The following is a 57671-nucleotide window of genomic DNA, read 5'->3' as shown; positions in this document are numbered from 1 at the left end:
GTGCTTGGACATGTGGTTCCTCAGTCGCACAGGAGGGGTCCGGCGTAGCCGGTCCCAAGAAGGGTGGCGGCGGGCGACGGGCGGGCGGGGGCCGTCAGTCGAGATCGTCGCCGAAGTCGGGGCGGACGCCCTTGGCGAACTGGATCTCGTCGTTGCTGGTGCCGGCCGCGACCATCGGCCACACCATCGCGTCCTGGTGGACGATGAAGTCGATGACCACCGGGCGGTCGTTGATCTCCATCGCCTGCTTGATGACCGCGTCCAGGTCCTCGGGGCGCTCGCAGCGCAGGCCGACGCAGCCCATCGCCTCGGACAGCAGGACGAAGTCGGGGATCCGGGTGCCCTGGGCCGGCGGGGCGATGCCGTCGTGGTCCGGTCCGGAGTGCAGCACGGTGTTGGAGTAGCGCTGGTTGTAGAACAGCGTCTGCCACTGCCGGACCATGCCCAGCGAGCCGTTGTTGATGACCGCGACCTTGATCGGGATGTCGTTCAGGGCGCAGGTGACCAGTTCCTGGTTGGTCATCTGGAAGCAGCCGTCGCCGTCGATGGCCCAGACCACCGCCTCCGGGCGGCCCGCCTTGGCGCCCATCGCCGCCGGGACGGCGTAGCCCATGGTGCCGGCGCCGCCGGAGTTGAGCCAGGTGCCCGGCTTCTCGAAGCGGATGTACTGCGAGCTCCACATCTGGTGCTGGCCGACGCCCGCGGCGTAGACGGCGTCCGAGCCGACCAGCTGGCCGATCCGCTCGATGACCTGCTGCGGGGAGAGCTGGCCGTTCGGGGCCGGCTCGAAGCCCAGCGGGTAGGTCTTCTTCCACTCGTTGAGCTTCTCCCACCAGTCCGCGTAGTCGCCCTTGTGGCCGGCGTCGAACTCGGCCTGGACGGCGACGATCAGGTCGGCCAGCACCTCGCGGGCGTCGCCGACGATCGGCACGTCCGCCGGGCGGTTCTTGCCGATCTCGGCCGGGTCGATGTCCGCGTGGACGATCTTGGCGTACGGGGCGAAGCTGTCCAGCTTGCCGGTGACCCGGTCGTCGAAGCGGGCGCCGAGGGTGAACAGCAGGTCCGACTTCTGCAGCGCGGTGACGGCCGGGACGGAGCCGTGCATGCCGGGCATGCCCAGGTGCTGCGGGTGGCTGTCCGGGAAGGCGCCGAGCGCCATCAGGGTGGTGACGACCGGGGCGCCGGTCAGCTCGGCGAGGATCCGCAGCTCGGCGGTGGCCTGCGCCTTGATCACGCCGCCGCCGACGTAGAGCACCGGGCGCTTGCTGCTGACCAGCATCTTCGCGGCTTCGCGGATCTGCTTGGCGTGCGGCTTGGTGACCGGACGGTAGCCCGGCAGCGCGGTCTCGACCGGCCACCGGAAAGTGGTGGTGGCCTGCAGCGCGTCCTTGGCGATGTCGACCAGGACCGGGCCGGGGCGGCCGGTGGCGGCGATGTGGAAGGCCTCGGCGATCACCCGGGGGATCTCGGCCGGGTCGGTGACCAGGTAGTTGTGCTTGGTGATCGGCATGGTGATGCCGCAGATGTCCGCCTCCTGGAAGGCGTCGGTGCCGATCGCCTTGGAGGCGACCTGACCGGTGATCGCGACGATCGGCACGGAGTCCATGTACGCGTCGGCGATCGGGGTGACCAGGTTGGTCGCGCCGGGGCCGGAGGTGGCCATGCAGACCCCGACCTTGCCGGTGGCCTGGGCGTAGCCGGTGGCCGCGTGGCCGGCGCCCTGCTCGTGGCGGACCAGGATGTGGCGCACCTTGACCGAGTCCATCAGCGGGTCGTACGCGGGAAGGATGGCCCCGCCCGGGATGCCGAAGACGGTGTCCGCGCCCACGGCCTCGAGCGAGCGGATGAGCGACTGGGCTCCGGTCATGGTCTCGGCGACGTGCTGGGGAGCGGGAGCGTGGGCGGCCGGGTTGTCCCCGCGGCGGGGGGATGCGGCGTGCTCGGTCATCTGCCTGTCTCTTCTCGGGTTTTGCCGGCCCGGTGCTGCGGGCCCCGGTAGTGCGAGGGTGGGGGTCCCGGTCCGGGCCGATCGCCGGCTCTGCCTCAATCGTCCCGCTCGATCCGACGATGCGGACTCTTCGGGGCGGTCGGGGCCAGGGGTCTTGCGGGGGGAACAGCGTCAGTGCAACAAAAAACCCCTCGTGCCCAAGGGCATGCGAGGGGTGGCGCGTCGGTCTGTCACGAGCGGGGCGTGCGAGCCCACTCAGCCGACGCGCCCGCCAAGTACGAGAATTCGGGTGCGCATGGCAACGACCTTCCTCCCGTCCGGGGTGGCGTGTCAAGCAGGTGGGATGACCGTCTCGCCATGCGGACCAGCTCCCGGACCGGCGGCGGCCGGGTGTTCGGGCAGGTCGGAGGCCCCGTGGTGAGGTACGACACGGCCCGGCGCGGCGTCCGCGCGGCCACCCGTACGGGTGTCCGCGGCCAGGTACCCGCGGCGGGCGGACAGCGGGCCGAGCGGCTTGGGCAGCGGGTAGCCGCGGCGGGCCAGCGCCCGGCGCAGCCGGGTCTCGTCCAGCGGCGGGGCGAAGGCCGAGCCCTGGGCCAGCCGGCAGCCCAGCTCCTGCAGCGCGGCGACCTGCCGGGGCAGGTCCACACCCTCGGCGGCGGTGATCATCCCGAGGTCACGGCCGAGCCGCAGGGCGTGCCCGGCCAGGGTGCGGCTGAGCGCGGACTCGCCGAGGTCCTGGACCAGCGTGCGGTCCAGCTTGAGCCCGTCCAGCGGCAGCCGGGCGAGCGCCCCCAGCGAGCCGCTGCCGGCGCCGTAACCGGCCAGCCAGGTGGAGACCCCGAGTCTGCGCAGCGCGGCCAGCCGGCGGCCGAGTTCGTCGGCGAGCCGGTCCGGGCCCATCCGGGCCACCTCGATCACCAGCTCGCCGGCCGGCAGCCCGCTGTCGCGCAGCGCCGCGGCCACCGTCTCGTACAGGCCTGGCGAACAGAGCCGCTCGGTGGAGAGCCGGACGGCCACCGGGACGGGCACCGGCGCGCCGCCGCGGCTCCGGCCGCACACCGCCCGCCGGTCGGCGGCGGCCGCCACCGCCTCCTGCACCAGCCAGCGGGAGAACCGGGTCGCCGCGTCGCCGTGCTCGGCCGAGCGCAGGAACTCGGCCGGGGTGAGCAGCAGCCCGCCCGCCGAGCGCCAGCGGGCCTGGGCCTCGACGCCGATCACCGCGCCGCTGGCGAGGTCCACCACCGGCTGGTGGAGCAGGGTGAAGCCGCCCTCCCGGACGGCCACCCGCAGCCGCTCCTCCAGCTCGGTGCGGCGCTCCAGGTCGGCCCGCATCGCGGGGGCGTAGAGCACCACCCGGCCCTTGCCCTCGGACTTCGCCCGGTACATCGCGAGGTCGGCGTTGCGCATCAGCTCGTCGGCGGCGGCCCTGGGGTCGGCGGCCGGGCCGCGCTCGGGGGTGCCGAAGGCGATGCCGATGCTGGCGGCGACGCCGAGTTCGACGCCGCCGATCCAGTACGGCTCGGAGAGCGCGACCCGCAGCCGCTCGGCCAGCTCCTGGACCTGCAGCTTGCCGAGCGGGCCGCAGACCAGGGCGGCGAACTCGTCGCCGCCGAACCGGGCGACGGTGTCCCCGCAGCGCACCGCGCCCAGCAGCCGGCGGGCGGCCTGCACCAGCAGCTCGTCGCCCACCTGGTGCCCGGCGGTGTCGTTGACCGCCTTGAAGCCGTCCAGGTCGAGGAAGAGCACCGCGATCCCGGCGCCCGTCCCGTCCTGCTGGCCGCGGTTGCCGAGGGCGGCGCGCAGCCGCTGGGTGAACAGCGCCCGGTTGGGCAGGTCGGTGAGCGGGTCGTGGAAGGCGTTGTGCTGCAACTGGGCCTGGAGCATGACGCGTTCGGTGACGTCCCGGCTGTTGAGCAGCAGACCGTCGCGGTGCCGGCTGACCGTGGACTCGACGTGCAGCCACTCGCCGACGCCGGAGCTGATCCGGCACTCCACCCGGGCCGAGGTCTCGCCGGTGCCCGGGGTGCGGTGGGCGGCGAGCCGGACCCGCGCGAGGTAGCGGCGGACCTCGGCGAGCACCCGGTCCACGTCCTCGGGGTGCACCAGGTCCAACAGGTTGCCGCCGACCAGTTCCTCCGGGTCCCGCCCGTACACGCCGAGCGCCGCCGGGGAGACGTACGAGAGCACGCCGTTCGCCCCCGCGATCATGATGACGTCACTGGAGCCCTGCACCAGGGAGCGGAAGTGCGACTCCTTGTGGGCGAGTTCCTGGGCCAGTGAGAGGTTGTCGAGCAGCATGACGCCTTGCCTGAGGATCAGTGCCAGCCCGACGGTGCACGCGGCCGCGGCCACCACGCGGTCCAACTCGCGCCCGCCGAGGGCGTTGTAGAGGATTCCCGCGGTGCACACCGCGGCGGCCGCGTACGGGGTGAGCGCGCTGAAGGTGGTGGCCACCCGGCGGCGCGGCAGGCCGCCGGCCGAGGGGTGCTCGCGCAGCGGACGGCGCCAGCGCGAGGACCACGGCGCCCAGGCGAGCAGCAGACTGCCGGAGAACCAGCCGGCGTCCAGCAGTTCGCCGGAGTGGTAGTTGCTGCGCAGCTCCGGGGAGGTGAACAGGGCGTCGCAGGTCACCGTGACGGCGAGCGCGAGCATCGCGGTGTGCACCGCCGCCCGGTTGCCGTCCCGGCCGCCGAAGCGCAGCCCCACCACCAGGCTGACCAGCAGGATGTCCAGCACCGGGTAGGCCAGGTTGAGGGCCAGCCGCAGCGGGGAGCCGCTCTCGCCGGCCGCGATCCGGCCGAGCGCCAGGCTCCAGCTGAGGGTGAACAGCGAGCCGGCGATCAGCCAGCCGTCGAGCAGCAGGCACAGCCAGCCGGCCGCCGAGCGCGGGTGCTGGGCGAGCACCAGCACGCCGGTGATGGCGAGCGGGGCGAACAGCAGGAAGGCGTACTCGGCGAGCGAGTCCTGCGGCAGCGGGATGCGCACGACCAGCTCGTACCAGCCCCAGGTGCCGTTGCCGAAGGCGACCATGAACGAGGAGAGGCCGAACAGCAGCCAGGCCGGGCGGGCGTGGCCGCCGACCGTGCAGCCGTACACCAGGCAGGACAGCGCGGCCCCGAGGGCGGCTGCGGCGAGCCCGAAGTCGCCCATGAAGATGGAGAGTTGGCGTGATCCCCAGCCGGTGGCGGCACCCAGCGCGTAGGCCAGGCAGAGCCCGCCGAGGGCGAGGCCGGGCAGCACGCGGCTCTCCCGGAGCCTGCGCAGCGGGCCACGCCCGGCAGGCGGCGGCGGGTCCGCGGCGGACGCGTCGGTGGGCGGCACGCCCGGTCGTCCGGATCCGGGCAGCACCGTATCGGTGGAGCTCACTCGGCCTCTCCCCCTCCGACCCGGGGCCTGGCGCCCCGGCCACGGGCCACCGGCCGCGCACCTCTCGGACGTACGCGGTGGCCTGGCGCCCCGTCAGGACGGTGGCCCAGGGGGTGGGCGGCCTTCCGGCCACCGCACCGCACCGATGCTCCCGCTCGGGACCCTACACCAATTCCGTCACTCAATGACACGCACACTCAACTTAGAGTAATGGCGACAGAGCGGGGAAATGCACCCGATTCCGACCGATCGGCCCGGTTGGCGGCGGCGCGCGGGCAGGGGCTCACGCGGCGCGCACGGGAGCACGCGACGGCGCCCGACCCCCGGAGCAGTCAAAGGGCCTGTCTCTCGGGTGCTTGCCGGGTCCGACGAAACCCAAGAGACAGGCTCTGTCGCCGACCGTACGGGTACGGTCGGCGACCTGCGGATTCACCGGCCCGAGGGGGCCAGGTCGTCGGGGAACAGCCGCAGCCGATGGGCCAGCGCGGCGGCCTCGCCGCGACCGCCGACCTCCAACTTGCCCAGGATGTTGGACACGTGCACGCTTGCGGTCTTCGGAGAGATGTACAGTTCCTCGGCGATCTGCCGGTTGGTCCAGCCCCGCGCGAGCAACCGGAGCACGTCCCGCTCACGGGGGGTGAGCCCGAACGAGTCCCCGACGGCCTGCACCGGGGCCGCCGCGGCGGCCGGGCGCGCGGCCGGGGCGAGGGTGAGCCCGGCCCGCTCGGCCAGGGCGGCGATCTGCGCCCCGAGCGGCCGGTCGCCCCGGGCGGCCGCCAGTTCGGCCGCCTCGCGCAGCAGTTCGGTCGCGGCCTCCCGCCGCCCGGCCCGCACCTCCGCCTCCGCACCGCGCAGCAGGGCGAGGGCCAACGGGTACGGCAGGCCGGTCGGCCGCAGCTCGGCGATCGCCCGCGCCCACTGCTCGGGCGTGTCCGCGGCCGCGGCACGGGCGAGTTCGGCCTCCAGCAGTCCGGCCCAGCCGCGATGCAGCGGGGACTGCGGCCGCAGTTCGGCGCCCGCCGCGGCGATCGCGGCCAGCACCTCGGCGCGGCCCGCCTCGGTCTCCGGCAGCCCCAGGCTGTCCGCCTCCACCCCGGCGGCCTCCACCAACAGCGGGTAGACGTCGGAGGCGTAGCCGAGCCGCCCCTCCTCCGCGAGCGCGGCGAGCAGTTCGGCCCGGGCCTCCAGCGGCCGTCCGCCGTACGCGGCGATCCGCACCGCCAGCCGGCTGATCGGCACGCTGTGCTGCGGCTGGCCGACCCGGTTGGCCGCCCGGGCCTTCGTCAGCAGGGTCGCCGCGGCGGCGAAGTCCCCCCGCAGCACGGCGAGGTCACCGCGCATCCGGTCCAGGAACTCGGCGTGGGAACCGGTCAGACTGGCCGACTCGCTGGCGGCGAGCAGTTCCTCGGCCTCCCGGACCTGCCCGAGGTCGGCCAGCGCCTCGACCAGGTTGCCGGTCAGGATGTTGCCGATGTTGCGCTGCAGCCCGTTGCCGTCCGCGAACTCCAGGCCCTCCCGGGCCAGCCGGACGGCCTCCTCGGCCCGGCCCAGTCCGCGCTGCATGCTGGCCAGGTTGTTGATGCCGCGCAACAGGAGGTCCGGCACGCCCAGTTGCCGGGCCCGCTCGACCGCCGCCGTCAGCTCGGCCAGCCCGCCCTCGGCGTCGCCCAGGAGGTCGTGGCGCAGGCTGCCGAGGGTCATCCGGGCGTGCACCTCGACCGAGTGGGCGCCGACCTGCTCGGCGATCCGGATCGCCCGCTCGGCCAGTTCCAGGTGCTCGGGGCGGGGCGATCTGACCACCGCGACCCCAGCGGCCAGCGCGAACACCTCGGCCTGCACGGCGGACGGCGGCAGGCCCTCCACCAGCCGGTGCGCGCGGGCGATCTCCTCGTCGTCCCCGGAGCGGCGCAGGTTGCCCAGCATCCGGGCCCGGTTGATCCGGAACCAGGCCGAACGGACCGGGTGCTCCGCCTCGTCGACCAGCCGGAGACCGCGCTTGGCCAGGCTCAGGCCGCGCTCGCGGTCGCCGCAGCGCCGGGCCGCGACCACCGCCTCGGCCAGCACGTCGACCAGCTGGATCCGGTCGCAGTCCGCGTCGGCGGGGCTGTGGTCGCAGGAGCCGGGCGGGTAGGTCTCGGCCCAGTCGTACGGGCGCAGGGTGTGCGCCAGCACCTCCTCGGAGACCTGGTCCCACAGCTCCAGGGCGCGTTCCAGCATGCCGAGTTGCTCGGCGAAGGCGTTGCGGCGGCGGGCCGCGCGGGCGGCGTCCAGGGCGGTCGGCAGGGCGCGGGCCGGGTCGTGCGCGTGGTACCAGTAGTTGGCCAGCCGGGCCGGCAGCGCGTCGGCGGGCACCAGCTGCGGGCGGGCCTCCACGGCGAGCGCGAACTTGCGGTTGATCCGGTGCCGTTCGCCGGGCAGCAGGTCGTCCGAGACGGCCTCGCGGACCAGCGCGTGCCGGAAGCGGTAGCCCTCGCCCTCGCTGTCCGGGCGCAGGATGTTGGCGCCGACGGCCGCCCGCAGCGCCTCGATCAGCGCCTCCTCGTCGTCGGCCAGGACGGCGGCCAGCAGGGCGTGTTCGACGTGCGAGCCGCCCTCGGCGGCGATCCGCACCACCCGCTGGGCCTCCTCGTCCAGCCCCTCGACCCGGACCAGCAGGATGTCCCGCAGCGAGTCGGTCAGCCCGGCGCCGCAGCCGTCCTCGAAGGCGGTGGCCAGTTCCTCGACGAAGAACGGGTTGCCCTCCGAGCGGCGCAGGATCCGGTCCACCAGCTGGCGGTCGGGGGCGGTGGTGCCGAGGATGCCGGCCAGCTGGGCCGCGACCTCGCGGCGGCCGAACCGTTCCAGCTCCAGCCGCTGGACGGTGCGCAGCCGTTCGAGCTCGGCGAGGAAGGGGCGCAGCGGGTGGCGGCGGTGCAGGTCGTCGGTGCGGTAGGTGGCGACCAGCAGCACCCGGGAGCGGTGCAGGGTGCGCACCAGGAAGGCGAGCAGTTCCCGGGTGGAGCGGTCGGACCAGTGCAGGTCCTCGACGGCGAGGACGAGGGTACGCTCCGCGCCGAACCGTTCGAACAGTCTCGCGGTGTGCTCGAACAGCCGGGCCCGGCCGTACTCGTCGTTGGGTTCGCCGTCCGCCTCGCCGAACTCGGAGAGCAGCCGGGCGAGATGACCCTCGCTGCCGGCCGCGGCGGCCTCGAACTCGGCGCCCAGCGAGCGGTGCAGCCGGCGCAGCGCGGCGGCCAGCGGCGCGTACGGCAGGCCTTCGGCGCCGACCTCCAGACAGCTGCCGAGCGTGGTGACCGCACCCCCGTCGGAGGCCCGCTGCAGGAACTCCTCCAGCAGCCGGGTCTTGCCGATGCCGGCCTCGCCACCGATCAGCACGGCCTGCGGGCTGCCGGTGCCCGCCCTGCGCAGCGCGTCGGTCAGTTCGGTGATCTCGCTGCCGCGGCCGACGAAGACGGGACTGACCGATATCTGCTGCATGGAGGCGAGCATGCCATAGCCGGAGCCGCCGGTGAGAGGGGTTATCTCCCGGGGCGAACGCCCGGAGGGGGAGGCGCTCCCCCGCGGCGCCTCCCCCTCCGGAACTCCATCGGCACCGTCGTGGTGCCGCACCGTCAGCACTCCGGCCGACGCACGGGGCGCCGCTGGAAGCGGGCGGCCACCGGACGGCGGCGGAGGCGTCGGGCCTGCCTGGCCTCGCGGACCAGACGCTCGTGCTCGGCGCGGACCTCGAGCTCGTGGGCCTGCTGCTGGATGAGCTGGTACTCGATCACTTCGGGTTCCCCTTCGGGTTTCACCTTCGTTTCCCTGACGAGTAAGAGCTTCCTCCCCCAGTGGGGGGTGCCACATCGGGAGCGTGCCCCATCTTCCGAAGGCCGGATGCCTTAGATGAGGCGCCAGAAAAGGTTTAAGGCCCCGTCTCACCTAGATACATAGGTGAGACGGGGCCTTAGGCCTTACTTAGAGGGCCTTAGATGCCTTAGGCGCCTTAGGAAGGCGGGCTTGACGGCGTAGAGAACCTCAGGCAGAGACGCTCAGCTTCTCCAAGATCAGATCCTTCACACGTGCCGCGTCCGCCTGGCCACGGGTGGCCTTCATGACCGCGCCGACCAGCGCGCCCACGGCCGCGATCTTGCCGTCGCGGATCTTGGCGGCGACGGCCTCGTTCTCGGCGATGGCCTGGTCGACGGCGGCGCCCAGCGCCGAGTCGTCCGAGACCACGGCCAGGCCGCGCTTCTCGACGACCTCGTCCGGCTCGCCCTCGCCGGCCAGCACGGCCTCGATGACCTGACGGGCCAGCTTGTCGTTCAGCTTGCCCTCGGCGACCAGTGCGGTGACCCGGGCGACCTGCGCCGGGGTGATCGGCTGCTCGCTCAGCTCGGTGCCGGTCTCGTTGGCGCGGCGGGCCAGCTCGCCCATCCACCACTTGCGGGCCTGGTCGGCCGGGGCACCGGCCGCGATGGTCTCCAGGATCGGCTCGACCGCACCGGCGTTGAGCACGGACTGCATGTCCTTGTCGGACAGGCCCCACTCGGCCTGCAGCCGGGCGCGACGCACCCGCGGCAGCTCCGGCAGCGCGGCGCGCAGCTCCTCGACCCACTCGCGGGAGGGGGCCACCGGCACCAGGTCCGGCTCGGGGAAGTAGCGGTAGTCCTCGGCGTTGTCCTTGATCCGGCCCGAGGTGGTGGTGCCGTCGTCCTCGTGGAAGTGGCGGGTCTCCTGGACGATGGTGCCGCCGTCGGTCAGCACGGTGGCGTGCCGCTGGATCTCGAACCGGGCGGCCCGCTCCACGCTGCGCAGCGAGTTGACGTTCTTGGTCTCCGAGCGGGTGCCGAAGGTCTCGGTGCCGTTCGGGCGCAGCGACAGGTTGACGTCGCAGCGCATCTGGCCCTTGTCCATCCGGGCCTCGGAGACGCCCAGCGACCTGATCAGCTCGCGCAGCTCGGCGACGTACGCCTTGGCGACCTCGGGGGCCCGCTCGCCCGCGCCGACGATCGGCTTGGTGACGATCTCGATCAGCGGGATGCCGGCCCGGTTGTAGTCGAGCAGCGAGTGGGTGGCCCCGTGGATGCGACCGGTGGCGCCGCCGACGTGGCTGGACTTGCCGGTGTCCTCCTCCATGTGGGCGCGCTCGATCTCCACGCGGAAGGTCGAGCCGTCCTCCAGCTGCACGTCGAGGTAGCCGTTGAAGGCGATCGGCTCGTCGTACTGCGAGGTCTGGAAGTTCTTGGGCATGTCCGGGTAGAAGTAGTTCTTCCGCGCGAACCGGCACCACTCGGCGATCTCGCAGTTCAGCGCCAGGCCGATCTTGACGGCCGACTCCACGCCCACCGCGTTGACCACCGGCAGCGAGCCCGGCAGGCCCAGGCAGGTCGGGCAGGTCTGGCTGTTCGGCTCGGCGCCCAGCTCGGTCGAGCAGCCGCAGAACATCTTGGTCTTGGTACCGAGCTCGACGTGGACCTCAAGGCCCATCACCGGGTCGTACGACGCGAGAGCGTCCTCGTAGGAGACCAGGTTCATGACGCTCACAGCGTCCCTTCTCACTTGAAGCTTGGGAGGTACGGGCCCGGCCGCCGCGCTCGCGCGGGGCCGGGCTAGGGCGTGTCTTGCGGGTCCTTGCCGGCGAAACCCACAAGACACGCCCTGGGCGTCAGCCCAGCAGTACGTCGTCGGAGCCCAGCTGGCGCAGCTCGCGCACCAGCAGGGCGGTGCCGGTGATCAGCGCGGCCGCGCCGACCAGGGCGTTGACCAGCTTGAGGGTGTCGCTCTCCTCGCGGGCCTTGCGGACGTCCTTGACGATGGAGATCGCACCGAAGGCGCTGGTGCCGATGGACAGCCAGAGGCCGGGCTTCGAGTGCTTCCACCCCTTCAAAGAAGCAGACTGGGCCTTGGCCTTCTCGATCTTGCTCACAGTGCCGGTACCTCCTCCAGCAGGGTGTGCCCCCACTTGTCGTTGAGTGCGGCCTCGACGGCACCGCCCACGCGGTACAGGCGGTCGTCCGCCATCGCGGGAGCGATGATCTGCAGGCCGACCGGGAGATTGTCCTCCGGCGCCAGGCCGACCGGCAGCGACATGGCCGCGTTGCCCGCCAGGTTCGACGGAATCGTGCACAGGTCGGCCAGGTACATCGCCATCGGGTCGTCGGCGCGCTCGCCGATCGGGAAGGCGGTGGTCGGCGTGGTCGGCGAGACCAGGACGTCCACGCCGGCGAAGGCGGCGTCGAAGTCGCGCGAGATCAGCGTGCGCACCTTCTGGGCCGAGCCGTAGTAGGCGTCGTAGTAGCCCGAGGAGAGGGCGTACGTGCCCAGGATGATGCGGCGCTTGACCTCGTCGCCGAAGCCCGCCTCGCGGGTCAGCGCGGTGACCTCCTCGGCCGAGCGCGAGCCGTCGTCGCCGACCCGCAGGCCGTAGCGCATGGCGTCGAAGCGGGCCAGGTTGGAGGAGCACTCCGACGGGGCGATCAGGTAGTACGCCGGCAGCGCCAGGGTGAAGGACGGGCAGGACACCTCGACGACCTCGGCGCCCAGCTCGCGCAGCAGCTCCACCGACTCGTTGAAGCGCTGCATCACGCCGGTCTGGTAGCCCTCGCCGGCGAACTCCTTGACGACGCCGATCCGCATGCCGCGGATGTCGCGCATCCTGGCGGCCTCGACCACGGCCGGGACGGGCGCGTCGATCGAGGTGGAGTCCAGCGGGTCGTGCCCGGCGATGGCCTCGTGCAGCAGCGCCGCGTCCAGCACCGTACGGGCGCACGGGCCGCCCTGGTCCAGGCTGCTGGAGAAGGCGACCAGGCCGTAGCGGGACACCGAGCCGTAGGTCGGCTTGACGCCGACGGTGCCGGTGACGGCGCCGGGCTGGCGGATCGAGCCGCCGGTGTCGGTGCCGATCGCCAGCGGGGCCTCGAAGGCGGCCAGCGCGGCGGCCGAACCGCCGCCGGAGCCGCCGGGGATGCGGGTGAGGTCCCACGGGTTGCCGGTCGGGCCGTAGGCCGAGTTCTCGGTGGAGGAGCCCATCGCGAACTCGTCCATGTTGGTCTTGCCGAGGATGACCACACCGGCGTCCTTGAGACGGGTGGTCAGGGTGGCGTCGTACGGCGGGATCCAGCCCTCGAGCATCTTGGACCCACAGGTGGTCGGGATGCCCTTGGTGGTGAAGACGTCCTTCAGCGCGAGCGGGACGCCGGCCAGCGGGCCCAGCTCCTCGCCCTTGGCGCGCTTGTCGTCTACGGCCTTGGCGGCGGCCAGCGCGCCCTCGGTGTCGACGTGCAGGAAGGCATTGACCTTCTTGTCGACGGCCTCGATGCGGTCCAGGTGCGCCTGGGCGACCTCGACGGCGGACACCTCGCCCTTGGCGATGGCGGTGGCCGTCTCGGCGGCCGTCCACCTAATGATCGGAGTGGGGATCATCTCGGTCATCTCGGTCAGTCCTCCCCGAGGATCTGCGGCACACGGAAACGCTGCTCCTCGGCGGCGGGGGCGCCGGACAGCGCCTGCTCCGGGGTGAGCGACGGCCGCACCTCGTCCGCGCGCATGACGTTGGTCAGCGGCAGCGGGTGGGAGGTCGGCGGGACGTCCTGTCCGGCGACCTCGGAAACGCGGGCGACCGCGCCGATGATCACGTCGAGCTGCTCGGCGAAGTGGTCCAGCTCTTCGGGCTTCAGCTCAAGACGCGACAGCCGGGCGAGGTGGGCGACCTCCTCGCGCGTGATGCCAGGCATGCAGCGATCCTCAGGGTGAGTTCTGGTGAGACCCGGCGACGCCTTCGGCGGTGCCGGGCCCGGGCAGGAGCAGCCGGGTTCGGCGCTCCGTCCTCGTGGTCTTTGGACCCATCCTATGGGGCCCGGCCCGGCCACCGGCCAACGAGTGACCTCGGACCCGCGTCACTGGGGCCTGGTGCGGGCCCAACCCGGGTTGCCGGGCGCCGTGATGCCCAGTGGCGCGGCCGGCACCGCCTGGCCCCGCTGCACGGCCTGGACGACGGGCGGCAGCACCGGCGGGAGGGTCGGCGGCAGCACCGGCGGCCGTGTGGCCGACTGAGCGGCCGGCTTGATCACGGTGGGCGGGGTGACCGGCTTGACGAGCGGCGGGAGCTTGGGCGGGGCGCCGAGCCGCTCCGCGGTCGGGGCGCCGGTGGTGCGGTGCACCCGCAGCCAGGCGGTGGCCTGCTCGGCGGGCAGCGCGGCCGAGACCAGCCAGCCCTGGACGGCGTCCACGCCCATGCAGTGCAGCCGCTCCCAGGTCTCGTCGTCCTCGACGCCCTCGGCGACCACGGTCAGGCCGAGCGAGTGGGCCAGCTCCACCGAGCAGCGGACCACCGCCGCGTCGTGGTCGTCGGCGACCATCCGGGAGACGAAGGAGCGGTCGATCTTCAGCTCGCCGACCGGCAGGCTGCGCAGCCGCACCAGTGAGGAGTGGCCGGTGCCGAAGTCGTCAAGGGACATCCCGACGCCGTAGCCGCGCAGCTCGGCCAGGGTGTCGGCGGCGCGCCGGGAGTCGTCCAGCAGCAGCCGCTCGGTGATCTCCAGCTGGAGCGCGTGGGCCGGCACCTGGTGGCGCACCAGGTGCCCGGCGACGCGCTGGGCGAAGCCGGGGTTGAGCACGTCGCGCGGCGAGACGTTGACCGCGACCTGCACCTGCAGGCCCTGGTCGCGCCAGTAGGCGAGCTGGCCGACGGCCGCCTCGAGCACGTAGTCGGTGAGCCGGGGCATCAGGCCGCTGGACTCGGCGAGGCCGACGAACTCGTCCGGCGAGACCTTGCCCTGCCCGGGTCGCTCCCAGCGCAGCAGCGCCTCCAGGCCGACCACCCGGCCGTCGAAGGCCACCTTCGGCTGGTAGTGCAGCTGCACCTCGCCGGTCTCCAGGGCCCGGCGCAGGTCGCCGAGCAGGCCGATCCGGTACGGGGTGTCGGCGTCCTGGGTCTCGTCGTACTGGGCGACCCCGCTGCACCCGCGCTGGGCGTGGCCCATCGCCACGTCGGCGCGGCGCAGCAGCGACTCGGCGTCCGGGGCGCCCTGCGGGTAGACGCAGACGCCGGCGCTGGCCTCCAGCACCAGCAGCAGCCCGTCCAGGCGGATCGGCGCGGCGAGTTCGGCGATCAGCGCCTTGGCCACCCGCTCCAGGCTGTCCGGGCAGGCGATGCCGGGCATCAGGACGGCGAACTCGTCGCCGCCCATCCGGGCCACCATCGGGCGGCCCCGGCGGTAGTGCCGGGGCAGGCCGGCGAAGACGTCGTCGATGGACTCCCGGGTGGCGCTGCCGGCCGGGCCGCCGGAGCGCAGCGCCCGGTGCAGTCGGCGGGCGATGTGAACCAGCAGCCGGTCACCCGCCGTATGACCGAGTGTGTCGTTGAGCGATCGGAAACGATCGAGGTCGAGCAGGATGAGACCGACGCTGCAGCCCTCCTCACGCTCGGCGATCGCCTCCTGGGCGGCCAGCAGTAAGGCCTGACGGTTGGGCAGGTCCGTCAGGGGATCGGTCAGCTGGTCGCGGGCGCGGTCCCGGGCGATCCGCCAGGCCGCCACCAGCACGGCCAGCGGCACCGCGAACAGCGGCAGCAGTTCGGGTTCGTACCGGTAGACCAGGACTGCCAGCGGGATGAGCGGCGCAGCACCGGCCAGCAGCACGCCGAGCAGCAGGACCGCACCCGCCACCCCCTGCGGCGGGCGTGTGGGCGCGCCACCGGTCGTACGATCCATAAGCCCTGTCCTCCGTCGGGCCCGCCCCGTCAGGCCGCCTTACGGTGAGGCACCGTGCCGGTACCGACAGCTGCCGGGCATGGAGCGACCCCGAGGAGCACCGGCTCAGCCGGTGCCCCCACCCCTGCTGACACTCTGTTGCGCTCCAGGGTATGCCGGGGTCCACCCGGTGGGCAGACTTTCGGACAACCGGAAACGCGCTACCGCGCCCGAGTGTCACACAGTGACACAATGCCCGCTTTCACTGGACGGCACCCGGTGACGTTGCATCAGGACGATAACAACACGGATCCGGCCACCGGCCGCTCGGGTCCGCTCCGGATCAGCCCTCGGCGGGGGTGCCGGCGGGATCGGCGGCCTCCTCGGGCTCCGGAAGTCCCAGGTGGGCACGGGCCGCCGACGGTCCGTCGGCCAGTAGCACGGCGAAACCCGCGTCGTCCAGGACCGGCAGTCCGAGCTGAACGGCCTTGTCGTACTTGGACCCTGGATTGTCACCGGCGACCACGAAGTCGGTCTTCTTCGAAACCGAACCGGTCACCTTCGCTCCGCGCGAGGTCAGCGCCTCCTTGGCGCCGTCCCGGGTGTGGCCGGACAGCGTCCCCGTCACGACCACCGTCAGCCCCTCCAGCGGGCGCTCCGCCGCCTCCTCGTCCGCGAACTCCTCGGTGAAGCGGACGCCTGCGGCGCGCCACTTCTCCAGGATCTCCCGGTGCCACTCCTCCTCGAACCACTCCTTGATCGAGCGGGCGATGGTCGGGCCGACGCCCTCGACCGCGGCCAGCTCCTCCTCGGTGGCCGAGAAGACCCGGTCCAGGTCACGGAACTCCCGCGCCAGCTCCTGCGCCGCCACCGGGCCGACGTGCCGAATCGACAGCCCGTTGAGGAAGCGCCAGAGCGGACGCTCCTTCGCCCCCTCCAGGTTGTCCAGCAGGGCCCGGAGCGACTTCTTCGGCTCGCCCTTGGTGGTCGCGAAGAAGAACACCTCCTTCTCCTTGCCGGTCCGGTCGTCCAGCTTGGGCATGCCGGTCTTCTGGTCGCGCACCAGCACCTTGATCGGCAGCAGCTGCTCCTCGGTCAGCCCGAAGACGTCGCCCTCGTTGCGCACCGGCGCCTCGGCCGGCTCCAGCGGCTGGGTCAGTGCGGTGGCCGCGACGTAGCCGAGCCCCTCGACGTCCAGGCATGACCGGCCGCCGAGGAAGGCGATCCGCTCCCGGATCTGCGCCGGGCAGTGCTGGGCGTTGGGGCAGCGCAGATCGATGTCCCCCTCGGACATCTGACGCAGCTCGGTGCCGCACTCCGGGCAGTGCGAGGGCATCACGAAGGCCTGCTCGGTGCCGTCCCGCAGGTCGTAGACCGGGCCGAGGATCTCCGGGATGACGTCACCGGCCTTGCGCAGCACCACGGTGTCGCCCAGCAGCACGTCCTTGGCCTTGACGATCTCCTGGTTGTGCAGCGTCGCGTACTGCACCATCGACCCGGCCACCTTCACCGGCTCGGCCAGCACCGCGTACGGGGTGGCCCGGCCGGTGCGGCCGATGCCGACCTTGATCTCGGCGAGCTTGCCGGTGACCTCCTCCGGCGGGTACTTCCAGGCGATCGCCCAGCGCGGGGACTTGGAGGTGGCGCCGAGCCGGCCCTGCAGGGCGATCTCGTCCACCTTGACCACGACGCCGTCGATCTCGTGCTCGACCGAGTGCCGCTGCTCGCCGAAGTGCTTGATGAAGGCCCGCACTTCGGCCAGGCTCCCGACCACCTTGTTGTGCCGGGCGGTGGGCAGGCCCCAGTCGTGCAGCAGCTGGTACGCGTGCGACTGGTTGTCGATGTCGAAGCCGACCCGGGCGCCGATGCCGTGCACCACCATGTGCAGCGGGCGGGAGGCGGTGACGTGCGGGTCCTTCTGGCGCAGCGAACCGGCGGCGGCGTTGCGGGGGTTCATGAACAGCCGGATCATCGCCCGGGGCCGCTTTCCCTCCTCGGCGCGCTCCTCGTTCTCCTGCCGGCGGCGCTCGTTCTCCTCCGAGAAGGAGGCGTTGAGCGCGATGAACTGCTCGGTCGGGAAGTAGACCTCGCCGCGGATCTCCACCAGCTCGGGGACGTTGTCGCCCTTGAGCCGGTGCGGGATCTCCTTGATGGTGCGGATGTTGGCGGTGATGTCCTCGCCGACCCGGCCGTCGCCGCGGGTCGCCGCCTGCACCAACTGGCCGTTCTCGTAGGTGAGGTTGACGGCCAGGCCGTCCACCTTGAGCTCGCACAGGTAGTGGTAGTCGATGCCGTGCAGCTCGGTGGCGACCCGGTCCGCCCAGGCGCCCAGCTCCTCGTCGTCCATCGCGTTGTCGAGGCTGAGCAGGCGCTCGCGGTGCTCGACCTCGGCGAACAGCTCGGTGGGGGCGCCGCCGACCTTCTGGGTCGGCGAGTCCGGCGTCACCAGGGCCGGGTGCTCGGCCTCCAGCGATTCCAGCTCGCGCATCAGGGCGTCGAACTCGGCGTCGCTGATGACCGGCGCGTCCTGCTCGTAGTACCGGGCGCGGTGGTCGGTGATCTCCTGCGCCAGCTCGGCGTGCCGCCGGCGCACCTCCGCCGGGACGTCCTCCCAGCCCTCGACAGCCGTCACCGCAAGCCCTCCTACGTTCTCATTCCGGGTTGTCCACCAGGCTCTGTGCCGCCCGCGCCGCGAGCGACAGCGCCCTGCGCGCGTACGCCGGGGAAGCCCCGGCGAGCCCGCAGGTCGGCGTCACCAGCACGCGGCGGCCCAGCAGCTCCGGAGCGAACCCGAGCCTGCGCCACAAGGTCCTGACCCCCTGGACACTACCGGCCGGGTCCGACACCGCCTGGTCAGTGGCGGGGACGACACCGGCGAGGATCACCGTGCCGCCCTCCACCGCCTCGCCGAGGTCGTCGTCCTGGCGCTCAGTGAGCAGTGAGAAGTCCAGCGAGATCCCGGCCACCCCGGCCCGGCGCAGCAGCGGGATCGGGACCTCGGGGGCGCAGGAGTGCACCACGACGGGCGCGTCCAGACCGCGGATCAGCTCCCGCAGCACCTCCTCGGCGACCTGCCGGTCGACGGCGCGCAGCCGCTGGAAGCCGCTCGCGGTCTTCACCGCGCCCGCGAGGACGGCGGGCAGCGAGGGCTCGTCCAGCTGGAGGACCGGTTGTGCGCCCGGCACCCGCTTGCGGACCTCCGCGAGGTGGCGGCGCAGGCCCTCGGTGAGCGAGCCCGCGATGTCCCGGCAGGCGCCCGGGTCGGCGAGCGCCTTCTCGCCGTGCTTGAGCTCGATGTTCGCCGCCAGCGTCCACGGGCCGACGGCCTGGATTTTGAGCGCACCCTGGTGGCCCTGGGTGAACTCCTCCAGGGCGTCCAGGTCCTCGCCGAGCCAGGAGTGGGCGCGGCGGGTGTCCCGGCCGGGGCGGTCGGTGAACCGCCAGCCGCTGGGCTCGGTCTGCGCGAACAGCTCGACCAGCAGGCCGGCGCTGCGGCCGATCATGTCGGCGCCCGGCCCGCGTGCGGGCAGCTCGGGCAGGAACGGCAGGTGCTCCAGCGCCCCGGTGGAGGTCTTGGCGGCCTCCCGGGCGTCGGTGCCGGGCAGCGAGCCGACGCCGGTGGCGGCGCCGCGCAGGTCGGGGAAGGGGTGTCCGGTGCTCACCCGTCCGAGCCTAGTGCGCGGCGCCGGGTGGTTCTCAGTGCCCCGGGCGGACGGTGAGGTCGGTGATCTCGGCGTCCCGGGAGGCGTCCAGGGCGGCGAGGATCGCCCTGGCGACGGAATCCGGCTCGATCCAGCGGGCGGGGTCGTACTCCTTGCCCTCCTGCTGGTGCACCTTGACCTGCATCGCGGTGGCGGTGCGGCCGGGGTAGACCGAGGTCACCCGGACTCCGTTGGCGTGCTCCTCCTGGCGCAGCGAGTCGGCGAGCGCCTTCAGGCCGTGCTTGCTGGCCGCGTACGCCGACCACTCGGCGTGGGCGGTCAGGCCCGCGCCGGAGTTGACGAACACCACGTGGCCCTTGGCCAGGCGCAGCGAGGGCAGCATCAGCCGGGTCAGCTCCGCGGGGGCGAGCAGGTTGACGTTCAGCGTCTCCTGCCAGGCCTTGACCGAGAGGTCGCCGACCGTCCCCAGCTCGACGACGCCCGCGACGTGCAGCAGGGAGTCCAGCTCGATCGGCGGCTGCTGGTGCCCGAGGGCCCAGGACAGCTTGCCGGGGTCCCCGAGGTCCCCGACGAGGGTGCGGGCGCCCGGGAAGCGGTCGCGCAGCTCGGCGGCCCGGCGGGCGTCACGGGCGAGCAGCCAGAGCTCGTCCCCGCGCTCGGCGAGGCGTTCCGCGAGGACGGCGCCGATGCCGGAGCCCGCGCCGGTGATCAGATGTGCAGCCATGGCCCCGATCCTCTCAGGCCTTGAGCAGCTCGAACACCTCGGCGGGCGTGTCGGCGAAGCCGACCAGGTCGGCCAGCGGCCGCGGCAGGAAGCCCTCGACGTCCATCCGCTCCAGCTGGGTGCGCAGCCCCGAGTAGAAGCCCTCGGTGTCCAGCAGGACGACCGGCTTCTCGAACATCCCGTGCTTCTTGAGCTCCAGCACCTCGGTGACCTCGTCCATGGTGCCCAGGCCGCCGACCAGGACGACGACGGCGTCCGCCCGAGACGCCAACTCCCGCTTGCGCTCGGCCAGATCGGCGGTCATCACCAGCTCGTCCGCGCCGACGTACCCCTTGTGCTTCAGCATCTCGACCATGATGCCGACCAGCTTGCCGCCCGCCGCCTTCACCTCATCGGCGAGGAGCCCCATCAGCCCGGCGTTCGAGCCACCCCAGACCAGGGTGTGCCCGCCCTCCCCGAGGAGCCGGGCGAACTCGGCGGCGGGGGCGGAGTAACGGTCGTCGAGCGAGTACGCGGAGCAGAAGACGCAGATATTCATAGTGCCGACTGGTCTATCACGCCCGCCCGCCCCCGCTCACCGGCATTACGCGCGGCTACCGGCAGCCTCTAGGGTGCTGCCCCGTGCGTCACCTTGAGATATCCGACCTGATCACGGCGGTGGACCCGCGCGACGGCCGACGGCTCCCGGTCCGGCGCGACGACGTCGTCCGGCAGCTGCGCGAGAGCGGCGACCAGCGCGCGGCCCGGATCGTCGCCGGGCTGTCCGTCGACCAGGGGGGCGCACTCGACCCCGACGCTGTGGACGGCCTGCTCATCAGCGTGCACACCGAACTCCAGCGGCTGAGCGAGGAGCTGAGCATCGGCCGCCGTCTGGTCCACCTGCTCCGCCCGCTCTTCACCGCGATCCGGGCCGGGCAGCCCGGGCCGTACCGGCTCGTCGACATCGGGTGCGGCCTGGGCTACCTGGTCCGGTGGCTCGCGGCCACCGGTTCGCTGGGCCCCGACGTCGAACTGATCGGGGTCGACCTCAATGCCGCACTGGTCGGCGAGGCCGACCGCCTCGCCCGGGAGGAGGGGCTCAACTGCCGCTTCGTGCACGGGAACGCCTTCGAACTGCCGGAGGCCGCTACGGTATACGTCTCCACCGGCGTGCTGCACCACTTCCGCGCCGAATCCCTCACCGAGTTCTTCCAAGCCCAGGCCTCTTCACCCGCGCTCGCCTTCTGCCACTTCGACATCGCCGCGACCCGTCTCGCACCCGTCGGCGCCTGGATCTTCCACCGCGCCCGGATGCGCCACCCACTCGGCCGCCACGACGGCGTCGTCTCCGCGTTGCGCGCGCACACCGACGAGACGCTCCTGCGCGCCGCCGCCGTGCCCGGCATGCGCGCGCTGGTCTACGAGCCGCGCGGCCTGTCGAACCCGTTCTGCACCACGCTGCGCCCGATCCTCGGGGTGCGCCCGCACCTGGAGGAACCGCTGCGCCAGGCCCTCGGCAGGGCCTCCCGCCGTCTGGTCGGCCCCGAGCAGCTCACCGAGGCCACCCGATGACGCCCGCCGTACCTCTCGTCCTGCTCGGCCTGGTCGACGCGGCCTTCAGCGGCTTCCGCGCCTACGCCGGACGCGACGCCCGCATCCGCAAGCACCGGGGCAACCTCCGGGCCGCCGGGCGCGGGCTGGCCGTCGGGGCCGCCCTACTGCTCGGCCCCGCGCTGACCGCCGTCCTCCTGCTGCTCACGGCCTCCGACCAGGAGCGGACCTACGCCACCCTGGCCGCCGGCGGCTGGGGCTACCTGCTCCCACTCACCCTCTACGCCGCGGCCGTCCTGCTCTCCCTCGCCGCCTACTTCACCCTGCCGTTCCGCGCCAGCACCCTCGCCATGGTCATCGGCCTCGGCCCGCTCACCCTGCTGCGCCCCCTCGCCGTCGCCACCGCGTGCCTCGGCACCCTCCTCAACGGCGGCGGCGTGCCCGCCCTGCTGGTCGGCGCGGTCGCGGGCGGCGCCGTCCTGTGCGTCGAGCCCCTGGTGCACCGGCGCTGGTACGGCGAGGTGCGGTAGCGCCCCCCTCACCCGCAGTTCCGGAGCATCAGTCCTTGTAGGGAACGAGCTTCGACAGGCTCAGCGTGAAGCCGAAGGGCTCGGGAATCATGATCGCATCGCCGAACTTCCTGTCGCTGCGGGTGTGATACCGGTCGTGGTCCGGCTCGGAGAACAGCGTCACGGTCTGCTGACGCGGGTCCACGATCAGATAGAGCGGGATGCGCATCACGGCGTAGTCGTGCAGCTTGTCCATCCAGTCGTTGCCCGGGTTGGACGGCGACACGATCTCCACCGCGATCAGAGCTTCCGCGGCTGGGGCCTTGTTGCCCGGCTCGGAGAGGATGTCGATCGGAAGGTAGGTCAGGTCCGGCTCGCGTCCCTTCGAGACGTCCGGGCTGACGATTTCGCTTCGCTCGCTGGGCAGATAGCCCTCAGGAGCATGCTGCTCGAACTGCCTGCGCACCTGGGCCACGTTGAGCTGATGGATGTTGGACGGAGACGCCTGCATGATCAGCGTGTCCCCGGACCATTCGATCCGGACGCCATCCGGGGCGATCCGCTCCAGCTCCTCGATGAAGTCGCGGTGCTGCTCGTAGAAGGTCATGCCGTCCACTATGGCGGACCTCGCCAACACCCCGGCCGGAAGTGCCCGCTCACTGCGGGTCGGCCCGGCGGTTCGCTCAGACCGTGACGGGCCGATCCTCCCGGTGGCCTGCTCGGTGGGCAGGCCACCGGGTCACAACAGCTGTCGGCCGTCGTGGGTTCGGACGCTCGGTGCCGTGTCGTCCCGGAGGGCGTCCAACAGGCGCACGGAGTAGACCTCGGTCATGCGGTCGGAAACCTCGGCCGGTGTGAGCCAGCCGATTTCGACCGTCTCGTCCGAGGGCCGCTCCGCCCCGCTCGCCGGTCGGCAACGGAAGACCAGCGCGACGATCCCGCGGCTCACGTTCTTGTAGACGCCGGTCAGCCGCTCCACGCGGACCTTGATCCCGGTCTCCTCATAGACCTCGCGGCACACGCCGTCCTCGATCGACTCGGTCAGCTCCAGCACCCCGCCCGGCGGCTCCCAGGTCCCGTTGTCGGCCCGCCGGATCGCCAGCACCCGGCCGTCGTCGCGTACCACCGCACCCGCGACGGACACCGAGTGGAGCGGCGTTGACTGGGTATTCCCGGCGCTGTTACTCATGTGCAGGAGGATAGGAGCCCTGATCCGATCCGGGTCTGGGCTGCCTACGGGGTGTCGGCGGCAGCCGCGTTGCAGGTCGTCACCGCCGCACTGGTGCTGATCAACCGCTCCCGCTGAACCCCCGCCCGTCCCGCAGCGCTGAACGGGCGGGCCCGGCCGTCCGCAGCGGACGGCCGGGCGCCCGGGAACGGGACTACGGGTGCTGGAAGAGCACCTCCGGGTTGGCCGCCGACGGGCCGTCGAGCAGGGGCTGGTGGATCCCCTTCAGGGTCTGGTCGAAGAAGGCTCCGACGTACTCCCGGGTCAGTTGCATGCCGCGCTCCGGCGAGGTGGTCGTCCCCGGCGGGAGGGGGATGCCGATCTCGGCGGCCAGGACGGTGACGTCCGTGAAGCTGCCGTGGTTGGTGCCCGTGACGGCCAGCCAGGGCTTGTAGCCGTCCCAGCCGGCCCAGGTCTGGCCCCACGAGGCGTCCCCGCCGCCGGCCGAGTGGTTGCTCGCCTTGCCGAGCAGGAGGAACGAGCGCCCGTCCAGCTTGTCGGTCGGGACCGGCGGCCAGAAGGTGCCGTCCATGTTCACCCCGGCCAGGATCCGGCGGTCGTCGGCCATCGCGTTCAGCGTGGAAGCGCCGCCGATCGAGTGCCCGGCCATGCCGATCCGGTCGCGGTCGATCAGGTGCGCCAGGCGCCAGGCCGGGTGGTGCCCGGTCAGCCGGTCCAGCACGAAGGACACGTCCTTCGCCCGGCTCTCCGGCAGCGCGTCCGGTGCGCCGCTGTCGCACAGCGCGCAGCCCGGGGTGGAGCCGTCGGCGAGGGTCTCGCCGGAGTCCTCGTAGGTGTGGCCGACCAGGGCCACCACGTAGCCGTGGCTGGCCAGGTCGGTCGCCAGGCCGGTCAGCGTGGCGCGGGGGTTCTCGAAACCCGGCGAGAGCACCACCAGCGGGAACTTCCCGCCCGCGGCCTTCGCGCCGGTGTAGGCGTGGGTGTCGATGTTCACGACGTCCTGCGGCTGGAGGCTGGTACCGGCCGGGACGCGCGTCGCCACGAAGCCCTGCGCCTCGCCGAGGCTCATGTACGGAGCGGGCTCGCCGGTGCCCGGCCGGGCCGGGTAGAACATCGACACCGCCAGCTGCCGGGGCCCGGCCGAGGGCGCCCACGGGTCGGGGCGGCTGTTGTCGGTCAGGTGCAACACCTCCTCCCCGACCGCGTACCGCCCGGTGGGACGGGGCAGCTCCCCGTGGAAGGCGGCGGGGGCCGGAGCCTGCGCGGCGACGGCCGGCGCCGGGGCGGCCATGGCGGCCCCGGCGAGCGGGAGCGGAAGGGCGAGGACGAGGGCGGCGACGGCCGCGATACGGCGGGTTCGAGTCATGCCCCCGACGTTAGGTTCGCCGCCCAACTCCCCGAATCAGCCCGGCGGATGCCCTCTCCGGCCCCGGTCATCCGGGTGGTTCAGCGGCGTCATCCCTCCGGATGACGCCGCCATGACCCACTCAGGCGGTGGCCGCCGGTCAGCTCCCGACGGCGTTGACGGCCGGGCGCTCCGTCGTGGCGATGGTGGCGGAGCCGACGACGCGGGTGCCGTCGTACAGCACCACCGCCTGGCCGGGGGCGATGCCGCGGGCCGGGGTGTCGAGGCGGACGTGGAGGGTGTCGTCGACCATGGCGGCCGAGACCGGCACCTCCTCGCCGTGGGCGCGCAGCTGGGCGGTGTAGCGGCCCTCCGCCAACGGCTCGGTGCCGCACCAGCGGGGGCGGATGGCGGTCAGCGCGGTGACGTCGAGGCCCTCGACCGGGCCGACGGTGACGGTGTTGTTCACCGGGGAGATGTCCAGGACGTAGCGCGGCTTGCCGTCGGCGGCCGGGCGGCCGATCCGCAGGCCCTTGCGCTGGCCGATGGTGAAACCGTAGGCGCCGTCGTGCTCGCCGAGCTTGGTGCCGTCGACGTCGAGGATGTCACCGGTGGCGGTGCCGAGGTGCTTGGCGAGGAAGCCCTGGGTGTCGCCGTCGGCGATGAAGCAGATGTCGTGGCTGTCGGGCTTCTTGGCCACGGCCAGGCCGCGGCGCTCGGCCTCCGCCCGGATCTCCTCCTTGGTGGTGTCACCGAGCGGGAAGAGCGAGTGGGCGAGCTGGTCGGCGTCGAGCACGCCGAGGACGTAGGACTGGTCCTTGGCGCCGTCCACCGCCCGGTGCAGTTCGCGCTCGCCGGACGGCAGGTCGACGATGCGGGCGTAGTGGCCGGTGCAGACGGCGTCGAAGCCGAGCGCGATCGCCTTGTCCAGCAGCGCGGCGAACTTGATCTTCTCGTTGCAGCGCAGGCAGGGGTTCGGGGTCCGCCCGGCGGCGTACTCGGCGACGAAGTCGTCGATCACGTCCTCGCGGAAGCGCTCGGCGAGGTCCCAGACGTAGAAGGGGATGCCGATCACGTCGGCGGCCCGCCAGGCGTCCCGGGAGTCCTCGATGGTGCAGCAGCCGCGCGCGCCGGTGCGGAAGGACTGCGGGTTGGCGGAGAGCGCCAGGTGGACGCCGGTCACCTCGTGCCCGGCTTCGACGGCGCGGGCGGCGGCGACGGCGGAGTCGACTCCGCCGGACATCGCCGCGAGCACGCGCAGGCGGCCGGTGGACGGAGTGGTCGGGGCACCCGGGAAGTCAGTCATGGTGAGTACAAGCGTACGGGGCCGCCGGACATGCCCAGAGCCGCACCGGGCTACCGGCGTACGGCCGCCAGCCCGGCGTTGCGCGCCCGCTGCACCGCCGGGCCGATGGCGGCGGCCAGGGCCGTGACGTCCTCGCGCACCGAGGTGTGGCCGAGCGAGAACCGCAGCGAGGCGCGCGCCAGCAGCGGGTCGACGCCCATCGCGAGCAGCACGTGGCTGGGCTGCGGCACCCCGGCCGAGCAGGCCGAGCCGGTGGAGCACTCGATGCCCTGGGCGTCCAGCAGCATCAGCAGGGCGTCGCCCTCGCAGCCGGGGAAGGAGAAGTGGGCGTTGGCGGGCAGCCTGCCCTCGCCCGCCGGGTCGCCGTTGAGCACCGCGTCCGGGACGGCCGCCAGGACGGCGGAGACCAGCTCGTCGCGCAGCGCGCCCAGCGTCACCGCGTGCTCCGCCCGTCGCTCCACGGCGAGCGCCGCGGCGGCCGCGAAGCCGGCGGCGGCGGGGGCGTCCAGGGTGCCGGAGCGCACGTCGCGCTCCTGGCCGCCGCCGTGCAGCAGCGGGACGGGCGCGGCACCGCGGGAGAGCAGCAGCGCGCCGATGCCGAACGGGCCGCCGATCTTGTGCCCGGTGACGGTGAGGGCGGTGAGCCCGGACTCGGCGAAGGAGACCGGGACCTGACCCAGCGCCTGCACCGCGTCGGCGTGCATCGGGATGCCGTACTCGGCGGCCACGGCGGCGAGTTCGCGCACCGGCTGGATGGTGCCGACTTCGTTGTTGGCCCACATCACGGTGACCAGGGCCACCGAGGCGGGGTCGCGCTCGATCGCCGACCGCAGCTCCGCGGGGTGCACCCGGCCGTACTCGTCCACCGGCAGGTACTCGACCGTCGCGCCCTCGTGCTCGGAGAGCCAGTGCACCGCGTCCAGCACCGCGTGGTGCTCGACCGGGCTGCTCAGCACCCGGGTGCGCGCCGGGTCGGCGTCCCGGCGGGCCCAGTACAGGCCCTTGACCGCCAGGTTGTCCGACTCGGTGCCGCCGCCGGTGAGCACGATCTCGCTCGGGCGGGCGCCCAGCGACTCGGCCAGCGACTCGCGGGACTCCTCGACCACCCGGCGGGCCCGGCGGCCGGCCGCGTGCAGGGACGAGGCGTTGCCGACCACCCCCAGGTGCGCCGTCATCGCGGCGATCGCCTCGGGCAGCATCGGCGTGGTCGCCGCATGGTCCAGGTATGGCATAACCATCCGATTGTAGAGGGCATACCCCGGGGCCCCACCAGGTGCGCACCGATCCGGCCACCCCGGCCATCCCGGCCACCCGGCGGACGGACGGCGGCCTCGGGCACTGGTTTGTACCACTGTGCCGCCCAGCGGTTAGCCTGGCGGACACTTCTCGAGCGAGTTCCAGGGGGGCCTCCATGTCGCAGTCGGTCGACCGCGCACTGACGCTGCTCGGCTCGCTCGGCGACGGGCCGCTCTCGCTGGAGCAGGCCGCGGGCAGCCTCGGGGTGCACAAGTCCACTGCGCTGCGGCTGCTGCGCACCCTGGAGGAGCACGGCTTCGTCCTGCGCCAGCCCGACCGGCGCTACCGGGTCGGCGGCCGGGTGCTCTCGCTGGCCCATCGCGCGCTGGAGGACTTCGACGTCCGGCAGGTGGCCGCGCCCCACCTGGCCGCGCTCAACGCCCGCTGCGGCTACACCGTCCAACTCGCCGTGCTGCACGACGGCGAGGTGCTCTACCTGGACGAGGTGGCCGGGCCGTCGGCCGCCCGACCGCCGCGGATCGGGCGGCGCGCCCCGGTGACCGGGACGGCGGTCGGGCGGGTGCTGCTCGCCGGGCTGCCGGAGGACGGCAGCCCCGAGGAGGAACTGCCGGCCGAGCTGGCGGCGGTGCGCCGCCGGGGCTGGGCGGCCGAGTCGGCCGAGCACCGGGAGCCGGTGACCTGCGTGGCCGCGCCGGTCGCGGGCAGCGGCGGGCGGACGGTCGCGGCCTGCGCGCTGAGCGCCCCGGCCAGCCAGGTGCCGCCGGCCGAACTGGCCCGGATGCTGCCGGAACTGCTCTGCACGGCCGAGGCGATCTCGCTCGCGTGCGGTGGCTCGCCTACTCCTCGCTGGTGCGAGAACCGTTGCGGTGCCAGGCCCGCGGGGCGCGCCAGCCGTACTTCAGGGCGAGCATCCGCAGCCCGAAGGCGGTGAGCGCGGCGCCGGTGCCGGTGGCGCCGGTGAGCCGGTCGGCACCGATCAGCAGGGCCACCAGGGTGGCGCCGACCAGGGCCGGGACGGCGTAGATCTCGCGGTCCCAGCGCAGCAGCGAGGGGATCTCCCCGGCCAGCACGTCCCGGATGACGCCGCCGCCGGCCGCGGTCACCATGCCGAGCGCGATCGCCGCGACCGCGCCCAGCCCGTAGTCGTGCGCCTTGGCGGTGCCGGTCACGCAGAACAGCCCGAGACCGAGGGCGTCCAGGGTCTGCACCGCGCGGTTGATCCGCTCGACCTCGGGGTGCAGGAAGAACACCACCAGGGCGGCCGCGAGCGGGGTCACGAAGTAGCCCAGGTTGGTGAAGGCGGCCACCGGCGTCGCCCCGATGACCAGGTCGCGGATCACCCCGCCGCCCAGGGCGGTGGCCTCCGCCAGCACACAGATTCCGAAGATGTCCATGTTCTTGCGGACGGCGAGCAGGCCGCCGGAGAGGGCGAAGACGAATATGCCGGCGAGGTCGAGCGACTGCTGCACGTCGGAGGGGAAGATCTGCGAGGTCACCACACAACTATGACCTGCCGCGGAACCTTCCCCTCCGCTACGTCCTCAGTCAGCGGCGTTCTCCGGACTGTGCCTATTCGTTCCCCTCGCTCCGCTCCGGACTGTGCCTATTCGTTCCCCTCGCTCCGCTCCGGACTGTGCCTATTCGTTCCCCTCGCTCCGCTCCGGGAAGTGACACGCCACCTGGTGCCCGGTCTTCAGCGCCGCCAGCGGCGGCTCCTGGGTCGCGCACACCTCCTGGGCCTTCCAGCAGCGCGTCCGGAACCGGCAGCCGCTGGGCGGGTTGATCGGCGAGGGCACGTCGCCCTTGAGCAGGATCCGCTCCCGACCGCCGCTCTGGCGCCGGCGCGGGTCCGGCACCGGGACGGCCGACATCAGGGCGTTGGTGTACGGGTGCATCGGGCTGCGGTAGAGCGAGTCGCGGTCGGCGATCTCGACGATCTTGCCCAGGTACATCACCGCCACCCGGTCCGAGACGTGCCGGACCACCGAGAGGTCGTGCGCGATGATCAGGTAGGTCAGCCCGAGCTCCTGCTGGAGGTCGTCCAGCAGGTTGACCACCTGCGCCTGGATCGAGACGTCCAGCGCCGAGACCGGCTCGTCCGCGACGATCATCTTCGGCTTGAGCGCGAGCGCCCGGGCGATGCCGATGCGCTGGCGCTGGCCGCCGGAGAACTCGTGCGGGTAGCGGTTGTAGTGCTCGGGGCTGAGGCCGCACAGCTCCAGCAGGTCCTGGACGGCCTTCTTGACGCCGCCCTCCGGCTGGACGCCCTGGAGCCGGAACGGCGCGCTGACGATGGTGCCGACGGTGTGCCGCGGGTTCAGCGAGGAGTACGGGTCCTGGAAGATCATCTGGATGTCGCGGCGCATCGGCCGCATCGCACCGGTGCCCAGGTGGCTGATGTCGGTGCCCTCGAACTCGATCTTCCCGCCGGTGGGTTCGTCGAGCCGGGTGACCAGGCGCCCCATGGTGGACTTGCCGCAGCCGGACTCGCCGACGACGCCCAGCGTCTCACCGGCGTTGACGGTGAAGTCGATGCCGTCGACGGCCCGCACCGCGCCGGTCTGGCGCCGCAGCAGTCCGCCGCGGATCGGGAAGTGCCGGGTCAGGCCGGTCACCTTCAGCAGCGGCTCGCGCTCGGGCGCGGGCGCCGGGGAAGGGATGGTGGCCCCCTGAGTGTCCGTCATCGGTTCTCTCCAGAAAGGTGGTACGGGGCCGGGCTCACAGCCGGGGCGCGATCTCTTCGGCGAAGATGCGGTGCCGCTCGTCGGCCGACAGGTGGCAGGCGGCGAGGTGCCCGGGTGTGGCCTCGGCCAGCAGCGGGAGCTCGCTGGTGGAGCGCCCGCCGGTCAGGGCGGCGTACGGGCAGCGCGGGTGGAAGGCGCAGCCGGACGGCACGTTGATCAGGCTGGGCGGGGTGCCCTTGACCGGCACGAGCCGTTCCTGCAGCTCCCGGTCCAGTCGCGGCATCGAGCCCAACAGGCCCCAGGTGTAGGGGTGTTCGGGCGCGTCGAAGAGGCTCGCGGCGGGGCCGCGCTCGACGCACTTGCCGCCGTACATGACCAGGATGTCGTCGGCGAGCTCGGCGACCACCCCGAGGTCGTGGGTGATGATGATGACGGCGGAGCCGAACTCCTCCTGGAGGTCGCGGATGAGGTCCAGGATCTGCGCCTGGACGGTGACGTCCAGGGCGGTGGTGGGCTCGTCGGCGATCAGCAGCGAGGGGTCGTTGACCAGGGCCATGGCGATCATCGCGCGCTGGCGCATGCCGCCGGAGAACTGGTGCGGGTAGTCGTCCAGCCGGCGGTCGGGCTGGGGGATGCCGACCCGGTCGAGCATCTCGATCGCCCGGGCCCGCGCCTCCTTCTTGGAGGCCTTCGGGTGGTGCACCCGGTACGCCTCGATGATCTGCGCGCCGACCGTGTAGTACGGGTGCATCGCGGTCAGCGGGTCCTGGAAGATCATCGCCAGTTCGCGGCCGCGCAGTTGGCGCACCCGGTCCGGTCCGGCCGCGATCAGGTCCTCGCCGTCGAGCAGGATCTCGCCGCTGATCCGGGCCCGCTTGGAGCGGTGCAGGCCCATGATGCCGAGCGAGGTGACGGACTTCCCGGAGCCGGACTCGCCGACGATGCCCAGGGTGCGGCCCTTGTGCAGGTCGAAGCTGACCCCGTCCACCGAGCGGACCAGGCCGTCGTCGGTGTCGAAGTGGATCCGCAGGTCGCGGACGGACAGGAACGGGTCTCCCAGCGGAGCGGGAGCGGCGTCCGCCCGGGCGGCGTCGGCCGGAGCTTCGGCAGGAGCGTCCGCCGGGGTCTTCTGGAGGTCGGTCACGAGAGCCTCACGCGGGGGTCGACGAGGGCGTACAGGAGGTCGACCACGAGGTTGCAGACGACGATGAAGAAGGCGGCGAGCAGGGTGACGCCGAGGACCTTGGGCAGGTCGTTGTCGGTGATCGCCTGGACGGCGAACTGGCCGACGCCGTTGAGCGAGAAGACCTGCTCGGTGATCAGCGCACCGCCGAGCAGCAGGCCGAGGTCCATGCCGAAGATGGTGACGATCGGGGTGAGCGCGGAGCGCAGCCCGTGCTTGACGACCACCTTGCGCTCGACCAGGCCCTTGGCCCGGGCGGTGCGGATGTAGTCCTCGCTCATCGTCTCCAGCATCCCGGCGCGGGTGAGCCGGGCGTAGAGCGCGGAGTAGAGGAAGGCCAGCGAGATCCACGGGAGGATCAGGTTGCGGGCCCACATCAGCGGGTCCTCGGTGAAGTCGACGTAGTGCAGGTTGTCCAGGATCGGCCACTCGTAGCTGAACACCGTCAGCAGCAGGGCGCCGGTGAAGAAGACCGGCAGCGAGACGCCGGCCAGGGCGACGCCCATGGAGAGCCGGTCGAAGATCGACCGCGGCTTGAGGGCGGAGATCACGCCGGTGGTGATGCCGGAGATCAGCCAGAGCACCGCCGCGCCGATGGCGAGCGAGATGGTGACCGGGATCCGGCTGGTCATCTCCGGCCAGACCTCCAGGTGGTTCTTGAAGGAGTAGCCGAAGCAGGGCACGTGGCAGGTGGCCGGTTCCGGGCCGAACTTGTACTCTGCGCCGCTGACCAGCGCCTTCAGGAAGTTCCAGTACTGGGTGTACAGCGGCTGGTCGAAGCCGAGGTTCTGCTTGACCGCCGCGATCGCCTCGGGCGACGGGTTCTTCCCGATGTACTGCGCGGCCAGCTGGTCGGTGGTCTCGCCGGCGATGCGCGGGAGCAGGAAGAAGATCGCGAAGGTGACCGCGCTGACGACCAGCAGCAGCACCGCGGCCGCGAGGATCCTGCGAACGATGTAGGCAAACACAGTTGGGCGGCTCCGGCGGCCCGCCGCCGTCCGGGATCTGCCGGACGGCGGCGGGCGCCGCTGCCTTCACCTGCCTTCAGGGATGCGGAGCCAGGCTCTTTACTTGGTGGTGCCGATGTTCAGGTAGTCGTACTCCCCCGACCAGGCCGGGTTGGACGCGAGGTTGGTGGCGCTGTCCGGGCGGTACAGGAAGACCTTGTAGTCGGTCAGCGGGACGTACACCGCGGACTCCATGACCTTCTTGTCGATGTCGGCGTAGATCTTCTCGCGGGCGGCCTTGTCCGGGTTGACGGCGGCGTCGTCGATCATCTTGTTGACGGCCGGGTCGTTCAGCTGGGCCAGGTTGCTGTTGCCGGACGGCTTGATCGCGCGGCCGTCGACGATCTGCTGCAGGAAGCCGTAGCCGGTCGGCCAGTCGGCACCCCACTGCATCATCATCAGACCGATGTTGTGGTCCTGGGTGAACTGCGGCGCGCCGGCCGAGTCGGTCAGGTACTTGCCCTGCGGGAACTGCTGGATCTCGACGTTGATGCCGACGTTCTTCAGCTGCGCCTGGATCTGGGTGGCCGCGGCGACCTCGGTCGCGCGCTCGGTGCGGGCGGTCAGGACGGTGCTGAAGCCGCCGTCCTTGCCGCAGGCCTTCAGCGAGTCCTTGGCCTTGGCCTGGTCGCCCTTGTTGCCCGGGGTCTCGTACAGGTTGAAGTCCTGGTGGCCCGGGATGTCCGGCGGGAGCACGGTGTTGGCCACCTGGCCGCGGATCGGGCCGCCGAGCGCGGTCTGCACCGCGACCTTGTCGATCGCGTACTGGACGGCCTTGCGGCAGTCGATGTTGTCGAACGGCGCGACCTTGGTGTTGATCGCCATGTAGACCAGGCGGCCGCCGTAGGCGTTGTCGGTCTTGGCCTTGAGCTTCGGGTCGCGCAGGATCTGCGCCTGGGTCTGCGGGTCGACGCCGCCGCCCACCAGGTCGACCTGGGCGTTGCCGGCCAGCAGGTCCTTGTCGATGGTGGCCTGGTCGATGTTCATCTTGAGCACGATCTTGTCCGACAGCTGCTTGCGGATCGGATCGGTGCTCTTGTCCCAGTTGGTGTTCGGCACCAGGACGGCCTGCTTGCCGTCCTCGTAGGTCTCGAACTTGTAGGTGCCGGAGGACACGATGTGCTTCACGTAGTCGGCACCGGTGTCCTTGGCCTGCGGGACCGGCGCGGTCTGCGGGGCGCTGACCAGGTAGTCGAAGTCGGCGAAGGGGTGCTGCAGGTGGAAGACGATCGTGGTGTCGTCCGGGGTCTCGATCGACTTCAGGTCGCCGGTCTTGTCCTTGTACGGACCCTGGTACGGCGTCGGGTTGTCGACCAGCAGGTCGTGGAAGTACGTCGGGCCGTTGGAGTTCACCTCGGGCGCGTAGTTCGAGCGCTCCACGGCGTACTTGACGTCCTTGGAGGTGATCGGGGTGCCGTCGTCGTACTTCAGGCCGGCGCGCAGCTTGTACGTCCAGGTCAGGCCGTCCGCGCTGGGCTGGCCCATCGACTCGGCGAGGTCCGGGACCAGCTTGTTGCCGTCCGCGCCGGCGGCCGGGTTGAAGGTGGTCAGCGGACGGGCGTACAGGCGCGAGAAGTTGTAGATGTACGCGTAGTAGGTGTTGCCCGGGTCGAGCGAGTCCGGGGTGCCCTTCATCTCGAAGGTGACCGTCCCGCCCTTCTTGTCCGAGGCGTTGACGATCTGCTTGGTGGCCGCGTCGGCACCACCGCCGCTCGCGTCGTTGGAGCCGGCCGAGGAGGAGGACGAGCCGCTGCCGCTCTTCGAGCTGGACGAGCAGCCGGTGATGACCAGGACCGCGGCGGCGGCCGCGGCGGTCAACGCGACGGTACGGGACCTACGCATGGGTGGGATCAACCCCTTGAGGTGTGGAGGAGGGAGGGTACTGACTCAGGATCGGTCGCTCTTGGGTCAGTTGCTCTTGGGATCGAGGGCGTCACGCAGCCCGTCGCCGAGCAGGTTGAACGCGAGCACGGTGATGAAGATCGCCAGGCCGGGGACCACCATGTACTGGGGGTCCACCTGGTAGTAGTTCTTCGCGTCGGCGAGCATGCCGCCCCAGGAGGACTGCGGGGGCTGGATGCCGACGCCGAGGAAGCTCAGACCGGCCTCGAAGAGGATGTTGGTCGGGATCAGCAGCGTCGAGTAGACCAGGATCGGGCCGACCAGGTTCGGCAGCAGTTCCTTGAACAGGATGAAGGGGCCGCGGGCGCCGAGGCTGCGGGCCGCGTGGACGAACTCCCGCTCGCGCAGCGAGAGGGTCTGTCCGCGCACGATCCGGCCCATGTAGGGCCAGTTGAAGAAGCCGATCACGAAGATCAGCACCAGGATGTGCAGCGGGAGGCCGTGCAGGCCGAACGCGCCGCCCTGGAGCGAGGCGGAGATCGCGATGGCGAACAGCAGCAGCGGGAACGCCAGGAAGACGTCCATCAGCCGGCTGATCAGGGTGTCCACCCAGCCGCCGTAGTAGCCGGCCATCACGCCGAGCACGGTGCCGAGGGTGTTGGACAGCACGGTCGCGCCGAAGGCGACCAGCAGGGAGACCCAGGAGCCGTCGATCACGCGGGCGAGCAGGTCACGGCCCTGCAGCGGGTCGACGCCGAGCGGGTGGTCCCCGCTCATCCCGCCCCAGTCGCCGAGCGGGATTCCACCGAGGTCGGCGTCCAGCAGGTCGGTGTTCGACGCGTCGGGGTCGAGCCCGAACACGGACTCGATCGGCCCGGCCAGGACGGCCAGGAGGATCAGCAGGATCACCACGATGCCGCCGGCGACGGCGGCCTTGTCCCGCTTGAAGCGGGTCCAGGCGATCCGACCGAGGGAGCGGCCCTCGATCGTCTTGGCCGGGCTCGGGGAGGCGGGCGCCTCGGGTTCGTTCCCGGCGGTTGTCATGGGTGCGGTCATGGTCAGTTGGTCCCCTCGCCGACGGTGGCCGGCCCACGGGTGCCGGGCGCCGGTTCGGCGGTACGGCTGCGGACGTGCGGAGGTGCTAGGAGCTGGTGTTCGCGGCAGTACGTCGTGCACGGGGTACTGCCTCCACGCGGGATGGGCGTCGCATGGATCGAGCGGTCGGCGTGCGCGTTCACCTTCGTGGGGTTTCCAGTACGCGCGATGCGTTGCGCAGAACTCTCTGTCATCCGAACTGGCTTGCGCCAGCCCTGACAACCGACAGATGCCCAACTGTGATCTGCCCGCATGCACCTTCCCGCCGTTTGGCATATCCCTCTTCACACGGCTGTAACTGCCATGTCAAGATGTGCCGGTGCCAAGGCCGGAAAATTCGTCCCGAAAGCACCGAAGCCGACCTGATCAGGGATCAAGTCGGCTTCTTGCCCGAGGCTTTCACAACAACGGGTTCGGCAATCAGCGGCCCGGGTATCCGGGCCACGGCCGCTGGGGCTGCTGAGGTTGCCGGCCCCAACCCGGCGCCGGCGGCTGGGTGCCGTAGGCATAGCCCGGCATCGACTGCCCGGGGATCGGCTGCCCCGGCATCGACTGCCCCGGGTACGGCGGCGGCACCGGCGGGTACGGGCCGGTCGGCGGGCGACCGGCCTCCCGGTCGAAGAACGGCCGCGCGTTGGCGCGCATCCACAGCGCCACCGGGTCGTACTCGTCCGACATCGCCACCGTGGACACCGCGAGCCCCTCCGGGGCCACCGCGATCGCCCGCTGCATCAGCGCCCGCACCGCCTCCACCGCCGGCGGCGAACTCTCGTACAGGTCCAGGCCGATCGCCAGGTACGGCTCCCCCACCGACGGCTGCACCCAGGCCCGGCGCAGCGCCCGGACCGCGCGCACCTCGCCCGCCTGCCGCTCCAGCAGCGCGAAGAACTGCTGGGCGTTCACCTGCGGCTCGCTCAGCTTCAAGGGGCCGGCCGGCAGCCGGTCCAGGCCCGCGGCGATCCGCCGCAGGTCCGCCCACGGCACCCCGACCCCGCCGCCCGGCGCGTGCGGGTTGAGCCACAGGCCCCAGCGGGTGCGGTACAGCGAGGCGGCAATCTCCCGCCCGGAGATGACCTCGTGGGCCCGGGCCCAGCCGGAGGCCGTCAACTGCTCGGGCGAGGTGACGGCCGGCGCGTAGCCGTGGCCGCTGATCTCCATGTTCCCGTACTGGGCGTCCGGACTGCCCGGGCTGCCGTGCCACAGCAGCATCCAGACCTGGCCCTCGGCCAGCGCGTGCAGCAGTCGCTCGTACGCGTCCCAGCGCTCCGGCGCGACCTCGCGCAGGGCCTGCTCCAACGCGCCCGGATCCGCGCCCGGGCGCCCGGCCGGTGCCTGGCCCCAGGGCCCCGGCGCCCCGCCCGCTCCCGTTACCGCACTCATGCGCCCACCTCGCCGCGCCTCTTTCCTGAACCCGCCGGCCCGTCAGCCGCCTGCACGCACCCTATGGCGCGGCACCGGCCACCGCCACGGCGACGTGCCTACGAAGGATCCCCGCTCACGCCCGCGTGTGGAAGGGCATGACCTGGGTCAGCAGCCACTCGACCACCGGGTCGTCGGCGAGGTCGAGCAGCACGAGGTGGACGCCACCCGGCAGCGGCGCGGTTCCCAGCGCCCGCCCGAGCGCCTCGTTCACCGCACCCGGGTCGGCCGGGGCCACCGGGTCCAGCTGGACGCCCACGAACATCACGGTCGGCTCGCCCTCGATGCTGGCCAGCGCCCGGCGCGCGGTCAACACCCCCGGCAGGGCCGACAGTTCGGCCCGGCAGGCGGCCAGGAAGTGCTCCGGGTCCTCACCCGGCACCGGCTCGCGCAGCGCCACCCGGCCGCCGGTCGGCGCGTCCGGCTGCTGCTCCCAGCGGTCGTCCCGCGGCCCGCGGCGCAGCTCCGCCACGCCCTGCGGCGGCACCGGGATGCCCACCGCCGCCTCCGGGTTGACCGCGATGCCCACGCCCAGCGGCAGCCCGCGGGCGAACTCCCAGGCCGGGGCGATCGCGAAGGCCATCCCCGGCGCCTGTTGCAGGAACACCTCCTGCGATGAGAACACCGGTACGTAGGGGGCCCCCGCCAGCTCGACGGTCGGCAGGTCCAGCGACTGCCCGTTCGGGTCGCCCCCGGCCGGCAGCGGGATCCACACCTGGCTGCGGGCCAGCACCTCGATCACCCGCGGGGTCGCCCCCGGGTCGCCCAGCGCGGCCGTCAGCACCTGCTCCAGCTCGTTCGCCGGCCACGCACCGCCCGACGGCGCCGACTCCGGCCCGCCCCACCCCTGCTGCTGCTCCACCGGGTACCCCATGCGCGCCTGAACCGCCCTCTGCCGGTCGGCCGCCCACTGCTGTGCCGACGGGCAGATTCTAGGGCTCGGCTTCGAACGCACGTCGTGTGACCGGGTCCGCCGCACCGTGTGACCGGGTCCCCCCTCCCCTCCTCCGCGCGGACGTGCCATGATGTGCGCGTCCGACGGCATGCGCCGCGGGCCCCCACAACTCCACACCGGCCGCTCGAACCCGCGCGGGAGAGCCCGGAGTGCCCCTCAGGGGGCACAGCCGGCGCCGAAGGAGCAAGTCCTCCCCGGAATCTCTCAGGCCCCCCTACCGCGCGGGTTAGGCACATCTGGAAAGCGGCGCACGGCCCTGTCGCGCGCCCACCCACGGTGCAAGCCGCCATGCTGTCCCGCAAGCTGGAAACAGCTTCGGGCAGGTGGGCGGTGAAGCTCTCAGGTTCGACGACAGATGGGGAGACCCACGCCGCCGCATGCCCGCGCGCAGGGTCGGTCCCGAGCGGGTCCGGTTCCGGCGCGCGCACCCCTGAGTGCCCCGACCGAGGAGTTCCTGGCCATGTCGTCCCTCCGCCTCACCGCGCTCGACGCGCTGCACCGCGCCCTCGGCGCGACCATGACCGACTTCGCCGGCTGGGACATGCCGCTGCGCTACGGCAGCGAGCGCGAGGAGCACCTCGCCGTCCGCACCAAGGCCGGCCTGTTCGACCTCTCGCACATGGGCGAGATCACCGTCACCGGCCCGCAGGCCGGCGAGATGCTGGACCACGCGCTGGTCGGCTTCGTCTCCGCGCTCGGCGTGCTGCGCGCCCGCTACACCATGATCTGCGCCGAGGACGGCGGCATCCTGGACGACCTGATCGTCTACCGCCTGCGCGAGGACGCCTTCCTGGTGGTCGCCAACGCCTCCAACGCCCAGCTGGTGCTGGACGAGCTGATCGCCCGCGCCAAGGGCTTCGACGCCGTCGTCACCGACGACCGCGACACCTACGCGCTGATCGCCGTCCAGGGCCCGGAGGCCACCGGCATCCTGGCGGAGACCACCGACGCCGACCTGCCCGGCCTGAAGTACTACGCGATCCTCCCGGCCAAGGTGGCCGGCAAGGACGTGCTGCTGGCCCGCACCGGCTACACCGGCGAGGACGGCTTCGAGATCTTCTGCCACCCGGTCGACGCCGAGCCGATCTGGCAGGCGCTGACCGCCGCCGGCGAGGGCCACGGCCTGGTCCCGTGCGGCCTGTCCTGCCGCGACACGCTGCGCCTGGAGGCGGGCATGCCGCTGTACGGGCACGAGCTGTCCACCGACCTGACCCCGTTCGACGCCGGCCTGGGCCGGGTCGTCCGCTTCGACAAGACCACCAACGAGGGCGCCTTCGTCGGCCGCAAGGCGCTGGAGCAGGCCGCCGCCGCGGCCGAGAGCAACCCGCCGAAGGTGCTGGTCGGCCTGGTCTCCGAGGGCAAGCGCGTGCCGCGCGCCGAGTACACGGTGGTCTCCACCGACGGCGCCCCGATCGGCCGGATCACCTCGGGCGCGCCGTCCCCGACCCTGGGCAAGCCGATCGCGATGGCCTACGTGGACGCGGCCCACGCCGCGCCCGGCACCACCGTCGCGGTGGACGTGCGCGGCAAGCACGAGCCCGTTCAGGTCGTCGCGCTGCCGTTCTACAAGCGCGCCCGCTGAGGCCGTCGCAGCCCCCTCGATTTCCCATACACGCACGTCGGAGCCGTCCGTGCGGCGGCCCGCTGCGTCGTACCCGCTTCCCATCCTGGAGAATGACGCCATGAGCAACCCCCAGCACCTGCAGTACACCAAGGAGCACGAGTGGCTGACCGCCGCCGTGGACGGCATTTCCACGGTCGGCATCACCAAGCACGCCGCCGATGCCCTCGGTGACATCGTCTACGTGCAGCTGCCCGAGGTCGGCGACACCGTGACCGCCGGCGAGACCTGCGGCGAGCTGGAGTCGACCAAGTCGGTCAGCGACCTGTACTCCCCGGTGACCGGCGAGGTCACCGAGGTCAACCAGGACGTCCTGGACGACAACGGCCTGGTCAACAGCGCCCCCTTCGAGGCCGGCTGGCTGTTCAAGGTCCGGGTCGAGTCGACCGACGAGCTGCTCAGCGCCGACGAGTACGACGCGCTCACCCACGCCGGCTGACCAGCCCGGCACCGGGCGGGCCGCGCGCACGCCGGCCCGCCCCCACCGTCCCTCAGCTCTCCTCCTCCCGGGAAGACCCCACCATGACGGTTCTCAACCAGTCCCTGCACGCCCTCGACCCGGAGATCGCCGCCGCGGTCGACGCCGAGCTGCACCGCCAGCAGACCACCCTGGAGATGATCGCCTCCGAGAACTTCGCCCCGGTGGCGGTCATGGAGGCCCAGGGCTCGGTGCTCACCAACAAGTACGCCGAGGGCTACCCCGGCCGCCGCTACTACGGCGGTTGCGAGCACGTCGACGTGGTCGAGCAGATCGCGATCGACCGCATCAAGGCCCTGTTCGGCGCCGAGCACGCCAACGTCCAGCCGCACTCCGGCGCGCAGGCCAACGCCGCCGCGATGTTCGCGCTGATCCAGCCGGGCGACACCATCCTGGGCCTGAACCTGGCCCACGGCGGTCACCTGACCCACGGCATGAAGATCAACTTCTCCGGCAAGCTCTACAACGTGGTCGCGTACCACGTCGACGAGAAGACCGGCCAGGTCGACATGGCCGAGGTCGAGCGCCTGGCCAAGGAGCACCAGCCGAAGCTGATCATCGCCGGCTGGTCCGCCTACCCGCGCCAGCTGGACTTCGCCGAGTTCCGCCGGGTCGCCGACGAGGTCGGCGCGCTGCTCATGGTGGACATGGCGCACTTCGCCGGCCTGGTGGCGGCGGGCCTGCACCCGAACCCGGTGCCGTACGCGGACGTGGTCACCACCACCACCCACAAGACCCTGGGCGGCCCGCGCGGTGGCGTCATCCTGTCCAAGGCCGAGTACGCCAAGAAGATCAACTCCGCGGTCTTCCCCGGCCAGCAGGGCGGCCCGCTGGAGCACGTGATCGCGGGCAAGGCCGTCGCCTTCAAGGTCGCCGCCTCGGAGGAGTTCAAGGAGCGCCAGCAGCGCACCCTCGAGGGCGCCCGGATCCTCGCCGAGCGCCTGCTGCAGGCCGACGTCGCCGAAGCCGGCGCCTCCGTGCTGTCCGGCGGCACCGACGTCCACCTGGTCCTGGTCGACCTGCGCAACAGCCAGCTCGACGGCCAGCAGGCCGAGGACCGGCTGCACGAGGTCGGCATCACCGTCAACCGCAACGCCATCCCGAACGACCCGCGCCCGCCGATGGTCACCTCCGGCCTGCGCATCGGCACCCCGGCCCTGGCCACCCGCGGCTTCCAGGCCGAGGACTTCCGCGAGGTCGCCGACATCATCGCCGAGGCGCTCAAGCCCGCCTTCGACGAGACCGTCGCCGCCGCCCTGAAGGCCCGGGTCACCGCCCTGGCCGAGAAGTACCCGCTCTACCCCAACCTGGCCGGCCAGGAGTGATCCCGTTCGGGATGAGGTGACCGGCCTCACCCCGCCGGTGCACCTGGGACCCCGGGGCACCGCGCACACTGGACAGTGCGCGCGGTGCCCCGTCCCGTGTCATCCCCCTGCCCGCAAGTCCTTCCACGAGACCAGACAAGGACGTCCCCCGTGGCCATCAGCGTCTTCGACCTCTTCTCCATCGGCATCGGCCCGTCGAGCTCCCACACCGTCGGCCCGATGCGCGCGGCCCGGATGTTCGCCCGCCGGCTGCGCTCCGAAGGCCTGCTGGACCGGGTCACCGGTGTGCGCGCCGAGCTGTACGGCTCACTGGGCGCCACCGGCCACGGCCACGGCACCCCGAAGGCCGTCCTGCTGGGCCTGGAGAACAACTCGCCCCGCACCGTCGACGTCGACCAGGCGGACAAGGACGTCGAGCGGATCATCGCCGAGAAGCGGCTCAGCCTGCTCGGCGAGCACCCCGTCGACTTCGACCCCGACACCCAGCTGATCCTGCACCGGCGCCGCTCGCTGCCGTACCACGCCAACGGCATGACCCTCTGGGCGTACGCGGCGGACGGCTCGACGCTGCTGGAGAAGACCTACTACTCGGTCGGCGGCGGCTTCGTCGTGGACGAGGACGCGATCGGCGCGGACCGGGTCAAGCCCGACGACACCGCGCTGCGCTACCCCTTCCGCACCGGCGAGGAGCTGCTGCGGCTCACCCGGGAGACCGGGCTGTCGATCTCCGGCCTGATGCTGGAGAACGAGAAGGCCTGGCGCAGCGAGGAGGAGATCCGGACCGGGCTGCTGGAGATCTGGTCCGTGATGCAGGAGTGCGTGCGGGCCGGCATGACCCGCGAGGGGATCCTGCCGGGCGGGCTGAAGGTCCGCCGCCGGGCCGCCGCGGCGGCGCGTGCGCTGCGCGCCGAGGGGATCGGCCCGGCCAACGCGATGGAGTGGGTGACCCTCTACGCGATGGCGGTCAACGAGGAGAACGCCTCCGGGCGCCGGGTGGTCACCGCGCCCACCAACGGCGCGGCCGGGATCATCCCCGCCACCCTGCACTACTACCTGAACTTCATCCCGGGCGCCGACGACGACGGCATCGTCCGCTTCCTGCTCGCGGCCGGCGCCATCGGCATGCTCTTCAAGGAGAACGCCTCCATCTCCGGCGCCGAGGTCGGCTGCCAGGGCGAGGTCGGCTCCGCCTGCTCGATGGCCGCGGGCGGCCTCGCCGAGGTCCTCGGCGGCACCCCCGAGCAGGTCGAGAACGCCGCCGAGATCGGCATCGAGCACAACCTCGGCCTCACCTGCGACCCGGTCGGCGGCCTGGTCCAGATCCCCTGCATCGAGCGCAACGGCATGGCGTCGGTCAAGGCCGTCACCGCGGCCCGGATGGCGCTGCGCGGCGACGGGCGCCACCACGTCTCGCTGGACAAGGCGATCAAGACGATGAAGGAGACCGGGGCCGACATGAAGATCAAGTACAAGGAGACCTCGCGCGGCGGCCTCGCCGTGAACGTCATCGAGTGCTGATCGTCGCGCACTGACCGCGGCGGTCCGATGGCCGGGCCCCGGGGTGGAGCCTCCCGCTCCACCCCGGGGCTTGTGCGTTTCCACTGGCCGACGAGGCGTCACCGGCGCCATAATCCGGTCGAGTTGGCCACCCGGGCCACGCCAGAGGGGGAGGCGGATGTCGTTCCAACCGCCGGAGCCGTACCGACCGCAGGCGGGGCAGCCGCCCGTACCACCGCCGCCCGTGCCACCGCCGCTGGCACCGCCGCTGCTCGGGCCCCGGCCGCCGTACGGCCCGCCGCCGCAACGGCCGTCGGCGCGGCCGCGGTCCCGGCGGGTGCTGGTCGCGGTGGTCGCCGGGGCGCTGGCCGGCCTGCTCGCGGGCGGCGGGTGGTACCTGCTGAACCGGGACGGCGGGCGCGACCGGCCGGTCACCGCGGCCTCCGGCCCGGCCTCACCGACGGTGTCGGAGTCGGCGTCGCCCGCCCCGACCGGGACCTCCGTCTCCGTCGCCCCGGCTCCCCCGGACACGCCCGTCCCCAGCCTCACCCCGACGCCCACATCCACGCCCGCCGGGCCGCACCTGACACCGGTCCAGGACCCGAGCGGCTTCACCCTGCTCGTCCCCGACGGCTGGCAGCGCCGCACGCAGGACAGCGCGGTGTTCTACGACTCGCCCGACGGCGCCAGTCTGATCGAGGTGTGGGCGGTGGGCGCCGGCTCCCCGTACCAGCAGGCCGCCGACACGGACGGCGAGCTGGCCCGCAATGCGACCCGGTTCCCGAACTACCACCGCATCCGGCTGGAACAGGCCGCCGACGGCTCCGCCGAGCTGGAGTACGCCTACGACCACGCCACGTCCGGCTCCGGCGTGCGCCACGCGATCGACCACATCCTGGTCGGGCCGGACGGCTCCTCCTGGGCCGTGCTGGTGGCGGGCCCGGAGCAGAGCTGGCCCACCCCGCTGCACGACCTGCTGCAGTCGGAGCTCGCCTCCTTCTGCCTCGCCGGCCACTGCCCCTGACGCCCGGGCCTCGGGCCTCGGGCCTCGGGCCTGCTAGGGCCGCACCGCCGCTTCCTCCACCGGCACGTCGGCCGCGCGCGGCTCGGGGTGCGAGCTCCGGCCCTGGCTCGCGCCCGCGCCCGGTCGGGCCAGGCAGGCGACCGCCGTCGCCACCCCCGCCAGGACGATGCCGCCGGCCACCGTGCCGTGCAGCCCGCTGGTGACGGCCGCCCCGACGGCGTCCCGGACGGCCGACGGCAGCCCCGCCAGCGAGGCCGGGGTGAGCCCGCCACCGCCGGTCAGCTGGGCGGCCTCGGCCGGGTTCAGTCGCGCCCCCAGGGAGGCGGTCAGCCGCGCCGTGTAGACCGCGCCGAGGGCGGCCATCCCGAGCGAGCCGCCGATGCTGCGCAGCAGGGTCACCACGCCCATGGCCGCGCCCATGTCCTGGCGCGGCACCGCGCCCATCGAGGTCAGCATGGTGCTCTGCATCAGCAGTCCGATGCCGACCCCGGCGACCGCGGTGAGCCCGGAGGCCAGCGCCACCGGGGTGTCCGTCCCCAGCAGCAGCAGGAGCGCGGACCCGGCCAGGGCCAGCGCCCCGCCCAGCAGCGGGTAGCGCCGCTCGCCGCCGGGCCGGCCCATCAGCCGGGCGGTGATCAGCTGGGTGCCCATCATGCCGAGCATCAGCGGCAGCAGGAGCAGCCCGCCGGTGGTCGGCGACGCACCCTGGACGAGCTGGAGGTACTGCGGCAGGTAGCCGATCAGGGCGAGCATGACCGCGCCGGTGAGGAAGCCCAGCACCTGGGACACCGTGAAGTTGCGGTCGCGGAAGAGCGCGGGCGGGATCAGAGGTCCGGGGGCGCGCAGTTCGGTCCGGACGAAGAGGGCCAGCGCGGCGATCGCGACCGCTCCCGTCCCGAGGATCAGCGGCGAGGTCCAGGCGTACGTCGTCCCGCCCCAGCTGCTGACCAGGGTGAGTCCGAGGACGCCGGTGGTGAGCAGGGCGACCCCGGCCCGGTCGAAGGGGGCGCGGGCCCGTTCGGCCTTCGGCAGCCGCACCGCCGCGCCGACCGCGAGCAGGGCGAACACACCGACCGGCAGGTTGACGTAGAAGGCCCAGCGCCAGCTGAGCCGGTCGGTGAGGAAGCCGCCGAGCAGCGGTCCGCCCACGAAGGCGATCGGCATCAGCACCCCGATCACCGACTGCACCCGACCCCGGTCGGAGGCGGGCACCAGCACCCCGATCACCGAGAGCGCGCCGACCATCAACCCGCCCGCGCCGATCCCCTGCAACGCCCGGAAGGCGATCAACTCGCCCATGTTCTGTGAGAGTCCGGACAGCATCGAGCCGACCAGGAACACCGCGACCGCCCACTGGTACGCACCCTTGCGCCCGTACAGGTCGCCGAGCCGCCCCCACAGCGGGGTGGCGGCGGCGGAGGTCAGCAAGTAGGCGGTGACCGCCCAGGCGAGGTGTTCCAGTCCGCCGAGGTCGCCGACGATGGTCGGCAGCGCGGTGCCGATGATCTGGCCGTCGAGGGCCGAGAGGAAGATGCCGAGCATCAGCCCGAGCACGCCGAGCAGTGGCGGCTTGGGGCGGTCGTCGATCGGTTCCGTGGACATGGATGGTCCCCCTCCGGGACGGTGTGTACGCCGTATCGATGACGTACAACGTACACATAAGCGCGTACGCCGTCCACTACGGATATACGCCGTACACATGAGTGGTACGGTGGAGATCACCAGCCGGAAGGAGCTCGCCCTCATGCCCGCTCAGCAGGGCCCCGCCGGGGACACCCGCGCCGGAGCCGACGACCGCGACAGGTCGCAGGTCTCACTCTGGGAGCGGCTCGACCGCCCCTCCCCCGCGCCGCGCACCACCCTGACCCCGCACCGGATCGCCGAGGCCGCGGTCGCCATCGCCGACACCGAGGGCCTGGACGCCGTCACCATGCGCCGCCTGGCCACCGCCCTCGGCGTAGCCCCGATGGCCGCCTACCGGTACGTGTCCGGCAAGGACGAACTCATCGAGCTGATGGTCGACTTCGTGTACGGCGGGCTCCCCCTGGACACCCCCGCCGACGGCTGGCGCGAGACCATGCACGCCCTCGCCGTCCACCTGCGCGCGATGAGCCTGGCCCACCCCTGGATCACTCGGGCGGCCACCCCGTTCTCCCTCAGCCCCAACCAACTCGCCGTCCCAGAACGGGCGTTCGCCGCCCTCGCCGGCCACGGCCTGGACCCCGACACCACCATGGCGATCTTCCGCACGGTCGCCATCTACGTCCACGGCTCGTCCGCCACCGAGGTCGCCCTCCAGGACCTGCGCCGCGCCCGCGGCTGGTCCGACGGCGACGAGACCCGCGCGGCCCTCGCCCCCCGGATGTCCTACCTGATGGGCACCGGCCGCTACCCCGCCTACCTGCAGTACCTGCAACAGGCCACCCGCAAGGACGACCCCGACTGGCACTTCGCGACCGGCCTCGACTGCGTCCTCGACGGCATCGCCACCCACTTCGGCATCTGAGCCGCCCCTACGCCTCCAGGCGGGCGGCGACGGCGGAAAGGCGGCCCATCGCGCGGGCCACCCCCAGGCCGTCCATGTAGTCGCGGACGTGCACCAGTTGACCGCCCCGGGCCCGCATCACCAGCAGGCCCGGGAAGGCGAACTCCTTGCCCGTGGAGGCGACCCGGCCGATCACCAACTGCTCCACGGTGAGCACCTCGGGGTCGGCGCCCGGGTGGACCGCGACCTCCCGGATCTCCTGCGGCCGGGCCTCACTCGCCCCCCAGGCCGCCCGGTACCCGGCCCGCACCTCCTCCCGCCCCCGGTACCGCTCGGGCATCCCCGGGAACAGGAACGGGAACTCGTGCACCCCGTCCTCGGCGTACAACTCGGCCAGTGCGTCCGCGTCCAGGTCGAGCATCGCCCGCCGGTAACGGGCGAGCAGTTCCAACGGGCTGGGCACGACGGAATCGGACATGGCTGAACCCCCTTGGCAACGAGCGGGTACACCAGGATCCCTCCGGCGATCGCCCGGCCCCCGCGAATCACTCGGTCGCCCCACCCTACCCACCGCCGCATTCCTCCGCCGCTACGGGAAAGCTCGTGGCCGACGCGGCGCTCTGAGCTTCGGGCGAGCGACGAGCCGGCTCAGTCCTCGCCCTCGAACTCCTCCTCGTACTCGGCGAAGATCTCGGCCAGCTCCTCGTCCACTTCGGCGCTTTCGGCCGTCCAGAAGGCCGACTCCCGGTCGGAGGCAAGCGAGCGGTCGACGGCGGCCACCCAGGGCCAGGGGGAGTCGTCGTCGTGCATCCCCCGCTGGACCATGGGGACGTGGACGCTCGCCTGCCGGTGCCGCACCATCCAGGAGTTGCGGAAGAAGTCGAACTGGAGGTGGTAGCAGCCGTCCGCCTCGTGGAAGAGGATCGGCGGGACGAGGAAGTGCGCGACGCCGACGGTGGCCGCGACGTCGATGTAGTTCTGCGGGCTGCCGCCGGCGTTCCAGCAGGCGGCGAAGTTCACGGGCGCGAGCGACTTCTCGCCGAGGACGTGAATGGTGTTCCCCTCGATCAGGAACCGGTCCGGGTCGAGGAGCACGTCCTCGCCGAGCATCACGATCGGCGCCGGCATGATGTGCGCCATGGCGAAGTTCTGGGCCCGGGTGTAGAGATCGAGGATTTCGGGGTCGCGCGTGGAGTCGAACGTCTCCATGGTGTGGAACGGACAGCACCCGGACGGCTCCGTCTCCTCCGGCGCGGGGAAGAGCAGGGACTTGTCGATCGGCGCGACGGCAGACTCGGCGCGCCTGTCCCGGAGGAAGGCCGGGATCCAGTCGGTGCCGTCGGCCTCGATCACCTCCGGCCCGCAGAGGGTGCGGAACGCGGCGTCGCCGATCCTGCAGTTGAAGTAGTCGAGCAGCGCGATCGCGGCGCACTCGGCGAGCGAGAGGGTGTCGGTCTTCGCGAACCAGAAGTCGTAGCCGTTCGCGACGAAGTGCACGCCGCGGAACTGCTTGTGGACGAAGGGCTCGCGCTCGGCTCCGGCCGCGAGGCCGTTCCAGTGCGCGGTGGCGACCTGGTTGTAGTAGGTGTCGGCGTGGCGGGCGAGTTCGGGGGCGAAGACGCTCTCGCCGGTCCAGTAGCAGGCCTTGCTGAACAGAGCGGCGATCTCCGGGTCGTGGGTGAACCCGGGCTCGGTGAAGACGAGTTCGCTGCGCAGGAAGACCTTGCGGCCGTCGAGGTAGGGCGCGCCCTCGTGCTCGTACCGCTGGTCGAAGACCACGCAGGTGAAGGGTTCGATCTCGGTCAGTGCGGCGCCCCCGGCGAGGTCGAGGGCGGGCGCCGCCGAGCCACCGGTGAGGTAGATCAGGACGGTGTAGCGGGAGACGTGCTTGCGTTCGGCGTCGTAGTAGGGCGTGTCGTGGTGGCGGTGGAAATTGCGGTCCCCGGGCTCGAAACGGTTGCACCGGAACACGGGGTTCACGTGCGAGAAGCCCTCGCGCAGCTCCGGTGGCGCGGCCCTGCCGACCGCCGCGGTGAGGGCGTCGGCGAGCAGGGCCGAGTGGAAGATGAAGCGTTCGCCGCCGCGCGAACCGGAGTTGAGCGGCGGGACGTACAGGTTCAGCCCGTCGAGGCGTTCCAGGCGGGCGCGGGCGGCGGCCGGTAGCCGCAGCGAGAACGAGTACGCACCGGCGGCGAGTTCGACCGGCTCGACGAGCTCGAACTCCAACGGGGTGTCCGTGAACAGGCGGTCGAGCGGGACGATGTTCTCGAACGTGCGGAACGACAGCTCGCGCGGATCGACGAAGACGGCGGCCAGGTACGGCGCCTCCTCGCTGGGCCGGGCGAACAGGTCGCGCACGCCGGCGTCGATCCGCTCGGCGTCCACGAAGCGCACTGCCTTGTGGCGGACGGTCGGGTGCCAGGAGATTGCGAGCCCGTCGAGCGTCGTGGTGGGCTCGGTGTCCGTCGCGTCGACCTGGGCACGGTAGTGGGCGACGTCGTCGGCCGGGGCGTGACCGGTCGACAGAGCAAAGAAGCGGTCGCGGAGCTCGGCGCTCACACACTCCTCCAGAGGCTGCGCAGGGCGGACGGGAGTTGGGGGGCACGTGCGAGCGTCGTCGCGCCTGCGTCGGAGACGTCGCTGCGGTAGAGGAACAGCCGGGCGAGCGAGCCGACGAAGGGCATCGCGAGCAGGGCGTCGGCCCCGTCCGGGCCGATCGTGTTGTAGCGGAGGTCGAGTTCGACGAGCCGTTCGAGGCGGTGCAGCGAGCGGACGCCCTCGGCCGTCAGCGCGTTGCACTGGAGGTGCAGGCGGCGGAGCCCGTCGAAGCGCGCGGTCGCCGCGAGGGCCGCGAGTCCGGCGTCCCCGACGCCGCAGTACCGCAGGTCGAGCGTGTCGATCAGGTGGCCGCCGGCGGAGGCCGCGAGGTCCTTGGCGCCGGCCTCGCCGAGGGGCAGGTAGGACAGGTCCAGCTCGGTGAGGCGCCCGAGGTCGAGCGACGCGAGGGCACTGACGTCGACGGGCCGGAGGAGGGGGAAGTCGTCCGGCTCGTAGTCCTCCAGTTCGAAGTCCTCGTCGTCCTCGTCCTCGTCGACGGGGTCGGGCGGTCCGATCCGCAGCGCGGTCACGAAGGGGCCGCGGAGGACCTGCTCGATCAGCGCGGGCGCCTCGTCGGACCAGGTGACGCCGGCCTTGGTGACGAGGCCGTACCGGTGGGCCATGATGGTCGCACCGGACGGCAGCTCCGCATCCCAGGACGGCCGGTGCTCGTCCATGAGGGCGGTGATCTCGTTCGTCAGGGTCTCGCGATCGGCGGGGCGGGCGCGCATCCGTCGCTGTTCGAGACGGATGAGCGTGCCCCGGGCGTCGCCCCGGGCGAGGAGCCGGTCAGCGTAGTGAAGCCATAAGGCGTGGTCGTCGGGATTCTCCCGCAGCGACTGTTCGATGGCGGCAACAGCTTCCATGCGGTGGAACATATCTGACGCCGAGTCACTCGAACAAGTTTTCGATAGAAGGGGTGCCCGGTCCGCCTTCCGGCGCAGCGGCGACGATCGCCTACCGCCGGCCGGGGAGGGTCAGGAACGCCAGGCCGCCGGCGAGGACCGCGAGGCCGCACCAGGAGACGGCCGGGAGGCGCTCGCCGAGGGCCGCGACGCCGAGGACGGCGGCGACGGCGGGTTCGGCGAGGGTCAGGGTGGTGGCGGTCTGGGCCGGGGTGTGTCGCAGGCCGTGGCCGAAGAGCCGGTAGGCGAGGAAGGTGGTGATCACCCCGAGGTGCAGCACGACGCCCGCGCCGCGCACCGAGAGCAGCCAGCCGACCGGGCCCAGCGCCAGCACGGGCAGCACCAGCACCGCCGCCCCGCCGAACATCGCGCCCATCACCCCGCCGGACGGATGCCCGGCCGCGATCAGCCGCCCGGCGATCAGCGAGTACACCGCGTACGAGAGCCCGGAGAGCGCCGCCAGCAGCACCCCGAAGCGGTCCACCGCCCCGCCCCCACCGGCGAGTTGGGGCCCGAGCACCAGCACCCCGCAGCCGAGCACGGCCAGCGCCGTGGCCCCGGCCCACCGCCCGCTCGGCCGCCCCTGCCGGGCGAGCCACCCGAGCAGCCCGGTGAACACCGGCGCGCTCCCCAGTGCGATCACGGTCGCCACCGCGACCCCGGTGCGGGTCACCGCCGGGTAGAAGGTGACCGGGTACCCCACCACGGCCACCGCCCCGACGGCCAGCAGCCACCGCTCACGGGCCCCACACACCCGGGGCAGCGACCACGCGGCGCGGTCGGTGAGGAACAGCAGCAACCCGCCGAGCACCAGCGCGGCGGCCCCGATCCCCGCCGCCGGGGCACCTGCGGGCGCCAGCGAACTGGCCGTCCCGGTGGTGCCCCACAGCAGCGCGGAGGCCAGGATCGGCACCGGCCCGTCGAGAGGACGGGTACGGCGGGCGGTGGCAGGGGTCAGCCGGGCGCGCTCAGGCGCGGACAAACGATTCGGCACAGTCGTGAACTTCCGTCGTCGAAGACCATCAGAGGAACTGGTTTCGAAACGGGCGCACGCCACAGAACCCCCTGAGCGGGGGCCTTGGGATCAAACCACCGACTGCGTGCGCCCGATCAGGCGCTGAGCGGTGGCAGTGCGACGTGCCAGTACGAGTTCACGAGCCCGATGCTACCCGGCCCGCGCAGGAAGTCGACGGGCCCGACTTCCTGCGCAGGTGGTGGGGGGGATCAGTCGTGCGGGTTGGCCGGGGTGGGAAGGGCGAGTTCGCACCAGGTGGTCTTGCCGATGTAGCCCTCGCCGCGCGGGTGGGCGCCCCAGGAGGTGGCGAGGGCCGCGACGAGTTCGAGGCCCCGGCCGGACTTGTCGTCGGGGGTGGCGTGGCGCAGCGTCGGGAGTTCGGGGTTCGCGTCGGAGACCTCGATGCGGAGCAGGGAGGAGGTGGGGAGGAGGACCCGAACTCCGATCATCCGGTCACGCGGGGAGCGGGCGTGGCGGCAGGCGTTGGTGACGAGTTCACTGAGCAGGATCAGCACGGTCTCGGCGGACTCGACGTCGATCTGCCAGTCGAAGGCCTGCCGGAGGAGCCGGATCCGGGCGCGGCTCGCACTGCGGGGGTGGCGGGGGAGCATCCACTCGACGGCATCGACGGGCTGAGTGATCATCAGAGTCCTTGAGGGGTAGGCGGGGAAGGCTTCACTCACAAGGGCTGAGTTCGGCCATTTCACCCTTCAAGGGTCGGCAGGCGGGCTTAGCCTCGGGAGTTACACCGGTGGTACGCGAGAGCTTGAACCGCCCTTTGACCAGGGCAGGAAGGGGCACGGGGCAGTGAGTACGCCGAAGCAGAACCCGATGTCGTGGAAGTACTGCGGCGACCAGGTCAAGCGGTGGCGTGAACGGGCCGGTGTGACCCGGGAGCAGCTGAGTCAGGCATCCCACTACGACATCGAGAGCGTGCGGTCGATGGAGGCGGGGAGGCGGAAGCCTTCGCTCAAGTTGCTTCAAGTGGCAGACGAGTTGTGCGATGCGAAGGGAATGATCGTGGGGGCAGCCGACTACCTGGCGCCCGAGAAGTTTTCGTCGTACTCGCGGGGATACACCGAGGCCGAGCGCGAGGCGATCGCGTTCCACGCATACTCGGCTCTGTTGATCCCAGGCCTACTACAGACCAAGGAGTACGCCCAGGAGCTGATCAGCAGGACGTACCCACCATTGGGCGACGAGGCGGTTGCAACCCGCGTATCCGGTCGCATGCAACGGCAGGAGCGACTGACGGGCTCTCCGACCGTAATGTTCGGATTCGTGATCAACGAAGCGGCTTTTCGTGCAGTCGTCGGCACCAAGGGCGTCATGAAGCGCCAACTCGACCACCTGCTGGATGTCGGCGAGCTGCGCAACATCTCGATCCAGGTGCTCCCACTCGACCGTGCGGCCTACGCAGCTCTTGATGGACCGGTGATCCTTCTGGAGACGCCGGAACACGAGCAACTCGCCTATGTCGAAGGGCAGAAGACCGGGATCCTCTACTCCGATCCAGCTCAGGTGAACACGCTCTCACAGCGCCATGGCATGATCCGCATGCAGGCTCTCAGCATCGAAGAGTCGAGAGTGTTCATCAGGAAGGTGGCGGAGGAGCTATGAACTGGTTCAAGTCCAGCTACAGCACCAGTGACGGCGGCGAGTGCATTGAGGTAGCTACTTCCGCCGCCGCCATCCACGTCCGTGACTCCAAGGACAAGGCCGGCCCGACCCTCACCTTCTCCCCCGAGGCCTGGTCCGCCTTCGTCTCGTTCGCCCCCGAAGCTCAAGCGGCACCGGTCGAGTGACCCCTTAGTGGAACGGTGAGGTAACCACCTTCCAACCACCCTGCACGCAGCAGATATGACTTATCGTCACGACTTCTCCACGGCCGGTTCCGACGTGTAGCGTGCGCACCAACGAAACAACCCCCGCCGGTGCTCGCAACACCGAACGGGGGTCTGACCGGCACGATCGAACGAAGGTCGATCCTGTGGCTACCCACGACTCTACCGCCATGGCCGCGCCCGGATACGGCAAGCAGTCCGCCCCGGAGCAACTTCCCCGCTCCGCCACCGACTTCTCGCACCTCCCGGCGCGCGAGGCGTACATCGCCTCGCTCATCGACCACCTCCCCGACGGCGCCGCCATGGACGTCAAAACCCTCGCCGTCCTCCAGCCCCACTACGGGCAGATGGCCTGCCGCACGGTGCTCAACAACCTCTCCACCGCTGGTCATCTGCGTCGCGTCCGCGAGCGCATCAGCTCCGAGAACTGCCGGTGGGTGTTCCGCACCTACTTCTCCCGCACTCCCCGCTCCGACGCCTGGTGGACGCGATTCCTCATCTCGGGCGACACGGGCGAGGCGTCAACGCCCGCCGCACCCGATCCCCCCAAGGAGCGAACGCTCAACCGCACGCCTCCCACCTCGGCCGCGTACGCCGCCCTCGCCGGCCTCGGCCTCTCGGACGCCCGGCTCGCCCTCTCCGCCGCCGACTGCACGGCCCTGGAGCCGCTCGCCGCCGAGTGGCTGGCCCGGGGCACCACCCCGGCCCTCTTCACCGCCGTCCTCGCCGCGAACCTCCCACCGGACGGCGTCCACAGCCCGGCGGCCTTCACCCGCCACCGCCTGCTCGACAAGATGCCCCCGGAACGGCCCCACCCGGAGCCCTCCACCCGCCTCATCGAGTGCACCGACTGCCGCACCCCCTGCCGCCCGCACGCCCTCCTCGGTGGCCTCTGCCGCGCCTGCCGTGGCACCCCCACGACCCCGCCACCACCCCGCTGGCGCCTCTCCCCCGCCGCCGTCCACCGGCACGCCGCCAGCATCCGCCGCACGCTCGCCACATCACCACGATCATGAATATTCACAGGCCACGGCGTTAACCTATGCAAATTCCAAAGGTGGAATAGGTTACAAACCTTTCAATCCAAGACGCCCGATTTGCCCACATGCTGAGATCCATGCGATAGTCGACTCATCGAACTTCGGCGGGCCCGACCTGGCACTGCCGACGCCCATCGCGCGGCACGCACCCCCTTGGCCGGCGCGATGACTTGCAGGGGCCCCCACCGCCGACCACGGCGAGCCCGGGGGCCCTGCGCGTATCCAGGCTCGGAAAGAGCGCCTCAGTGCCGCTCGCGGATCTTCAGCTCGAACCAGACGCCCTTGCCGCGCGGCAGCAGGTCCGCACCCCACCTGTCGGCGAGGTCGTCGACGATCTTCAGCCCGCGCCCACGCTCGTTCACCGGCTTCGGCTCGGCGAGGATCATGCAGGGCAGCGCGCGCGAGGAGTCGCGCACCTCGATCCGCAGCCACCCCGGCTTGCGGCTGACGTGGAGCCCGATGGTGCGCCCGGCGGCGTGCCGCACCGCGTTGGAGACCAGCTCGCTGGTGAGCAACTCCCCCGGCTCCAGGAGCTGGTGGAGCCCCCAGGACGACAGGACGTCCAGCACCAGCCGACGGGCCACCGAGACCGACGCCGGTCGGGACGGCAGCCGCACCTCGTTCGGCGCGGACTGGTCGCACAGCCTGCCGGAGTACATCTCCTGCAGCTCCTCGGAGCTGAGCCGCTCCAGCGCCGAGAGCGCACCCTGGACGTCGATCCACGACGCCTCCGCGACCACGTCGGCCACGGGAACCGATGACTGATCTGTTTCGCCCCAACCCGCCATGCGGACCATCATTGCGGAACGCAAGCAGGCGCGTACGGACAATGAGCAAACGATCTCCCCCGAATCGGCATATGCCCGGAGCAAGAAGCCATCGGAAAGCCGTCAACCCGGGCTGACCGAAGTCAAGCCCGGGTTGACGTCCAACTGCGCCTACCTGGCGATTACCACTTGCTCCACGGCACGTTCCAGCCGCTCAGCCCGTTCGCCGGGTCGAGCGTCTCCTTCTTGACCGAGTTCTTCACGATCACCACGTCCCCGACCATCGAGTCGGCGTAGAACTTGCCCATCGTGGTGGAGTCGCCGCCGCCCTTGACGTCGCGCAGGCCCACGCAGCCGTGGCTGACGTTGTCCTCGCCGAAGGCGTCGCTCCAGTAGTTGCCGTGCACGTACGTCCCGCTGGTGGTCAGCCGCATCGAGTGCGGGACCTGCAGGTCGTACGGCGCGCCGGTCATGCCGGGCAGGGTGCTGGACTGCATCCGCACCGTGCCCTCCTTGGACATGACCACCATCGTGCCGTTCCAGGTGGGGTGTTCGTCCGAGCCGGAGGTGATGTCGATGTCGCTCGACGCCCCGTTCTCGGCCACCGTCATCTTGTGCGCGGCGGCGTCAACCGTCGAAACCTTGGATCGCCCGATCGTGAAGGGCTCGTCCCGGTCGGTGCCGTACACCCCGGGGGCGATCTCCACGCTCTTGAGCCGGTAGTGCACCGTCACCTTGGTGCCCGGCTTCCAGTACTCCTCCGGGCGGAAGTCCAGCCGGCGGTCGTCGAACCAGTGGCCCTTGACCACCGTGCCGTTGTCGGTCTCGAAGGTGATGCCCTTCGCGACCGCGTCCTTGTTGGCGACGTCCTTGCTGAAGTCCACCGAGACGATCATGCCGACGCCGTACGTGGCGTTGTCGTCCACGTTGTCGGAGGCCTTGGCGAGCGCCGCCGGGGTCAGCGTGGTGAAGCTGCTGTCCGCCGTGGCGACCACGCCGTTGGCGTCCGCGGCCATCGCGCTGACCTGGTAGGCGGTGCCCACCGCGAGCCCGGCGGACGGGGTCCAGCTGGAGCCGTCCGCGGCGATCGTGCCGGGGACCTCCTTGCCGGTCTTGTCGCTCACCTTGACGGTGGTGAGCTTGCCGCCCGTCGCCCCGATCTTGAGCGTCCCCGGCGCCACGTCCACCGCGCCGTTCTTCGGCTCGATGCTCACCGCGGCCTGCGACACCTTCGGCGCCGAACCCGCCGATCCGGCCGTCGCCGACGAGGAGGCGGCCGCGCCGGCCCCCAGATCGGCCTTGGCGGCACCGCTCCCGCTGCCGCCGCCGCTGCCACCGCCACAAGCGGCCGTCAGCGCCATCGCCCCGCCGACCAGACCGACGGCCACCACCCTGCGTATCGACCTCAACGCCGATTCCCTCCCTTGCTCCCCGCGGCCACGACGGACCCGATCCATAGATGTGCCAGGCCACCGGAAAGGTTGCGCCATTCGAGGGAATTCCTGCCCCGAAAACGGGATTCCTGCCCCGAAAAGCGGGCGGCCCGACCCCAACGAGTGAGGTCCGGGCCGCACGCTGACAAACCTCCCGGGCCTACCAGTTGGCCCAGGACACGTTCCAGCCGCCCAGCCCGTTGGAGGGCGAGACGGTCTTCTCCTTGGTGTTCACGATCTTCACGACGTCGCCGACCATCGAGTCGTTGTAGAACTTGCCCGCGACCGAGCTGTCGCTGCCGCCCTTCACGTCCTGCATCGAGATGCAACCGTGGCTGCCGTTGGACTTGCCGAAGGGGTTGGACCAGTAGTTGCCGTGCAGGAAGGTGCCGGAGGTGGTCAGCCGCATCGCGTGCGGCACGTCCTGGATGTCGTACTCGCCGCCGAGACCGACGGTCTGCGAGTTCATCCGGGTGACCTTCTCCTTGTCCATGATCACCATCGTCCCGCCCCAGGACGGCGTGGCGTCCGCGCCCAGGGTGACCGGCAGGGTGGTGCTCCTGCCGTCCCGCTCGACGGTCATCTGGTGCGTCTTGGCGTCCGCGGTGGAGATCATCGAGCGGCCGATGGTGAACGGCTCGTCCTTGTCCACGTCGCCGTAGACGCCCGGCGCGACCTCGACGCTCTTCAGCCGGTACTTGATGGTCACCTTGGTGCCCGGCTTCCAGTAGTCCTCCGGACGGAAGTCCACCCGGCGACTGTCGAACCAGTGGCCCTTGACCGTGGTGCCGTTGTTGGTCTCGAAGGTGATGCCCTTGAGGACGGCGTCCTTGTTCTTGACGTCCTTGTTGAAGTTCACCGAGACGATCATGCCGACGCCGTAGGTGGCGCCGTCGGCGATGTTGTCGTTGGTGGAGACCTTCTTCTCCGGCGTCAGCGTGGTGAACGAGGTGGTCGACGCGGCCACCAGCCCCGCGTCGTCCTTGGCCTGCGCGTTCACCTTGTACACCATGCCGACGGCGAGCGCCGCCGCGGGCTTCCAGCCGCTGCCGTCCGGGGTGATCGCACCCTCGACCGGCTTGCCGTTCTTGTCGGTCACCTCGACCGTGGTCAGCTTGCCGTTGGAGACGGACACCTGCAGGGCGTTCGGCGCGACGTCCTGGGCGCCGTCCTTCGGCGAGACCGCGAGCACCGCCGCCGAGGCCTTCGGCGCCGCCGCGTTGCCCGCGGGGGCGGCCGTCCCGTTCGCGTCCGCCGACGCCGTGGCGGCGGCGTCACCCGAGGTCCCGCCCTTGTCGTCGTTGCACGCCGCAGTGAGCAGCAGCACCCCGCCCATGACCAGCGCCATCGCACCCCTGCGCCGGTAACGGCTGGTGGTCCGTATCGCTGCTCCGACCGTCTTCCCCGTCTTCACGGAATCTCCCCTCCCGGTATCCACTCACTTGACGCGTTGAGCGCCCCCGTGAGTTGCACGGGGTGCCGAAGTTTCACGCCGGACCCCGACGCGCCGGAGCAGGATAGCTGGGCCGTCCGGGTGAAACCTCGGAGGAGGTGGGTGGAGCGGCGGTGAACCGCCGGTGAAGAGGTCTAGCCGACGGCCGCCCACTGCTCCCACGGCACGTTCCAGTCCCCCAGCCCGTTCGACGGCGCCGCGACGTCCCCGGCGGAGGCCCGCACCTCCACCACGTCCCCCGGGATGGTGTGCTCGAACAGCCAGCCCGCCGGGGTGTCCTTGCTCGCGCCGCCCTCGGCGTCCGCCAGGCCGATGCAGCCGTGGCTGGTGTTGGCGGTGCCGAACACCGCCGGGTCGGCCCAGTAGTTGCCGTGCAGGAAGGTGCCGGAGTCGGTCAGCCGCATCGCGTGCGGGACGTCCTTGATGTCGTACTCGTCGCCCATGCCGACGGTCTGCGAGTTCATCCGGGTCAGCTTGTACTTCTCCGACACCACCATCACCCCCCGGTAGGTGGCGTGGTCGGGGCTGCCGCCGGAGACCTTGAGCACCCGGACCACCTTGCCGCCCTGCCCGGCCCGAACGGTCAGCACATGGGCATCCAGGTCGACGGTGGACACCTGCGCCCGCCCGACGGTGAAGTGCAGGTCCCGGTTCTGGGTGCCGACAGCGCCCGGCGCACCCTGCAGGTCCTTGAGCCGCAACGCCACCGTCACCTTGGTGCCGGCCGCCCAGTACCGCTGCGGGCGGAAGTCCAGCCGCTGGTTGCCGAACCAGTGCGCCGCCACCGGCACCGGCGGATCGGCGGTGACCTGCACGGCCCGCTCCACCGCCGCCCGGTCCGTGATCGGACGGCTCAGCCGCAGCGAGACCGGCATCCCGACCCCGACCGTGGAGCCGTCCTCCGGAGTGAAGAACGCGACGAAGGTGTGCGCCCGGGCCGCGGTCGAGAACGCCGAGTGCTGGGCCGCCCGCTGCCCCTGGTCGTCCTCGGCCACCGAGTCCAACGTGAAGGCGGTACCGAGCGGCAACGGCCCGTCCGGCGCCCACCCGGAGCCGTCCGGGCTGATCCGCCCGGGCAGCCCGACACCCTTCGCGTCGGCCAACCGGACGGACACCAACCGCCCCTGGCTGACACTCACCCGCACCGGCCCCTCCGCCGCCACGTCCTGCGCGCCGTCGGCGGGCACCGCGCTGAGCACCGCCCGCGACGGTGCCGGAGGCGGCGTGCGCGGACCGGCCCCGACCACATCATCCGCAGGCACCCCCGACGACCCGCACCCGGTGACCACGGCCGCACACCACACCGCCGCCACCACCCGCCGCGCCCACACCCCAACTCGGCGCCGCATCCCGGGGCCTCCCACTGTTCGCTTCCGACACCGGAACAACGAGGACGAACCCGACAGGGGCACGCTGAACTCCCCAGCCCCACCTCCCTCGATGACCCAGGCGGGGATGTCGGTCGGAACGGAGGCCAGGCCGGGCAAGTGC

48 protein-coding genes, 1 pseudogene and 1 riboswitch (1 of these 50 running past the window's edge) are annotated in these 57671 nt (G+C 71.9%); of the genes and pseudogenes, 12 read left to right on the top strand and 37 right to left on the bottom strand.

What is annotated here, in order from left to right; genetic code table 11:
* From ilvN to ACWCYO_RS22270, 14 genes and pseudogenes are all read right to left on the bottom strand, one after another.
* On the bottom strand, nucleotides 1-12 hold the 5' portion of the coding sequence (gene ilvN / locus ACWCYO_RS22335) for an acetolactate synthase small subunit (protein WP_030286969.1). The gene continues 513 nt to the left of window position 1, outside the view; only the first 12 of its 525 coding nucleotides appear in the window; the start codon lies at nucleotides 10-12; its stop codon lies off the left edge, out of view.
* 82 nt (nucleotides 13-94) lie between these two features.
* Nucleotides 95-1948 (bottom strand): acetolactate synthase large subunit, encoded by a 1854-nt coding sequence (locus ACWCYO_RS22330; protein ID WP_270143843.1) that lies wholly within the window; start codon nucleotides 1946-1948, stop codon nucleotides 95-97.
* A 330-nt stretch (nucleotides 1949-2278) separates the two neighbouring features.
* Nucleotides 2279-5215: a putative bifunctional diguanylate cyclase/phosphodiesterase gene (locus ACWCYO_RS22325; protein WP_449785189.1), complete on the bottom strand. Its 2937-nt coding sequence runs from the start codon at nucleotides 5213-5215 to the stop codon at nucleotides 2279-2281.
* A gap of 531 nt (nucleotides 5216-5746) precedes the next feature.
* Complete coding sequence (locus ACWCYO_RS22320) at nucleotides 5747-8794, bottom strand: helix-turn-helix transcriptional regulator (RefSeq protein WP_449785186.1); 3048 nt, start codon at nucleotides 8792-8794, stop codon at nucleotides 5747-5749.
* Between the two features lie 134 nt (nucleotides 8795-8928).
* Complete coding sequence (locus tag ACWCYO_RS22315; protein WP_270143847.1) at nucleotides 8929-9087, bottom strand: hypothetical protein; 159 nt, start codon at nucleotides 9085-9087, stop codon at nucleotides 8929-8931.
* A gap of 247 nt (nucleotides 9088-9334) precedes the next feature.
* On the bottom strand, nucleotides 9335-10843 hold the full coding sequence (gene gatB / locus ACWCYO_RS22310; RefSeq protein ID WP_449785185.1) for an Asp-tRNA(Asn)/Glu-tRNA(Gln) amidotransferase subunit GatB: 1509 nt from the start codon (nucleotides 10841-10843) through the stop codon (nucleotides 9335-9337).
* Nucleotides 10844-10964: 121 nt separating this feature from the next.
* On the bottom strand, nucleotides 10965-11225 hold the full coding sequence (locus ACWCYO_RS22305) for a hypothetical protein (protein WP_270143852.1): 261 nt from the start codon (nucleotides 11223-11225) through the stop codon (nucleotides 10965-10967).
* Nucleotides 11222-12721 (bottom strand): Asp-tRNA(Asn)/Glu-tRNA(Gln) amidotransferase subunit GatA, encoded by a 1500-nt coding sequence (gene gatA / locus ACWCYO_RS22300; protein ID WP_270150994.1) that lies wholly within the window; start codon nucleotides 12719-12721, stop codon nucleotides 11222-11224. The genes ACWCYO_RS22305 and gatA overlap by 4 nt, the downstream gene beginning before the upstream one ends.
* Nucleotides 12722-12735: 14 nt before the next feature.
* The gene (gatC, locus tag ACWCYO_RS22295; RefSeq protein WP_030057414.1) at nucleotides 12736-13032 is read right to left on the bottom strand and encodes an Asp-tRNA(Asn)/Glu-tRNA(Gln) amidotransferase subunit GatC; all 297 of its coding nucleotides are present in this window, start codon (nucleotides 13030-13032) and stop codon (nucleotides 12736-12738) included.
* Nucleotides 13033-13194: 162 nt separating this feature from the next.
* Nucleotides 13195-14946: pseudogene (locus tag ACWCYO_RS22290) on the bottom strand (putative bifunctional diguanylate cyclase/phosphodiesterase); the annotation flags it as partial.
* Between the two features lie 385 nt (nucleotides 14947-15331).
* Nucleotides 15332-17620, bottom strand: coding sequence for an NAD-dependent DNA ligase LigA (ligA, locus tag ACWCYO_RS22285; RefSeq protein ID WP_449785184.1), 2289 nt, complete (start codon nucleotides 17618-17620; stop codon nucleotides 15332-15334).
* A 19-nt stretch (nucleotides 17621-17639) separates the two neighbouring features.
* Nucleotides 17640-18650 carry a methionine synthase gene (locus ACWCYO_RS22280; protein ID WP_270143859.1) on the bottom strand — a complete coding sequence of 337 codons (1011 nt, stop codon included), beginning with the start codon at nucleotides 18648-18650 and terminating at the stop codon, nucleotides 17640-17642.
* A 34-nt stretch (nucleotides 18651-18684) separates the two neighbouring features.
* Nucleotides 18685-19374 carry an SDR family oxidoreductase gene (locus ACWCYO_RS22275; RefSeq protein WP_449785183.1) on the bottom strand — a complete coding sequence of 230 codons (690 nt, stop codon included), beginning with the start codon at nucleotides 19372-19374 and terminating at the stop codon, nucleotides 18685-18687.
* A 13-nt stretch (nucleotides 19375-19387) separates the two neighbouring features.
* Nucleotides 19388-19912: an LOG family protein gene (locus ACWCYO_RS22270; protein ID WP_270143862.1), complete on the bottom strand. Its 525-nt coding sequence runs from the start codon at nucleotides 19910-19912 to the stop codon at nucleotides 19388-19390.
* Between the two features lie 83 nt (nucleotides 19913-19995).
* On the opposite strand from ACWCYO_RS22270, the gene ACWCYO_RS22265 reads away from it, so the two are divergent.
* On the top strand, nucleotides 19996-20925 hold the full coding sequence (locus ACWCYO_RS22265; protein WP_449785182.1) for a class I SAM-dependent methyltransferase: 930 nt from the start codon (nucleotides 19996-19998) through the stop codon (nucleotides 20923-20925).
* Entirely contained in the window at nucleotides 20922-21434 is a 513-nt protein-coding gene (locus tag ACWCYO_RS22260; RefSeq protein ID WP_449785181.1) for a hypothetical protein, read from the top strand. Before ACWCYO_RS22265 ends, ACWCYO_RS22260 begins: the two co-directional genes overlap by 4 nt.
* A gap of 28 nt (nucleotides 21435-21462) precedes the next feature.
* Here the strand turns inward: ACWCYO_RS22260 and ACWCYO_RS22255 are convergent, their stop codons facing one another.
* From ACWCYO_RS22255 to ACWCYO_RS22235, 5 genes are all read right to left on the bottom strand, one after another.
* The gene (locus ACWCYO_RS22255; protein ID WP_449785180.1) at nucleotides 21463-22020 is read right to left on the bottom strand and encodes a Uma2 family endonuclease; all 558 of its coding nucleotides are present in this window, start codon (nucleotides 22018-22020) and stop codon (nucleotides 21463-21465) included.
* A 132-nt stretch (nucleotides 22021-22152) separates the two neighbouring features.
* Nucleotides 22153-22614 (bottom strand): NUDIX hydrolase, encoded by a 462-nt coding sequence (locus ACWCYO_RS22250; protein WP_449785188.1) that lies wholly within the window; start codon nucleotides 22612-22614, stop codon nucleotides 22153-22155.
* 181 nt (nucleotides 22615-22795) lie between these two features.
* Nucleotides 22796-23968: an alpha/beta hydrolase family protein gene (locus ACWCYO_RS22245; protein WP_449785179.1), complete on the bottom strand. Its 1173-nt coding sequence runs from the start codon at nucleotides 23966-23968 to the stop codon at nucleotides 22796-22798.
* A 139-nt stretch (nucleotides 23969-24107) separates the two neighbouring features.
* Nucleotides 24108-25253, bottom strand: a complete 1146-nt coding sequence (gene mnmA, locus ACWCYO_RS22240; RefSeq protein WP_270143869.1) for a tRNA 2-thiouridine(34) synthase MnmA — start codon at nucleotides 25251-25253, stop codon at nucleotides 24108-24110.
* A gap of 50 nt (nucleotides 25254-25303) precedes the next feature.
* Complete coding sequence (locus ACWCYO_RS22235) at nucleotides 25304-26485, bottom strand: cysteine desulfurase family protein (protein WP_449785178.1); 1182 nt, start codon at nucleotides 26483-26485, stop codon at nucleotides 25304-25306.
* 179 nt (nucleotides 26486-26664) lie between these two features.
* Here ACWCYO_RS22235 and ACWCYO_RS22230 point away from each other — a divergent pair, with 179 nt between their 5' ends.
* Nucleotides 26665-27441: an IclR family transcriptional regulator gene (locus ACWCYO_RS22230; RefSeq protein WP_270143873.1), complete on the top strand. Its 777-nt coding sequence runs from the start codon at nucleotides 26665-26667 to the stop codon at nucleotides 27439-27441.
* On the opposite strand, the gene ACWCYO_RS22225 is transcribed toward ACWCYO_RS22230, so the two are convergent.
* From ACWCYO_RS22225 to ACWCYO_RS22190, 8 genes are all read right to left on the bottom strand, one after another.
* Nucleotides 27347-28006, bottom strand: a complete 660-nt coding sequence (locus tag ACWCYO_RS22225; protein WP_270143875.1) for a trimeric intracellular cation channel family protein — start codon at nucleotides 28004-28006, stop codon at nucleotides 27347-27349. The two genes, ACWCYO_RS22230 and ACWCYO_RS22225, sit on opposite strands and share 95 nt — an antisense overlap.
* 141 nt (nucleotides 28007-28147) lie before the next feature.
* Complete coding sequence (locus ACWCYO_RS22220; protein ID WP_270143877.1) at nucleotides 28148-29194, bottom strand: ABC transporter ATP-binding protein; 1047 nt, start codon at nucleotides 29192-29194, stop codon at nucleotides 28148-28150.
* Nucleotides 29195-29228: 34 nt separating this feature from the next.
* Nucleotides 29229-30338 (bottom strand): ABC transporter ATP-binding protein, encoded by a 1110-nt coding sequence (locus tag ACWCYO_RS22215; RefSeq protein WP_405000643.1) that lies wholly within the window; start codon nucleotides 30336-30338, stop codon nucleotides 29229-29231.
* Entirely contained in the window at nucleotides 30335-31345 is a 1011-nt protein-coding gene (locus ACWCYO_RS22210) for an ABC transporter permease (protein WP_270143879.1), read from the bottom strand. Before ACWCYO_RS22210 ends, ACWCYO_RS22215 begins: the two co-directional genes overlap by 4 nt.
* 99 nt (nucleotides 31346-31444) lie before the next feature.
* A complete protein-coding gene (locus ACWCYO_RS22205) occupies nucleotides 31445-33226 on the bottom strand; it encodes an ABC transporter substrate-binding protein (protein WP_270143881.1) in 1782 nt (593 codons plus the stop codon).
* A gap of 66 nt (nucleotides 33227-33292) precedes the next feature.
* Nucleotides 33293-34282, bottom strand: coding sequence for an ABC transporter permease (locus tag ACWCYO_RS22200; protein WP_270143882.1), 990 nt, complete (start codon nucleotides 34280-34282; stop codon nucleotides 33293-33295).
* Nucleotides 34283-34741: 459 nt separating this feature from the next.
* A complete protein-coding gene (locus ACWCYO_RS22195; protein WP_270143884.1) occupies nucleotides 34742-35701 on the bottom strand; it encodes an enhanced serine sensitivity protein SseB C-terminal domain-containing protein in 960 nt (319 codons plus the stop codon).
* A gap of 115 nt (nucleotides 35702-35816) precedes the next feature.
* Nucleotides 35817-36614: an enhanced serine sensitivity protein SseB C-terminal domain-containing protein gene (locus ACWCYO_RS22190; protein ID WP_270143886.1), complete on the bottom strand. Its 798-nt coding sequence runs from the start codon at nucleotides 36612-36614 to the stop codon at nucleotides 35817-35819.
* A gap of 206 nt (nucleotides 36615-36820) precedes the next feature.
* A riboswitch (glycine riboswitch) is annotated at nucleotides 36821-36925 on the top strand.
* A gap of 230 nt (nucleotides 36926-37155) precedes the next feature.
* Here ACWCYO_RS22190 and gcvT point away from each other — a divergent pair.
* The 5 genes from gcvT to ACWCYO_RS22165 all read left to right on the top strand — a co-directional run bounded on the left by gcvT (nucleotide 37156) and on the right by ACWCYO_RS22165 (nucleotide 42640).
* A complete protein-coding gene (gene gcvT, locus ACWCYO_RS22185) occupies nucleotides 37156-38277 on the top strand; it encodes a glycine cleavage system aminomethyltransferase GcvT (RefSeq protein ID WP_270143888.1) in 1122 nt (373 codons plus the stop codon).
* Between the two features lie 100 nt (nucleotides 38278-38377).
* Entirely contained in the window at nucleotides 38378-38755 is a 378-nt protein-coding gene (gene gcvH, locus ACWCYO_RS22180; RefSeq protein ID WP_270143890.1) for a glycine cleavage system protein GcvH, read from the top strand.
* Between the two features lie 83 nt (nucleotides 38756-38838).
* Nucleotides 38839-40119 carry a serine hydroxymethyltransferase gene (gene glyA / locus ACWCYO_RS22175; RefSeq protein ID WP_270143892.1) on the top strand — a complete coding sequence of 427 codons (1281 nt, stop codon included), beginning with the start codon at nucleotides 38839-38841 and terminating at the stop codon, nucleotides 40117-40119.
* Between the two features lie 150 nt (nucleotides 40120-40269).
* Nucleotides 40270-41637 (top strand): L-serine ammonia-lyase, encoded by a 1368-nt coding sequence (locus ACWCYO_RS22170; RefSeq protein ID WP_270143894.1) that lies wholly within the window; start codon nucleotides 40270-40272, stop codon nucleotides 41635-41637.
* A 223-nt stretch (nucleotides 41638-41860) separates the two neighbouring features.
* On the top strand, nucleotides 41861-42640 hold the full coding sequence (locus ACWCYO_RS22165; protein ID WP_270143896.1) for a hypothetical protein: 780 nt from the start codon (nucleotides 41861-41863) through the stop codon (nucleotides 42638-42640).
* Between the two features lie 33 nt (nucleotides 42641-42673).
* Here ACWCYO_RS22165 and ACWCYO_RS22160 read toward each other — a convergent pair whose 3' ends face one another.
* Nucleotides 42674-44242, bottom strand: coding sequence for an MDR family MFS transporter (locus tag ACWCYO_RS22160; RefSeq protein ID WP_449785177.1), 1569 nt, complete (start codon nucleotides 44240-44242; stop codon nucleotides 42674-42676).
* 97 nt (nucleotides 44243-44339) lie between these two features.
* Here ACWCYO_RS22160 and ACWCYO_RS22155 point away from each other — a divergent pair, with 97 nt between their 5' ends.
* Nucleotides 44340-45146, top strand: coding sequence for a TetR/AcrR family transcriptional regulator (locus tag ACWCYO_RS22155; protein ID WP_449785176.1), 807 nt, complete (start codon nucleotides 44340-44342; stop codon nucleotides 45144-45146).
* A gap of 7 nt (nucleotides 45147-45153) precedes the next feature.
* Here the strand turns inward: ACWCYO_RS22155 and ACWCYO_RS22150 are convergent, their stop codons facing one another.
* From ACWCYO_RS22150 to ACWCYO_RS22130, 5 genes are all read right to left on the bottom strand, one after another.
* Nucleotides 45154-45603, bottom strand: coding sequence for a nuclear transport factor 2 family protein (locus tag ACWCYO_RS22150; protein WP_449785175.1), 450 nt, complete (start codon nucleotides 45601-45603; stop codon nucleotides 45154-45156).
* A gap of 170 nt (nucleotides 45604-45773) precedes the next feature.
* On the bottom strand, nucleotides 45774-47684 hold the full coding sequence (locus tag ACWCYO_RS22145) for a 2OG-Fe(II) oxygenase (RefSeq protein WP_449785174.1): 1911 nt from the start codon (nucleotides 47682-47684) through the stop codon (nucleotides 45774-45776).
* Nucleotides 47681-48589, bottom strand: a complete 909-nt coding sequence (locus ACWCYO_RS22140; protein ID WP_449785173.1) for a hypothetical protein — start codon at nucleotides 48587-48589, stop codon at nucleotides 47681-47683. Before ACWCYO_RS22140 ends, ACWCYO_RS22145 begins: the two co-directional genes overlap by 4 nt.
* 91 nt (nucleotides 48590-48680) lie before the next feature.
* Nucleotides 48681-49610, bottom strand: coding sequence for a DMT family transporter (locus ACWCYO_RS22135; RefSeq protein ID WP_449785172.1), 930 nt, complete (start codon nucleotides 49608-49610; stop codon nucleotides 48681-48683).
* A 242-nt stretch (nucleotides 49611-49852) separates the two neighbouring features.
* Nucleotides 49853-50287, bottom strand: a complete 435-nt coding sequence (locus ACWCYO_RS22130) for an ATP-binding protein (RefSeq protein WP_449785171.1) — start codon at nucleotides 50285-50287, stop codon at nucleotides 49853-49855.
* Nucleotides 50288-50450: 163 nt separating this feature from the next.
* Between ACWCYO_RS22130 and ACWCYO_RS22125 the strand changes: the two genes are divergently transcribed.
* The 3 genes from ACWCYO_RS22125 (at nucleotide 50451) to ACWCYO_RS22115 (ending at nucleotide 52503) form a co-directional block, all read left to right on the top strand.
* Nucleotides 50451-51263 (top strand): helix-turn-helix domain-containing protein, encoded by an 813-nt coding sequence (locus ACWCYO_RS22125; RefSeq protein WP_270143911.1) that lies wholly within the window; start codon nucleotides 50451-50453, stop codon nucleotides 51261-51263.
* A complete protein-coding gene (locus tag ACWCYO_RS22120) occupies nucleotides 51260-51448 on the top strand; it encodes a DUF397 domain-containing protein (protein ID WP_270143913.1) in 189 nt (62 codons plus the stop codon). The genes ACWCYO_RS22125 and ACWCYO_RS22120 overlap by 4 nt, the downstream gene beginning before the upstream one ends.
* Before the next feature lie 209 nt (nucleotides 51449-51657).
* Nucleotides 51658-52503 carry a hypothetical protein gene (locus ACWCYO_RS22115; RefSeq protein ID WP_449785170.1) on the top strand — a complete coding sequence of 282 codons (846 nt, stop codon included), beginning with the start codon at nucleotides 51658-51660 and terminating at the stop codon, nucleotides 52501-52503.
* Between the two features lie 266 nt (nucleotides 52504-52769).
* Here the strand turns inward: ACWCYO_RS22115 and ACWCYO_RS22110 are convergent, their stop codons facing one another.
* The 4 genes from ACWCYO_RS22110 to ACWCYO_RS22095 form a co-directional block, all read right to left on the bottom strand.
* On the bottom strand, nucleotides 52770-53276 hold the full coding sequence (locus tag ACWCYO_RS22110) for an ATP-binding protein (protein ID WP_449785169.1): 507 nt from the start codon (nucleotides 53274-53276) through the stop codon (nucleotides 52770-52772).
* A 200-nt stretch (nucleotides 53277-53476) separates the two neighbouring features.
* Entirely contained in the window at nucleotides 53477-54703 is a 1227-nt protein-coding gene (locus ACWCYO_RS22105; RefSeq protein ID WP_270143919.1) for a L,D-transpeptidase, read from the bottom strand.
* A gap of 184 nt (nucleotides 54704-54887) precedes the next feature.
* Complete coding sequence (locus tag ACWCYO_RS22100; RefSeq protein ID WP_270143921.1) at nucleotides 54888-56141, bottom strand: L,D-transpeptidase; 1254 nt, start codon at nucleotides 56139-56141, stop codon at nucleotides 54888-54890.
* 173 nt (nucleotides 56142-56314) lie between these two features.
* On the bottom strand, nucleotides 56315-57379 hold the full coding sequence (locus ACWCYO_RS22095; protein WP_270143923.1) for a L,D-transpeptidase: 1065 nt from the start codon (nucleotides 57377-57379) through the stop codon (nucleotides 56315-56317).
* Between the last annotated feature and the right edge of the window lie 292 nt (nucleotides 57380-57671).

This window comes from Kitasatospora sp. NPDC001683 (genome assembly GCF_053596495.1).
The sequence above is the reverse complement of the archived record's forward strand: the minus strand, read 5'-3'. Positions and strand labels throughout refer to the sequence as shown.

What these genes read in the sequence shown, in the direction of transcription:
- ACWCYO_RS22260 (WP_449785181.1), top strand. Translation starts at nt 20,922, where the DNA reads ATGACGCCCGCCGTACCTCTCGTCCTGCTCGGCCTGGTCGACGCGGCC.
- ACWCYO_RS22275 (WP_449785183.1), bottom strand. Translation starts at nt 19,374, where the DNA reads ATGGCTGCACATCTGATCACCGGCGCGGGCTCCGGCATCGGCGCCGTC.
- ACWCYO_RS22235 (WP_449785178.1), bottom strand. Translation starts at nt 26,485, where the DNA reads ATGCCATACCTGGACCATGCGGCGACCACGCCGATGCTGCCCGAGGCG.
- ACWCYO_RS22270 (WP_270143862.1), bottom strand. Translation starts at nt 19,912, where the DNA reads ATGAATATCTGCGTCTTCTGCTCCGCGTACTCGCTCGACGACCGTTAC.
- mnmA (WP_270143869.1), bottom strand. Translation starts at nt 25,253, where the DNA reads ATGACTGACTTCCCGGGTGCCCCGACCACTCCGTCCACCGGCCGCCTG.
- ACWCYO_RS22320 (WP_449785186.1), bottom strand. Translation starts at nt 8,794, where the DNA reads ATGCAGCAGATATCGGTCAGTCCCGTCTTCGTCGGCCGCGGCAGCGAG.
- ACWCYO_RS22230 (WP_270143873.1), top strand. Translation starts at nt 26,665, where the DNA reads ATGTCGCAGTCGGTCGACCGCGCACTGACGCTGCTCGGCTCGCTCGGC.
- ACWCYO_RS22115 (WP_449785170.1), top strand. Translation starts at nt 51,658, where the DNA reads ATGGCCGCGCCCGGATACGGCAAGCAGTCCGCCCCGGAGCAACTTCCC.
- gatA (WP_270150994.1), bottom strand. Translation starts at nt 12,721, where the DNA reads ATGATCCCCACTCCGATCATTAGGTGGACGGCCGCCGAGACGGCCACC.
- ACWCYO_RS22245 (WP_449785179.1), bottom strand. Translation starts at nt 23,968, where the DNA reads ATGACTCGAACCCGCCGTATCGCGGCCGTCGCCGCCCTCGTCCTCGCC.
- ACWCYO_RS22155 (WP_449785176.1), top strand. Translation starts at nt 44,340, where the DNA reads ATGAGTGGTACGGTGGAGATCACCAGCCGGAAGGAGCTCGCCCTCATG.
- ACWCYO_RS22140 (WP_449785173.1), bottom strand. Translation starts at nt 48,589, where the DNA reads ATGGAAGCTGTTGCCGCCATCGAACAGTCGCTGCGGGAGAATCCCGAC.
- ACWCYO_RS22150 (WP_449785175.1), bottom strand. Translation starts at nt 45,603, where the DNA reads ATGTCCGATTCCGTCGTGCCCAGCCCGTTGGAACTGCTCGCCCGTTAC.
- ACWCYO_RS22205 (WP_270143881.1), bottom strand. Translation starts at nt 33,226, where the DNA reads ATGCGTAGGTCCCGTACCGTCGCGTTGACCGCCGCGGCCGCCGCCGCG.
- ACWCYO_RS22120 (WP_270143913.1), top strand. Translation starts at nt 51,260, where the DNA reads ATGAACTGGTTCAAGTCCAGCTACAGCACCAGTGACGGCGGCGAGTGC.
- ACWCYO_RS22195 (WP_270143884.1), bottom strand. Translation starts at nt 35,701, where the DNA reads ATGAGTGCGGTAACGGGAGCGGGCGGGGCGCCGGGGCCCTGGGGCCAG.
- gatC (WP_030057414.1), bottom strand. Translation starts at nt 13,032, where the DNA reads ATGCCTGGCATCACGCGCGAGGAGGTCGCCCACCTCGCCCGGCTGTCG.
- ACWCYO_RS22220 (WP_270143877.1), bottom strand. Translation starts at nt 29,194, where the DNA reads ATGACGGACACTCAGGGGGCCACCATCCCTTCCCCGGCGCCCGCGCCC.
- ACWCYO_RS22330 (WP_270143843.1), bottom strand. Translation starts at nt 1,948, where the DNA reads ATGACCGAGCACGCCGCATCCCCCCGCCGCGGGGACAACCCGGCCGCC.
- gcvH (WP_270143890.1), top strand. Translation starts at nt 38,378, where the DNA reads ATGAGCAACCCCCAGCACCTGCAGTACACCAAGGAGCACGAGTGGCTG.
- ACWCYO_RS22255 (WP_449785180.1), bottom strand. Translation starts at nt 22,020, where the DNA reads ATGACCTTCTACGAGCAGCACCGCGACTTCATCGAGGAGCTGGAGCGG.
- gcvT (WP_270143888.1), top strand. Translation starts at nt 37,156, where the DNA reads ATGTCGTCCCTCCGCCTCACCGCGCTCGACGCGCTGCACCGCGCCCTC.
- glyA (WP_270143892.1), top strand. Translation starts at nt 38,839, where the DNA reads ATGACGGTTCTCAACCAGTCCCTGCACGCCCTCGACCCGGAGATCGCC.
- ACWCYO_RS22190 (WP_270143886.1), bottom strand. Translation starts at nt 36,614, where the DNA reads ATGGGGTACCCGGTGGAGCAGCAGCAGGGGTGGGGCGGGCCGGAGTCG.
- ACWCYO_RS22200 (WP_270143882.1), bottom strand. Translation starts at nt 34,282, where the DNA reads ATGACCGCACCCATGACAACCGCCGGGAACGAACCCGAGGCGCCCGCC.
- ACWCYO_RS22160 (WP_449785177.1), bottom strand. Translation starts at nt 44,242, where the DNA reads ATGTCCACGGAACCGATCGACGACCGCCCCAAGCCGCCACTGCTCGGC.
- ACWCYO_RS22130 (WP_449785171.1), bottom strand. Translation starts at nt 50,287, where the DNA reads ATGATCACTCAGCCCGTCGATGCCGTCGAGTGGATGCTCCCCCGCCAC.